The following is a 57,671-nucleotide window of genomic DNA, read 5'->3' on the forward strand; positions in this document are numbered from 1 at the left end:
TTCCACGCCTCCGCGCTGACCCAGCTCGGTGGCGAGCCGCAGGGCATCCACCGCTCGATGATCTGATTCTTCGAAAAGGACTGGTAGAGAACATGACCGACATCCGATCCCTCGGGTATCTCCGGGTCCAGTCGCGGGACCTGCCGCGCTGGCGCGAGCTGGTGGTCGACGGCCTCGGCATGGCCGTCGGATCGGGCCCGGAGGAGGACGGGCTGTACCTGCGGGTCGACGAGCGCACGTCGCGGCTGCAGGTGCTGCCCGGCGACGTGGACAAGGTCCTCGCCGTCGGCTGGGAGGTCCGGGACCAGTTCGCCCTGCAGGCGGTGCGCGAGCAGGTCGAGAAGGCCGGTGTCGAGGTGCGGGAATTGACGCAGGACGAGGCGGATCACCGCCGCGTCGAGCGGGCGATCACGTTCACCGACCCGGCCGGCACCGTGCTCGAGGTGTTCTTCGGGCCGGTTCTCGACCACAGCCCGATCGTCACCCCGCACGGCGGACGGTTCGTGACCGGCCCCCAGGGGCTCGGGCACGTCGTGTTGCCGACACCGTTCTTCGAGAAGACGTTCGACTTCTACACCGAGGTGCTCGGGTTCCTGCCGCGCGGCGCGATCCGTCTCGGCGGCCTCGACGCCCCCGGCCCGGCCCGCCGGGTGCGGTTCCTGGGTGTCAACCAGCGGCACCACAGCCTGGCGATCTGCCCGGCGCCGCCGACCGACGCGCCCGGCCTGGTGCACCTGATGATGGAGGTCGACACCCTCGACGCCGTCGGCCAGGCTCTGGACCGGGTCAACAAGCTCGGCTTCTCGCTCTCCTCGACCCTCGGCCGGCACACGAACGACAAGATGGTCTCGTTCTACGTCCGGGCCCCCGGCGGCTGGGACCTCGAGTTCGGCACCGAGGGCATGCTGGTGGACGAGAGCCACTTCACGGCGGAGGAGATCACCGCGGACAGCTACTGGGGCCACGACTGGTCCGGCTCCGAGCCTCTCGCGGCGTTCACCCCGCAGGTCTGACCGAAGGCCGCACCACCGCCGGATGCGGCGGCCGCTCACGAGGCGGCCGCCGCATTCGACGTTTCCGGCCCACCCGCGCCGGTCGGGACGCCTATCGTGGACTGACGAGTGCCCACCGTCCCACGGAGGTCGTCGATGTCCAGCTTCCCGGCCACGGACCCGCGTCCCGACTTCAGCGGCCTGCTCGCGGTGTACGTCAACTGCACGTTGAAACGCTCACCTGAGCGAAGTCACACCCAGGGACTGATCGACCGCAGCGTCGGGTTGATGCGGGACGCCGGGGTCGCGGTCGACCAGATCCGGGCCGTCGACCACGACATCGCCACCGGGGTGTACCCCGACATGACCGAGCACGGCTGGGAGAGCGACGAGTGGCCCAGGCTGTTCCAACGCATCCTGGCCGCGGACATCCTGGTGCTCGCCGGTCCGATCTGGTTGGGCGACAACAGTTCCGTGATGAAGCGAGTGATCGAACGGTTGTACGGATGCTCGGCGATCCTCAACGACAAGGGACAGTACGCGTACTACGGCCGTGTCGGCGGTGCCCTGTTCACCGGCAACGAGGACGGCATCAAGCACTGCGCGATGAACGTGCTCTACAGCCTGCAGCACCTCGGGTACACGATTCCGCCGCAGGCCGATGCCGGATGGATCGGCGAGGCCGGTCCGGGACCGTCCTACCTCGACGAGGGCTCCGGTGGCCCGGACAACGACTTCACCAACCGCAACACCACCTTCATGACGTACAACCTCATGCACCTGGCCGCAATGCTCAAGGCGGCGGGCGGAATTCCCGCCCACGGCAACCAGCGTTCGCTGTGGGACGCGGGCTGTCATCCGAGCTTCCCGAACCCCGACTACCGCTGATCCGACTTGCGCGGGGAAGACTCGCTCGGCATTCTGGGGGGAGCGTCGCGTGCCGGTGGCGGACTGCGTCAGGCATGGAGGCGTCGTACCTGAGGGGTTCCTTCGTGACCATCTCGTTCAACCACACCATCGTCGCAGCGCGGGACAAGCAGCGCTCGGCCACCTTCCTCACCACGCTGTTCGGACTGCCGGATCCCGTTCCGGCGGGCCACTTCCTGTCCGTGACACTGGCGAACGGCGTCACTCTCGACTACGCGCAGCCACCGGGAGACGCGGACATCGCGCGGCAGCACTATGCGTTCCTCGTGTCGGAGGACGATTTCGACGCCATCTACGGCCGGATTCGTGCGAAGGGCCGCGACCACTGGGCGGATCCGCGGCAGAGCAGGCCGGGCGAGTTCAACACCAACGACGGCGGCCGCGGGGTGTACTTCTTGGATCCGGACGGGCATTACCTGGAGATTCTCACCCGGCCGTACGGGTCCGGGGGATAGGAGACCGCGAATCCGTTGCCGTGCGGTCCCAACTCGCGCGGCAACGGGTTCGCGCTCGTCACGCCGGGCACGCCACCGTTGATCATCACGACATCGACGTCCTTGTCCGCGAAGAACTCCGGGACTTCTCCGATCGTGGACCGGCGGGGGTGTCCTCCCTCGGGTCGACACCCCCCGAGCGCCGAGAGCGCCGGACTGGGATCGTGTTGTCCTTCGGCGGAAGAACTTTGACGCCGACGTCACGTCGCAGGGCGGGAGACGCCACGGTGAGCCGGACGAGGGTCGGTCCTGTGCTCTTCGCCGACGAGGAGGCGCCGATCGGCTGTGGCCGCGACCTGGAGGTCGCGGCCACAGCCGATCGGGTCGAGACGGGGGTCAGGAGCGGTTCAGCAGCTTGCGCATGGTCTCGGCGGCGCCCTTGACGAGCCGGTCGCGCGGGAACCCGGCGCGCTTCCGGGCGCCTTCGTAGTTGCCGCCGGCGACCCAGACCGGGCCGTCGGTGATGTGCTCGAGGCCTTCCCGGGCGGCGTCCTCGGGTTCCTGGACGATCATGCCGGGGACGTCGAAGTTCAGGCCGGCGCGGATCATGGCGGGCGTGCGGGTGACACCGAGAACCAGCTCGACCACGTGCACACCGTACGGCTCGAGTTCGAGCCACAGGCTCTCCGCGAACACCCGGCTGAACGCCTTCGACGCCGCGTAGATGCTCTGGTGCTCGGAGCCCATGTAGCCGGCCAGCGAGCCGAGCAGCACGATGCCACCGCGGCCGCGGTCCTTCATCAGCCCGCCGAAGTGATGCGAGAGCTCCAGCTGCCGGGTGATGTTCAGGTCGATCACGCCACGGAAGCCGTCGAGGTCGCCGGTGACGAACTCGTGGCCGTAGGAGTTGGCGCCGGCGTTGAAGATCAGCAGCCCGACCTCGATGTCGTCGGTCACGGCCCGGATCTGCGCGAGCGCATCCTCGACGAGCAGGTCGAGGGACAGCGTGCGGACCTCGACGCCGTGCGACCGCACCTTCGCGGCGGTCTCCTCGAGTGGGCCGGGCTTGCGGGCGATCAGGACGAGGTTGACGCCCGCGGCGGCGAGCTCGTCCGCGAAGGCGGATCCGACGCCCTCGGAGCCGCCGGCGATGACGGCCCACGGGCCGTACTGGGTGATGTCGATCATCGGTGATCCTCTCCCTCGAGGGGGTCAGTGGGCGACTGTCGGCCCGGGCACGGGTTCTTCGTTGGTGATCGGGAGCCGGCCGTGTCGAGCCGCCCGATCGATGGTGGCGCTCAACGCTTCGCAGCGGGGTACGGGAGCTCCGGGACGGCCCTCCCTGCCGGTCCACTCGTGGATCTCCCGGCATCGCTCCCGCGCCTCGGCGTCCCACTGCACGGCGGTGTGCTCCCAGCTGTGCTTGAGGACCCGCACGCGCGCGCCGCAGGTGTCACACTCCAGCGGTTGCATTCTCCCGCGCCTTCTCTGCGAGGTTCTGGTCGACTTCCTTCTGCCAGGCGGCGACCGCCTTGGTGGTGTCCATCTCGTGCTCGAACCGGTCGACCATGTCCGGCGTGACGTCGGCGACGTCGACGTAGAACTGCTCGTACCAGCGTCGCAGCTGGTAGACCGGGCCGTCCTCCTCGCAGAGCAGCGGGTTCTCGATGCGGGTCTTGTTCTTCCAGATCGCGATGTCCTGCTCGAAGCCCTTCGCGATGAACGTGCCGAAGTTCTTCGCCATCTCGGCGGCGGCGTCGCCGGTGAACTTGTCGGACTTCTTGACGATGATCCCGTACATCAGGACGAACTTGTCCGGCGAGACCGGGTAGTGGCAGTTGATCAGGACGGACTCGACGTCGTACCCCTCGTACCGGTAGGTGAGGTCGTCGATCATGAACGACGGCCCGAAGTACGAGGCGTCGGATCGGCTGCCCAGCATCTTCGGCGTTCCTGCCGCGTGCGGGCGGGCGTCCTCACGCGCCTGACCGCGCATGAACTGGCTGGCGACCTGCCCCTCGAAGACGTTCTTGAAGTACGTCGGGAAGGAGTAGTGCACGTAGAAGAAGTGCGCCATGTCGACGATGTTGTCGACGATCTCGCGGCAGTTGGTGTCGACCTCGGTGGTGTACCAGACCCAGTCGGACCACTCGTCGCTCAGCGCGCCCTCGATGCGCGGGATGTACATGTCCGCGTCGGTCGGCGCGTTGCCCTCGGGGTCGTGCCAGACGTACAGCAGCCCGTCCTGCTCGAGGGTGGTCCAGGCACGGGTACGGGCCAGCGGCGGCACCCGACGCGCATAGGGGATGGAGGTGCACTTGCCCTTGCCGCCCCAGCGCCAGTCGTGGAACGGGCACGCCACCGAATCGCCCTTGACGGTGCCCTGGCTCAGGTCGCCGCCCATGTGCCGGCAGTACGAGTCGAGGATGTTGAGCGCGCCTTCGCTGTCCTGGAACACCACCAGCTTGGTGCCGAACGCCTCGATGCCGTGCGGCGTGCCGTCGGCGAAGTCCTTCGCGAGCCCGAGGCAGTGCCAGCCTCGGGCGAACCTCGTGGGCGCGACGCCGGCGTCGATGACGCGGACTTCGTCGGACTGCGTGCGTGTCACGGGCTCATCCTTCCGTTCGGGCGGTGCCGCCACCGGACGGCACGATCACTTCGGGCGACGCTAACGACGCCGGTCAGAGGGCATCGGCGACGTCTCACTGGCCGGGACCGTGGGATCCGGCGCACGCTGCGGTCCGTGTCCGCGAGCCGATAGCATCGGAACAATGGAGAACGTGGTACTCGGCCGGGTGCGGGAGTTGCTGCCCACCATCGCTGAACGTGCGCGCGAGACGGAACTGGCCCGCCGGGTACCGGACGAGGTGATCCGGTCGCTGATCGAGGCCGGCGTGTTCCGGATGCTCCAGCCGGCCCGGCACGGGGGTCTCGAGTCCGACCCGGTGCACTTCTTCGAGACGGTCCGTGCGATTTCCGCGGAGTGCGGGTCCACCGGATGGGTCACGGCCGTGCTCGGTGTGCATCCGTGGCACCTCGCCCTGTTCGACGACACCGCGCAGGCCGAGGTGTGGGGGGAGGACCCCGACACGCTGATCGCGTCGTCGTACTCCCCGGTCGGGACGATGGTCCGCGTCGACGGCGGCTACGAGCTGATGGGGTGTTGGCGGTTCTCGTCGGGTGTCGACCACTGCGGCTGGGCGCTGCTCGGCGGGCTGCTCGTGGACGAACGCGGCGACGCGGTCGACACGACCACGCTGCTGGTGCCCCGGTCGGACTACCAGATCCGCGACGTCTGGGACAGCGTCGGTCTGCGCGGCACCGGCAGCAACGAAATCGTCGTCGAGCGCGCCTTCGTGCCCGACCACCGGGTGATGCACAACTACGAGTTCTCCCAGTTGCGGGGGCCCGGGCAGAAGGTGAACACCGGTCCGCTGTACCGGATTCCGTTTGCCACCGTGTTCAGCTCCGCGATCGCCGCCCCGGTGCTCGGGGTGGTGGCGGGCTGCTACGAGGAGTTCCTGACGCGGATGCGGTCCCGGGTGCGACTCAGCCTCGGCGGCGGCCGCTTCGTCGAGGACGCGTTCGCGCAGGTCACGGTCGGTCGGGCGTCGTCCGAGATCGACGCCTCGATCCTGCAGATGGATCGCAACGTGCGTGCGCTGATGGAGGCGGCGACGGCCGGCAACGAGATCCCGATGCAGATGCGGCTGCGGGCGCGCCGCGATCAGGTGATGGGCACGGAACGTGCGCTCGATGCGATCGACAAGTTGTTCAAGATCTCCGGCGGCGCCTCCCTCGACACCGGCAACCCGATCGAACGGGGATGGCGGGACGCTCACGCGGGCGGCGCGCACGTGGCCAACGACACCGAACGTGCCCTCGCCCTCTACGGCCGTGGCGCGTTCGGGCTACCGGTCGAGGACAACATGATCTGAGCGCGGTGCGACCAGGAGCGACGTCCGTTGCCCGACAAGAGAATCGATGATCTCGTCACGGTCGGCGTCGGCGGCCGGGGGGTCGACTCGCCGGACACCGCGTCAGCTCTCGGGAACGCTCGTCGGCTCCGCCGTGGTCGCGAACCTGCGGGCCAGGTTCGGTTCGGTCGACGGTCCCGGCGACCAGGACGCGATCCACGGCCCCGTGCCCTCGCTCTGGTCGAGTACCCCGGTTTCGAGCCACGTGTACTCGCCGCCGAGGACGTTCGACGCGAGCCGGTGGTCGATCTCGTCGGTGTTCTCCCACAGTCCGGCGAACAGGCGGTCGATGCGCAGCCGCGACTGCTGGCAGAACACGTCGGCGAGTTCGAGCGCACCCGCGCCCCGGGCCGGGTCGGTGGTGCGTTCGTGTTCCGCGCGCACGCACGCCGCCGACATCGCGAACAGTTCGGCGGCGATGTCGACGATCCGGCCGAGGAACACCTGATGCTTCTCCATGCCGGCCTGCCAGCGGGCCATGCCGTAGAACGTGGACCGCGCGAGTTTGCGGGCGTTGCGTTCGACGAACCGCAGATGTGTTGCCAGGGCGTCGAATTCGCCGTACGAGTTGGGCAGCTGTCCCTTGCCCGAGACCAGGTGCGGCAGCCACTTCGCGTAGAACCCGCTGGCGCCGACCGCCGCCTTCGCCTTGTGCTGCAGGTCCGCGTGGGGGTCCGCAAGGTCTCCCGCGGCGGTCAGGTGTGCGTCGACGGCCTCCCGCGCGATCAGCAGCCGCATGATCTCGCTCGAACCCTCGAAGATCCGATTGATCCGCAGGTCGCGCAGCATCTGTTCGGCCGGTACCGCCCGTTCGCCGCGCGCGGCCAGCGACGCCGCGGTCTCGTAGCCGCGGCCGCCGCGGATCTGGATCAGCTCGTCGGCGATGCGGCACGCCATCTCGCTGGCCCACAGCTTCGCCAGCGCGGCCTCGATGCGGATGTCGTTGCGTCCCTCGTCGGCCATCTGGCTCGACAGCTCCAGTACGGCCTCGAGGGCGAACGTGGTTGCCGCGATGAACGAGACCTTCGCCGCGACCGCACCGTGCTCACCGACCGGCCGCCCCCACTGCACGCGCTCCGCCGACCACTCGCGGGCGATCTTCAGCGCCCACTTGCCTGCCGCGGTGCACATCGCCGGCAACGCGAGGCGGCCCGCGTTCAGCGTGGTCAGGGCGATCTTCAGGCCCTCACCCTCGCGTCCGATCAGATTCTCGGCCGGGACTCGCACCCGGTGCAGTCGCGTGACGCCGTTCTCGATGCCGCGCAGGCCCATGAAGGAGTTGCGGTGTTCGACCGTGATGCCGGGGGAGTCGGCCTCGACGACGAACGCGCTGATGCCGCCGGGGTGCCCATCGCTCTTCGGCACCCGGGCCATCACGACCAGCAGCTCGGCGACCACGCCGTTCGTGGTCCACAGCTTGACGCCGTCGAGCTCGTAGGCGGCACCGTCCTCGACGGGTGTCGCGGTCGACGCCATCCGTGCCGGGTCGGACCCGACGTCGGGTTCGGTGAGCAGGAACGCGGACAGTGCACCTTTCGCGCAGCGGGGCAGGAACTCTCGCTTCTGTTCCGCGGTGCCGGCGAGTTTGAGGGGTTCGGGGACGCCGATCGACTGGTGGGCGGACAGCAGTGCGCCGATGCTCGGGTGGACCGAGCCGACGAGCATCAACACCCGGTTGTACGCGACCTGCGAGAGTCCGAGCCCGCCGTACTCCTCGGGGATCTTCAGTCCGAAGCAGCCGAGCTCGGCGAACCCGCGGACGTACTCGTCGGGGATCCGCGCGTCGCGCTCGATCACCGATCCGTCGAGGTCCGCGCAGTACTCGCGAAGTTTCACGAGAAACCGTTCGGTCCGCTCGGCGTCCTCCGGTGCCGGTCGTGGATACGGGTGGACCAGGTCGAGGCGGAATCGGCCGAGGAAGAGTTCCTTGGCGAACGAGGGCTTCTCCCAGCCGCTCTCGCGGGCCTCCTCGGCGACCTCGCGTGCCTGTTCCTCGCTGACCTGAGCCGGTGACACCATGATCCGCCTCCTCGACGGGCGACACTCATCAAGCTACTCGCGAGTATTCCCCTCGCGGCGCTCGCGCGAAACCCCCTGTCGAGGTCGGTCACCGCGGCGACGTGCCGATCGGGCCGCGCGGACGCGGTGTCACGCGGCGTACTGCAGGCGCAGTTGCTCGAGGGCGGCGACGATCGCCGAGGGCTCCCCGGCGGGCAGGAGCGGCAACCGGACGTCCGGGGTCGGGATGCGTCCCTGGGCGTGGAGGACGGCCTTGACGACGGTCGGGTTCGGTTCGGACATGAGCCTGCAGACGAGGGGGACCAGTCGTTGCCCGAGGGTTCGGGCCTGCGCCGGCGTTCCGTTGCGCCACAACCGAAACAGTTCGGCGAGTTCGGGTGTGCAGACGTTTGCGGTGGCCGCGATCGCGCCCGCGGCGCCCATCGCCAGCAGCGGCGAGACGAGCGCGTCCTCGCCCGCGAGCACCGAGAACGTGTCGGCGGCCTGCGAGAGCAGCAACGCGGTGTCGGTGTCCACGGCGCCGACCGCCTGCTTGACCCCGACGATTCGCGGATGCTCCGACAGGCGCAGGACGGACTCCCAGCCCAGGTGCTGGCCGGTGCGGTACGGAATGTTGTACAGAACCAATGGACGGGGACTGCGGTCCGCGACGTGCTCGAAATGCGCAACGACCCCGGCCTCGGACGGGCGGGTGTAGTACGGGACCACGGCCAGGACGGCTGCGACATCGGCCTGCCGGTCCACCTCGTCGATGGCGCGCACCGTGTCGGCGGTGCTGTTGGAGCCCGCACCGACCAGCAGCGGAACACCGCGTTCGCCGCACACCCTGCTGCAGATCCGCAGCACGTCCCGACGTTCCTGTGGGCTCAACGTGGCCGGCTCCGCGGTGGTCCCGAGCGCGACGATGCCGGCCGCGCCCTCGTCGATCACGGTGTGCGCGAGCCGTTCCAGGTGGGTGGCCGCGAGTTCGCCGCTGTCGGTGAAGGGCGTGACCAGTGGGACGTGAATTCCGGTGAGGTGGAGTGTCATGTGCCCAGTCTCGGCGCCGCCACCATCAAGATCCAGTTACGGTCTCTGGGTTTGCTCGTAAGATGAACTGATGCTCGATGTGCGCAAGCTCCGGCTTCTCCGCGAACTCGCCCGCCGGGGAACCATCGCGGCGGTCGCGGAGGCGCTCGCGTACACGCCGTCGGCGGTGTCACAGCAGCTCGCGGCGCTCGAGCGCGAGGCGGGTCGGCCGCTGTTGACGCGCACCGGGCGCCGGGTGGATCTGACGCCGGCCGGGGTCGTGCTCGTCGAGCACGCCGAGGTGGTTCTCGCGGACCTGGAACGGGCCGCGGCGGCCCTGGCCGCGAGCGAGTCGGGCCTGTCGGGGTCGGTTCGCCTGGGGGCATTTCCCACCGCACTGCCCACCCTCGTCCTGCCCGCGCTGCTGGAACTCGGTCGCGCCGAACCGGACCTGGAGTTGACGGTGACGGAGGTCGACCCCGCCGACGTCCCCGACCTGCTGCGCAGCGGCCGGCTCGACGTCGCGCTCGTGCACGAGTACGACAACGTCCCCTCGACGATGGGCCCGGGCGTCGAACTCGAGCCGCTCCTCGACGAGGTGGTGTTCCTGGCCACCCCGGAGGCGTCGACGACGTCCGGCGCCGCCGTGATCCGCAGTCATGCCGCGAGCCCGTGGATCGTCGGCAATCCCGGCACCCTCTGCCACACGATGACCGTACGCACCTGCCAGTCCCACGGCTTCGAGCCGCGTGTGGCCCATCGCATCGACGACTTCGCGACGGTACTGCGGCTGGTCGCCGCAGGGGCCGGTGTCGCTCTGGTGCCCCAGCTCGGTGCGACCGACGTCCCGGCGGGGGTGGTGCTGACCGCCCTGCCGATCGGGCGACGCACCCGGATCGCCTACCGGCGGGGTAGTCGGTCTCGGCCGGCGTTCGCCGCGGTCGGTTCCGAACTGCATTGCGCGGCAACAAGGATTCGGGACGCCGTGGCGGGTCTGCCGAGCCAGCCGTGAGGCGGCACCCTCGTTCGAGAATCCCGGTTCCCGCAGTCGCCGCGGATCACCCGTGGATCGCGCGGGACCTGGTGTCGGACGGCAGCTCGCCGTACTGCCTGCGGTAGGCCGCCGCGAATCGGGACAGGTGCACGAATCCCCAGCGGTACGCGACCTCGGTCACCGGCACCGACGAGCCGGGATCGGCGTCGAGCAGGTCCCGGCGGACGCGTGCGAGCCGCAGCGACTGCAGGTACCGGCCGGGCGAGGTGCCCAGGCCCTCCTGGAACGCGCGCTGGAGGGAGCGCACGCTGACCCCAACGTGCCGGGCGATCTCGCCGATGGTGAGCGGCTCGGTGAGGTGTGCTTCGCAGAAGTCGATCGCCTCCCGCAATTCGCGTCGGTGGACCTGCGGTCGCCCCGGCTCGGCCAGCGCCGCCGAGTAGCTGTGCGGCTGCGCCAGCAGCAGCCCGGTCAGCACCATGTCCTGCCAGGTCGCGGCGGCGAGCGGGTGCCGGCTGAGGCCGTCGGCCTGGTCCAGGTCCCGCAGCAGCAACCGCAGCGACGACGTCCACGTCGACAGTCGGGGCGAGGTCAGGTCCATCGGCAGGTCGAAGGTCAGCGGGGCGTGCGGTGGACGTCCGAGCAGGGCCTCGAGCCGCCGATCGAGCGCCCGGGGGTCGATCCGCAGGTGTATCTGTCGGTAGTCGGCGTCCATCTGCATTCGTGCTCGCATGCGTGGCGACAGCACCGCGCCCCGCCCGTCGCCCACCCACGCGCGATCGTCGCCGGCGGTGAGCCGGTTCGTTCCCGACACCGCCAGCATCAGGTCGTAGTAGTCGATCCGTTCGAGGATGTCGACGTCCATGCCCACGCCCTGCTCGAGGTAGACGAACCGGAGGTCGCCGAGCCCGGCGACCCGCACGTGTCCGTCGAACGGCGCCGCCCCGGTGTCGCTGCGTCGGATGCTGTGGGTGCTGAGCAACTCCGATGCGCGGCTGCGGAATTCGTCGATGTCCGCGGTGCTGAGGGCGTCGTGGTTCGCCAGCGGGCCCGCCGGCGCCGGTGCGCCGTCCCGCTGTTCCCGGATGTCGGTATATGCACTCTCGCCCACGTCAACCTCGGTCAACCCGTGACCACTGGAGACTCCAGGCTATCCCAGCCCGTCCGGGGTTCCCGGATCCCGTGGCGCGATCCGGCTGATCGCGGCGCGATCCGGATAGCGACGCAGATCACACCCTCCTACCGTCCTTGCGCATCGGGTACCGGAACCACAGGTGGCCCACGGGTAGCAAGGAGTCGTTGTGTCCACGGATTTCGATGTCGCAGTGGTCGGGTACGGGCCGACCGGCCTCGTTCTCGCCTCGCTTCTCGGCCGGTGCGGGCACCGGGTCGCGGTGTTCGAGCGTTGGCCGGATCTGTACGGACTGCCACGACTGACCCACATCGACGGCGAGACCGCGCGCATCATCCAGGCGGCGGGCGACGTCGAGTTCGCACTGCGGGATGCCTCGCCGAAGCAGGTCTACGAGTGGCGTGGCTGCGACGGCGAATTGCTGATCGAGGTCGACTGGTCGGGACGGTCCAGCGGGTTCGCCGCCCACTACTCGATGTACCAGCCCGACATCGAGTCGGCGATCGACCAGCGCGCCCGCACCTACCCGAACGTCGAGATCAACCAGGCTGTCGGCGTGGTGGCGCTGGAGCAGGAGGGTGACCACGTTGCCCTCGTGGTGCGGCCGTGGTCGCGGGACCGGGACGAGCAGTGGTCCAGTGGTGCCGCCGACCGGACGATCACCGCCCGGTACGTCGTCGGTGCCGACGGCGCGAACAGTTTCGTTCGCAACGCGCTCGGCATCGAACGCTCCGACCTCGGCGTCGACGACCGTTGGCTGAACATCGACACCGAGTGTCTGCGCCCACTCGGTCCCGACTTCGAGGTCACCCGGCAGTACTGCGATCCCGGGCATCCGAACATGTTCATGCCGATCGGCGTCAGCCGCCAGCGCTTCGAGCTCGCGGTCCTGCCCGGCGACGACGTCGAGCGGATGGAGACCCCCGAGTTCGCGTGGGAGTGGTTCCGCGGCCGTCACGGACTGGGCCCGGACGACATCCGCATCCTGCGGCAGATCGTCTACACGTTCTCCGCCCGCAGCGCCGAGACCTGGCGCCGCGGCCGGGTACTGCTCGCCGGCGACGCCGCCCACACCATGCCTCCCTACATGGGGCAGGGGGCCTGTTCGGGGATGCGGGACGGCATCACCCTGGCCTGGAAGCTGGATCTCGTGCTGTCGGGGCGGGCCACCGCGGACCTGCTCGACACCTACGAGTCCGAGCGCCGCCCTCACGTCGAGGTGATCCAGCAGTGCGCCGTCGAGTTGGGCCGGGTCGCGAACCTGAAGGACCCGGAGGCGGCCGCCGCCCGGGACGAGGCGTTCCGGCGCGGCGAGGTCCCGCCGCTGCCGCCGTTCCCGACGATCACGACCGGGGTCGTTGCTGCCGGCCCGGACGGATCACCGCGTCCGCCTGCGGGAACCCTGTCACCGCAGGGGGTCGTCTCCGCAGCCGGTCGGCGGGGCCGCTTCGACGACGTGCTCGGCTGGGGATTCGTGGTGGTCGCGACCCGTGACCCCCGATCGGTGCTCGACGCCGACCAGCGGGCGTTCCTCGACGAACTGGGCGCCGTCGTCGTCACCACCGAGCCGGGCGGACCCGCCTCCTTCGACGATGTCGACGGAACCTACGCGGACTACCTGGCGGCCCACGGCATCGAGGCGTACATCGCCCGCCCGGACTTCCATCTCTACGGCGCGGGGACGCTGACCGAACTGCCTGCGCTCGTCGATGCCCTGCGGGCCGACCTTTGCTTCGTGGACGCCCCGGCGCGACGGGCCGAGGTGACCGCATGACCGCCATGGGCGACACGCTGTCGGCGGAGTCCGCCGCGCACTGGCGGGCGATGCCGGCGACCCGGCTGCTCGACGGGGGCATGATCCACGCGGATGTCGTTCTGCTGCAACGCGCGACCGAGGCGGGTGAGCGCTGGGAGGTGGCCGCCGAACGGCTCGGCCGTCATCGGCTCGAGCTCGCCGATGCGGCGGTCACCGCCGGGCACCGGGTGACCGCGCTGCGCTCCTGTCGCGCGGCGGCCGGAGACTTCCTGTTCGCGCAGATGTCGATCAACTTCGACACCGACCGTAAGAAGGCGCTGTACGAGGCGTTCGTCGGCGCCGTCGCGGCCGCGGCGCGGATGACGCCCGCAACGATGCGCCGGGTCGAGCTTCCGTTCGAGGGGGGCGCGCTGGTGGGCTGGCACGTGCGGCCCGACCGCGTTCCCGAGGCCGGGACGGTGATCGTGTTCGGGGGCCAGAGCGGTTGGGGTGCAACTTATCTGCGTTATGCAGACGCACTCGCAGCGCGAGGCCTGGCCACGATCCTGGCCGAGGGTCCTGGGCAGGGGGAGACTCGGCTGCGGTACGGGATCCACCTCGACGTCGACATCGCGGCCGCCTACGGAGTATTCGTGCGGTACGCACGCGAGCAGACCGGCGGCCCGGTCGGTCTGTGGGGCAACAGTGTCGGTGGTCTGTTCGCCGCGCTCACCGCGGCGCGGAATCCGGATGTCGCGGCCTGCTGCGTCAACGGCGCGTTCGCAGCGCCGCGGCTGTTGCCCTTCCGCACCTTCGGCGAGCAGGCCGCGGCGATGCTGGGCACGACCGATGCGGCCGCCGTCACGGCAAACTTCGACCGCCTGCGTTTCGACCCGTCCGTGGACCGGATCCGGTGCCCGCTGCTGGTGCTGCACGGCGGGGCGGACCCGCTCGTCGAGCTCGCCGACCAGCAGCCGTTCCTCGACGGCGCCGACGGCGACGCGAGCCTGCGCGTGTGGGAGGACGGCGAGCACACCCTCTACAACCACGCCGACGAACGCAACGACCTCGTTGCGGACTGGTTCGCCGAGCGGCTCGCGGGGCCCGCGCCCGCAACCGCTGAATCGTGAGAAGGATGCACATGTTCGATTTCGAGCACGAGAGCCTGCCGCAGCGGGTGCGTTTCGGCTCGGGCCGCGCCGCCACGATGCTCACCGACGAGGTCGGGCGGCTGGGCGCCGGCCGAGTGATGGTCGTGGCGTCACCCGCGGAGGCCGCGCGCACGCGGGACGTCACCGCCTCCCTGCCGGTCGTGCACCGGCACGAGGAGGTGGTGATGCACGTGCCTGCGGAGGTGGCCGAGCGAGCCCGCGCCGCCGCGGCCGTGAGCTCGGCCGACGTCGTGGTCAGCATCGGAGGCGGCTCGGCCACCGGTCTGGCCAAGGCGATCGCCCTGACCAGCGGGCTGCCGATCGTGGCGGTGCCGACCACCTACGCGGGCTCCGAGGCCACCACCGTGTGGGGCCTGACCGAGGCCGGCCGCAAGAGCACAGGGGTGGACGCCCGGGTGCTGCCGCGCGCGGTGATCTACGACGCGGAACTGACCCTCTCGCTGCCGGTGCCCCTCAGCGTGTCGTCCGGATTGAATGCGCTGGCGCACTGCATCGATGCGATGTGGGGACCGCGCACGGATCCGATCGACCGGGCCCTGGCACAGGAGGGGATCACCGCCCTTCGGACCGGCCTGCCGCAGGTGGTTTCGGATCCGCGGGGTCTGAGCGGGCGCGAGCACGTGCTGTACGCGGCGTACCTGTCTGCGGTGGCTTTCTCCTCGGCAGGGTCGGGGCTGCACCACAAGATCTGTCACGTCCTCGGTGGCGCGTTCGACCTGCCGCATGCGCAGACGCACGCGATCGTGCTGCCGTACGTGCTCGCGTTCAACGCGCCGGCGGACCCGGAGGCGGAACGTCGGATCGCGGCCGCCCTCGACGCGCCGACCGCGCTCGGGGGGCTGCAGCGTCTGCGACACCGGATCGGTGCACCGCAGGCACTGTGCGACATCGGATTCGACGGATCCGACATCGGTGAGGCGGTCGAGGCCATCACAGCGGTGCTGCCGGCCGGCAACCCACGCCCGGTCACGGCCCACGACCTGACCCGGCTGTTGCACGCGGCGTGGCGCGGTACCGACGCCCGGACGATCACGAGCGAAAGGGAGATCCAGTGATGACCGAACCCGGCACGACGCCGACGACTGCCACGGTCCCGCCGGAGCAGCGGGCGGTCGAAGACGCACTCGTGGCCGAGGTCGTCGCCTCGTTCGACGGAACCCCGGATCCGCGGCTGCGGACGGTGATGCGGTCGCTGACCCGGCACCTGCACGCGTTCATCCGGGACGTACGGCTCACCGAGGAGGAGTGGAACACCGCGATCGAGTTCCTGACCGCAGTCGGTCACATCACCGACGACACACGGCAGGAGTTCATCTTGCTCTCCGATGTTCTCGGTGCATCCATGCAGACGATCGCCGTCAACAACCGGGCGTACCGCAGTGCCACCGAGGCGACGGTGTTCGGCCCGTTCTTCGTCGACGACGCACCGCGGATCCCGCTCGGCGGCGACATCGCCGGCGGCGCGGTCGGCGAGCCCTGCTGGGTCGAGGGCACCGTCACCGACATCGACGGCGAGCCGGTGCCGGGCGCGCGGATCGAGGTGTGGGAGTGCGACGAGGACGGACACTACGACGTCCAGTACGCGGACGGCCGCGTCGGAGGTCGGGCGCACCTGTACACCGACGCCGAGGGGCGCTACCGCTTCTGGGGGCTGACGCCGGTGCCCTACCCGATCCCCCACGACGGGCCGGTCGGCGCCCTGCTCGCGGCGGTGCGCCGATCGCCCATGCGCGCGTCCCATCTGCACTTCATGGTCGCTGCCGAGAACCTGCGGACCCTCGTCACCCACATCTTCGTCGCGGGGGACGATCTGCTCGCCCGCGACAGCGTGTTCGGGGTGAAGGACTCGCTGGTCAAGGACTTCGTGCGGCAGCCTGCGGACAGTCCCACCCCGGGCGGGCGCGACCTCGGCGGGATCGCCTGGTCCCGAGTGCGTTTCGACATCGTTCTCGCACCGGCCGGCATCTGAACGAGCCGCCGGCCCCACCGATCGGCACACCCGTACGGGCATGCCGGGACAAGGAATTGCCCATGAGCGACCCAGTCCGTGACCCGGCCGGGATCACCCTGACGAGCGCCGAGATCTTCGCTGCGCACCGAGGGGGGAAGCTGGCGATCGCGCCGACGGCACCCCTCGAGGACCGGCGCGATCTGTCGATCGCGTACACCCCGGGCGTGGCGGAGGTCAGCCGCGCCATCCACGCCGACCCGCGAGCGGCGGGCGCCTACACCTGGGCCGGTCGTCTCGTCGCGGTCGTCAGCGACGGCACCGCGGTCCTGGGTCTCGGTGACATCGGCGCGGCCGCATCCCTGCCGGTGATGGAGGGCAAGGCCGCGCTGTTCAAGAGGTTCGCCGACCTCGACGCCATCCCGCTCGTCGTCGACACCACGGATGTCGACGAGATCGTCGAAACCCTTGTGCGCCTGCGTCCCAGCTTCGGTGCCGTCAATCTCGAGGATGTCTCGGCCCCGCGGTGTTTCGAGCTCGAGGCCCGCCTCGTCGAGGCGCTGGACGTGCCGGTCATGCACGACGACCAGCACGGAACGGCGGTGGTCGTGCTCGCCGCCCTCACCAACGCCGCCGCCGTGGTAGGCCGTGAGCTCGCCGGGCTCACCGTGGTGGTGTCGGGGGCCGGGGCGGCCGGTATCGCCGTGGCCGAGATCCTGCTCGCGGCGGGCATCGTCGACGTCACGGTGCTGGATTCGCGGGGCATCCTGCACACCGGCCGCGACGACCTGACCGAGGCCAAGGCCGCCTGCGCGGCCCGCACCAATCCCCGCGGGCGCACCGGCACCCTCGCCCACGCGCTCGACGGCGCCGACGTGTTCGTCGGCGTGTCCTCGGGTACCGTGCCCGCGGAGCACCTGGCCCTGATGTCCGAGGACGCGATCGTCTTCGCGTTGTCGAACCCCGATCCCGAGATCCACCCCGACGTCGCCCGCGCGCACGCCCGGGTGGTCGCGACCGGCCGCAGCGACTTCCCGAATCAGATCAACAACGTGCTGGCTTTCCCCGGGATCTTCCGCGGCGCCCTCGACGCCGGGGCCACCCGGATCACGCCGGCGATGAAGCTGGCCGCGTCCCGGGCGATCGCCGAGCTCGCGTCGGAACGGCTGGCGCCGAACCACATCGTCCCGAGCCCGCTCGACGAGCGGGTCGCGCCCGCGGTCGCCGCAGCGGTGGCGACCGCCGCGGTCCAGGGCCCCGTCACGGGGTCGTGACGACACCGCCGCGCTGCCGGCGCCGGTCCGCGCGCTGCCGCCCGGCGGGCGATCACCTGTTCTTCGCCCCGGAGTCGGAGTCCGGTTGGACGCCGACCGAGGTGCTCGAGGAGGCCGAGACTGTCCCGGCCGACTTCTGGAACCGCGACGACGCGCTGAGCCCCAAACAGCTCGTCCGACCGGAACCACAGCCGACGATGATCAGCCCAGGCCGGCCACTCGAATGAGTCCAGGCGCCCACCCCGAACCGTGGATCAGAGGAACTTCGGTCGAGCTTCGGGACGGAATGGGTGCCCGGGACCAGCGGTCGGTCCTGCTCTGGTCCGGTGCGTCGAGTGTCGGAAATTGCGAGTACGGCGGTGGAGAGCAGACGCGACCGATGGTTCCGCGCAGGCCCGTGGATTGGTCACTGCGGTGACACACCTCAGGAGGTGGTGAGACGGCCGGGGGCGCACGCAGTCCCTCGGAACGTCGACAAAGCAGACCGTGACCCATCAGAGTGGAAGCCGGGAGTTCTCGAACCAAGGAGGCCGGTCATGGCGTTCTATCGACAGCTCGGCAGTGTCCCGCCGAAGCGTCACACCCAGCACCGCGACGAGAACGGCCGGCTCTATTTCGAGGAGCTGATGGGTGAGGAGGGCTTCACCTCCGATTCGTCGTTGCTCTACCACCGCCGCATCCCGTCGGCGATCGTCGACTCGACCGTGTGGGAACTGCCCGATCAGAGCACCACCCCCAACCACCCGCTCAAGCCGCGGCATCTCCGGCTGCACGACCTGTTCCCCGAACGGATCTGGCCCGACACCGACATCGTCACCGGCCGAAGGCTGATCCTGGGCAACGCCGACGTTCGTATCTCCTACGTGGTCGCGTCGAAGGAATCGCCGTTGTGCCGCAACGCGATCGGCGATGAGATCGTGTACCTCGAGTCCGGTGAGGCGATCGTCGAGACCGTCTTCGGCACACTGCGCGCGCGACAGGGCGACTACGTCCTGCTTCCGATGTCGACCACGCACCGTTGGCTTCCCCAGGGTTCGGAACCGGTGCGCGCATACGCAATCGAGGCCAACAGTCACATCACCCCGCCGAAGAGGTACCTCTCCCGGTTCGGTCAGCTGCTCGAGCACGCGCCCTACTGCGAGCGTGACCTGCACGGGCCCACCGAGCCGTTCGTCGTGGAGGGCTCCGACGTCGAGGTGCTGGTCAAGCACCGCACCTCCCACGGCATCGTCGGCACCCGCATGGTGTACCCGACCCATCCGTTCGACGTCGTCGGCTGGGACGGCTGCCTGTACCCGTACACCTTCAACATCTCCGACCACGAGCCGATCACCGGACGCGTGCACCAGCCGCCGCCGGCGCACCAGGCGTTCGAGGGCGCGGGCTTCGTGATCTGCAACTTCGTGCCCCGCAAGGTCGACTACCACCCGCTGTCGATTCCGGTGCCGTACTACCACTCGAACGTGGACTCCGACGAAATCCTGTTCTACTGCGGCGGCGACTACGAGGCGCGCAGGGGCTCCGGGATCGGCCAGGGCTCGGTCTCGATCCATCCCGGCGGCCACGCGCACGGCCCGCAGCCGGGCGCCTACGAGCGCAGCATCGGTGTCGAGTTCTTCGACGAGCTGGCTGTCATGGTCGACACCTTCCGGCCGCTCGAACTCGGCGAGGGTGCCCTCGCCTGCGAGGATCACGCCTACGCGTGGACCTGGGCGGGACGCGGACCGGGGGAGGGGTCGGCGCAGTGAGTGCGATCTCGCCGCTGTTCGTCGGGCTCTGCGACGACGCCGCGCTGTTCCCGCCCGGCAACGCCCCGCTCGAGGACGCGGTACCTGCGCACTTCGCACACGAGGACGGTGGGCACGCCGATCTGGTCGGGCCGTTCGTCCTTCCCGCGGACAGAGTGGCCGAGCTGCCCGCCGTGCTCGCCGACGGCGACCGTCGCACGCTCCGGCTGAGCCTGACCGTGCCGGGCGGCACCGACGCGGTGCCGGCGGCACTCGGCCGGCTGGGCGCGATCGACGGCGTGTGCCTGGTGTCCCTGGAGATCGCCGTGCCGATCGACCAGTCCGTCCCGGACCTCGTCGCCGCGTTGCGCGAGATCGACTCGGCCGCACCGGGAGTGGATATCTATATCGAGGTCCCGAGGGGCGGTCGCCGGGCCGAGATTCTCGCCGGCCTGTCCGGCACCGACCACCGGGCGAAGTTCCGCACCGGTGGAGTCGTCGCGGACGCGTACCCGGACGAAGCGGAACTGGCCGCGGCGATCGAGACGGTCGTGTCGCTGGGTGTCCCGTTCAAGGCGACGGCGGGGCTGCACCATGCGGTACGGAACACCGATCCCGACACGGGATTCGAGCAGCACGGCTTCCTCAACCTGATGGTGGCCACCCACCAGGCCGGTGCGGGGGCGGGCGTCGAGGACCTCGCCGCTGTGCTCGCGGACCGTGACGGCAGGCGGCTGGCCGCCGCCCTCCGCGCGCTGCCCGCCGACGCGGTGGCCGCGCTGCGTGCCCGCTTCCGGTCGTACGGAACGTGCAGCATCGCGGACCCGCTCGCGGACCTGACCGCACTCGGCCTGGTGTCCGCCACCGATTCGGCCGCCGCACGTGAAGGAACCCGCGCATGACCGCCCTTTCGATCCCCGGCGATTCGCTGTTCGGCATCGACAACCTGCCCTACGGTGTGTTCTCCACCGCCGGAACGGATCCGCGAGTCGGTGTCCGTGTCGGTGACCACGTCGTCGATCTCGCGAAGCTGCTCGGCGAGGACGTCTTCGCGCAGCCGACGCTGAACTCCTTCATGGCGCAGGGGCGCCGGCGGTGGGCCGCGGTGCGCGCACGGATCACCGAACTCGTCGGGGGCGAGATCGCCGCCGAGGCGGTGGTCGCGGTCGACGACGTGACGATGCACCTGCCGATCGCGGTCGCCGACTACGTCGACTTCTACGCCTCGGAGAACCACGCCACCAACCTCGGCCGCCTGTTCCGCCCCGATTCGGAGCCGCTGATGCCGAACTGGAAGTACCTGCCGGTCGGGTACCACGGCCGGTCCAGCACGGTCGTGGTCTCGGGCACCGACATCGTGCGCCCGCGCGGCCAGCGGAAGGCCCCCGCCGACGCGGCCCCGACGTTCGGTCCGTCCGTTCGTCTCGACATCGAGGCCGAGCTGGGCTTCGTCGTCGGTGTCGGGTCGCCGATGGGGTCCTCGATCACCCCGGACGAGTTCGCGGAACACTGCTTCGGCGTGGTGATCCTCAACGACTGGTCCGCGCGTGACATCCAGGCGTGGGAGTACGTGCCGCTGGGCCCGAACCTCGGCAAGAGCTTCGCCACCTCGATCTCGCCGTGGGTGGTTCCGCTCGCGGCGCTCGAGGCGGCCCGTATCGACACGCCGGTGCAGGACCCGACCCCGCTGGCGTACCTGCGGGGCGAGGAGAAGTGGGGCCTGGACGTCGAGCTCGAGGTCGAGTGGAACGGGCAGGTCGTCACTCGGCCGCCGTACGGCCGGATGTACTGGTCACCGGCGCAGATGCTCGCGCACACCACGGCCAACGGAGCCGCTGCCAGCACCGGCGACCTGTTCGGGTCCGGCACCGTCTCCGGTCCGGAGCAGAACCAGCGCGGGGCGTTCATCGAATTGACATGGGGCGGAGCCGAACCCGTCACCGTGGCAGGCGAGCGACGCACGTTCCTCGAGGACGGCGACGAGGTCGCGATCTCCGCGACGGCGCCGGGACCGAACGGTACCCGCATCGGCTTCGGCGAGGTACGCGGCCGCATCCTGCCGGCCGTGATGCCGGGCTGATCGTGGAATCGGCTGCGGGACAACGGAGAACGGCCCCGCTCGATGGCATGGTCGGGCGGGGCCGTTCGGCGTCCGTCAGCCGGCCATGTGCTGGGCGGCCCGGAAGGCGAACACCATCGCGGTGCCCAGCGGAACACCCGGGCCCGGGTACACCTGCCGGCTCAGCGATGCGGAGGTGTTGCCCGCCGCGTACAGGCCGTCGATCGCGGTGCCGTCCGCGCGCAGGACGCGGCCGTCGACGTCGGTGACCAGACCGCCCTTGCCGCCGAGGTCTGCGAGCACGATCCGGGCCGCGAAGAACGGGCCGGTCTCGATCGCGGTGAGCGCCTTGTTCGGGTTGCCGTTCGGCGGGCAGAAGAAGTCGTCGTACGGGTCCTCGCCGCGGTGGAACGACTCGTCCACCCCGCGCTTCGCGTAGTCGTTGAACCGCTCGACGGTCGCGCGCAGCGTGTCGGCGGGCAGGCCGGCCTGCGCGGCCAGCTCCTCGAGCGTGCCGGCCCGCACCCAGGTGCCGGCCTCCAGGTGCGTCTCCGGCGGGGTGTTCGGGATGCTGATGCCGGGCAGGCCGCCGCCCTCGCGGGAGTCGAAGATCATCCACGACGGGACCGCCGCGCCACTTCCGTTGTGTGCGTGCATCGCCCGTCCGAATCGGTCGTACGGCAGCGATTCGTTCAGGTAGCGTTCGCCGTTCGCGTCGACGACGATGCCGCCGCGGATCCCGACCAGGAACGCCGCCGTGCCGTCCGGCTGCTCGACACCGGGGCAGAACCACGCCTCGTCCAGCAGCGCGGTGGCGCCGCCGGCCGCCACACCGGCCGCGATCGCGTCACCGGTGTTGGCACCGATCGGGCCCATCGACCACTCCGCCCGGCCGGGGGTGCCGCTGTCGGCGCGCGCGTCCGCGTTGCCCTCGATGCCGCCGGCGGCCATCAGCACGCCGCGGGTTGCCCTGATCCGCTGGGCCCGCCCGTCGTGTTCGGCGGTCACCCCGACGACGCGGCCGTCCTCGACGACCAGCCCGGTGAACCGGATGCCGGTGCGCAGGTCGGCGTTGCCGGTACCGGCGACCGCGGCGAGCAGGCGCCCGATCAGCGCGCGACCACCGATCAGCGCGCCCGGCACGTGGCCCTGGCCGGTGCGGTCCCGGTCCAGTTCGGGCCGCACCCGATCGGCCAGATCGCCGATGTCGGCGGGGTCGAGGTCGAGCGGGTTGATCGAGCGACCGGTGTCGAGACGCCCCTCGGCCTTGAAGTAGTCGGGGAACGCGCGGAACTCGAAGTCGATGTTCGGGTCCTGCTCGAGGAACTCGACGACCGTCGGCGCGGTCTCGACGTACGCGTCCTGGCGGTCGGCCTCGGCCTCGCCGAGCAGGCTGCGCAGGTAGGTGCGGGCGTTCTCGGTGGAGTCGGCGAGCCCGGCCCGCTCCTGGACCCGGGTGCCGGGCAGCCAGATCGAGGCACCGGAGTACGAGGAGGTGCCCCCGAACAGGTCGGTCTTCTCCAGCACCACGGTGCGCAGGCCCTGCGCGGCCGCGGTGTAGGCGCCGGTCAGCGCCCCGCCGCCGGACCCGACCACCACCACGTCGTATTCGTCCGTCCAGTCCTGCATGTGTCCCCAAACCTCCATCGCGTCGAATGTGCAGACAGGCAATCGCAGCCGGGTCCGGGAGGTGGCCGGGCTCCCACTGAGCGGAACCCTCCTCCGGGGGCCGTCGGTGGATGCCAGGATCTAGGCTCAGTTCGACAGAAGTGGACGAAGTGGGGGAACCGACATGCCGAGACTTGCCGAGGCACGCGACGCGGCCGAGCCGAGTTCGGCGGAACAGCGGGCCCGCCACGGACGCATCCTGAAGGTCGCCGCTCAGCTGGGCGCCGAGAAGGAGCTCGAGCGGGTCCAGATGCAGGAAGTCGCGAAACTCGCGGGTGTCGCGATCGGCACCCTGTATCGCTACTTCCCGTCGAAGACGCACCTGTTCGTCGCGGTCATGGTCGATCAGATCCGGCGGATGGGTGACCAGCTGGCGCGCCGGTCCCGCGGGTTGAGGTCGCCGGCGGACGCCGTGTACGAGGCGCTGCTGCAGGCCACCCGGGCGTTGCTGCGGACCCCGCTGCTGGCCACCGCGATGATCCAGTCCGCCGCGACGTCCAACGCGGCGACGATCCCCGATGTCGCAAAGATCGACCAGCAGTTCGACCGGCTGCTCCTCGATGCGGCGGGCATCGACGAGCCGACGATCCGGGACGTGACGGTGCTGCGGCTGGCCGTCGCACTGTGGTTCGGACTGATCCAGTCGGGGCTCAACAGTCGCACCTCGATCCCCGAGATCGAGTCCGATCTGCGCATCGCATGTGACCTGTTGCTCGGCGACCTGTCGGGTCCGCCCGCCTGACTGGACCGCCGGTCGCGGCGTTCACGCGGTCGGTCTCGCTCGGTGGGACGACACGGCCACGGCACCGCCCTGCTAAATAGAATACGTTTCAGAAATCGTATTCGTCAGGGGAGCAAACATGAGCAACGTCGTCATCGTCGAGGCCGCACGGACGCCGATCGGCCGCCGCCGCGGCCAGCTGGCCGGGGTGCACCCGGCGGTCCTGCTCGGTGCCGCCCAGAAGGCCGTTCTCGACCGCACCGGGCTGCCCGCCGACCGGATCGGCCAGATCGTCGGCGGTGCCGTCACCCAGGCCGGCGAGCAGTCGAACAACGTCACCCGGCAGGCGTGGCTGCACGCCGGGCTGCCCTACGCGACCGCCGCGACCACGATCGACTGCGCCTGCAGTTCCTCCCAGCAGGCCGTGCACGTCGTCGCCGGCCTGATCGCGTCCGGGCAGATCGACGCAGGCATCGGCTGCGGCGTCGAGGTGATGAGCCGGGTCTTCCTCGGTCAGGCCAACGCACCCGGCACCGGCAACCCCTACCCCGACGACTGGACCATCGACATGGGCGACCAGTTCACCTCCGCGGAGCGGATCGCCACCCGTCGCGGCATCAAGCGCGGCGACGTCGACGCCCTCGGTCTCGAGTCGCAGCGCCGCGCGGCGGTTGCCTGGGCCGAGGGGCGATTCGATCGCGAGATCGTCCCGGTCCAGGCCCCCGTCGTCACCAAGGAGGGCGAGCCCACCGGCGAGATCGCGACCGTGACCCGCGACGGCGGCCTGCGGGAGACCACCGCCGAGGGGCTCGCCGGTCTGAAGCCGGTCGTCGAGGGCGGCATCCACACGGCGGGCAACTCCTCCCAGGTCAGTGACGGTGCGGCCGCCGTGCTGCTGATGAGCGAGGAGAAGGCTCACGAGGCCGGGCTGCGTCCGCGTGCCCGGATCGTCGCGTCGACGATGGTCGGCTCGGACCCCTACTACCACCTCGACGGTCCGATCGAGTCCACCCGGGCGGTGCTCGACCGCACCGGAATGTCGCTGTCGGACATCGACATCGTCGAGATCAACGAGGCGTTCGCGTCCGTCGTGCTGTCGTGGGCGCAGGTGCACGAGGCCGACATGAGCAAGGTCAACGTCAACGGCGGTGCGATCGCGCTCGGGCACCCGGTCGGTTCGACCGGCTCGCGGCTGATCACCAGCGCCCTGCACGAGCTCGAGCGCTCGGACCGGTCCACCGCGCTGATCACGATGTGCGCGGGCGGCGCCCTGTCCACCGCCACGATCATCGAGCGCATCTGACCGCCCTCCCCCCGAGTGACCGGGAGCGATCACTCGGACGAGTCCGGGCTCGGCACGAGAATTTCTTCTACTTAAGGACCCTGTGATGACCATTGGACTGAGTGACGAGGACCGCGAGCTCCGCGACTCGGTGCGCGGGTGGGCCGCACGGCACGCCACCCCGGCCGTTATCCGTGAGGCCGTCGAGGCCAAGATCGAGACCCGGCCGCAGTACTGGGGCACGCTCGCCGAGCTCGGCATGCTCGGCCTGCACCTGCCCGAAGAGGCCGGCGGCGCCGGCTTCACCCTGCTCGAGACCGCGATCGTCGCCGAGGAACTGGGCCGGGCGATGGTGCCCGGACCGTTCCTGCCGACCGTGATCGTCTCCGCGGTTCTGCACGAGGCCGGCCGCACGGCCGAGCTGGCGGCCCTGGCCGACGGCACCACGTTCGGCGCGGTCGCGCTGCTGCCGGGTGGGCTTCGCCTCACCCGCGACGGCGGCACGGTCACGCTGTCCGGCACGTCCGGCCCCGTCCTCGGCGGCCAGGTCGGTGACCTCTTCCTGCTCGCCGCCACCGACGACGCCGGTGGACTCGTGTTCGTCGTCGTCGACCGTGAGCGACTCCAGGTCACCGAGCTGCCGAGCCACGACGTGGTCCGCCGCAACGCGGAGGTGGCCGCCGACCGTCTGACCCTCGCCGACGGCGACGTGGTGTCCCTGGATGCGGAGCGGGTCATCGACGTTGCGGCAACGCTTTTCGCGGCCGAGTCCTCCGGCCTCGCGGACTGGGCCACCACCACCGCGGCGGATTACGCGCGTGTCCGTCAGCAGTTCGGTCGGGTGATCGGCCAGTTCCAGGGCGTCAAGCACAAGGCCGCCCGGATGCTGAGCCTGGCCGAGCAGGCCCGTGTCACCGCCTGGGACGCCGCCCGGGCGCTGGGCGAGGGCGCCTCGGCGGGCGAGTCGTCGCTGGCGGCGGCGGTCGCCGCGGCCGTCGCGCCCGAGGCCGCGTTCCAGGTGGCCAAGGACTGCATCCAGATTCTCGGCGGCATCGGCTACACCTGGGAGCACGACGCCCACCTGTATCTGCGGCGGGCGCAGTCCCTGCGAATCCTCCTGGGCTCCACCGCGTCCTGGAAGCGTCGGGTCGCGAAGCTGACCCTCGGGGGTACCCGCCGCGTTCTCGGCATCGATCTGCCTGCGGAGGCGGACTGGATCCGGGCCGACGTCCGGGCCGAGCTCGCGCCCGCCATGGCGCTCGAGGGGGCGGCCCGCACCAAATACCTCGCCGAGAAGGGCTACACGTCACCGCACCTGCCCACGCCGTGGGGCAAGAGCGCCGACGCCGTCACCCAGCTGGTGATCGCCGAGGAGCTGCGCGCGGCGGCGCTCGAGCCGCACGACATGATCATCGGAAACTGGGTCGTGCCGACCCTGATCGCGCACGGCAGCGAGGAGCAGTTGCAGCGTTTCCTGCCGGGGTCGTTGCGCGGCGACATCACCTGGTGCCAGCTGTTCTCCGAGCCCGGCGCGGGTTCCGACCTCGCCGGACTGTCCACCAGGGCGACCAAGGTCGACGGCGGCTGGAGGCTGCAGGGCCAGAAGGTGTGGACGTCGATGGCACGCACCGCCGACTGGGGCATCTGCCTGGCGCGGACCGACGGCGACGTGGCCAAGCACAAGGGCCTGTCGTACTTCCTGATCGACATCAGGAACTCCGAGGGCCTCGACATCCGCCCGCTGCGCGAGATCACCGGCGAGGCCCTGTTCAACGAGGTGTTCTTCGACGACGTGTTCGTTCCGGACGAGTGCCTGGTCGCCGAACCCGGTGACGGCTGGAAGCTGGCCCGCACCACCCTCGCGAACGAGCGGGTGTCGCTCTCGCACGACTCCTCGCTGGGCTCCGGCGGCGAGGCGTTGCTGGACCTGGCGGCCGAGATCCCGGGCGGGCTCGACGACGAGCAGCTGACCGTCCTCGGCAAGGTGCTGTGCGACGCGCAGTCCGGCGGACTGATGGGCCTGCGCACCACCCTGCGCTCGCTGACCGGTGCCCAGCCGGGTGCCGAGTCGTCGATCGCCAAGCTGCTCGGTGTCGAACACATCCAGCAGGTGTGGGAGGTCGCGATGGACTGGGCGGGCCCGACGTCGCTGCTCGGCGAGCAGGATCGCCGGTCCGCGACGCAGATGTTCCTGAATTCGCAGTGCATGTCGATCGCCGGTGGTACGACGAATGTTCAGTTGAACATCATCGGCGAGCGGATCCTCGGTCTGCCGCGCGATCCTGAACCCGGAAAGTGAGCACGTATCCCATGAACCGTACCTTCGTGGTCGGCGTCGGCATGACCAAGTTCGAGAAGATCGAGTCCCGGGACTGGGAGTACCCGGACATGGTCACCGAGGCCGTGGGCAAGGCGCTCGCGGACGCCGGACTCGACTACTCGCAGGTTCAGCGGGCCGCCGCGGGGTACGTGTTCGGGGCGTCCACCGCCGGGCAGCGGGCGTTGTACGAGACGGGGCTGACCGGCATCCCGATCGTCAACGTCAACAACAACTGCGCGACCGGTTCCACCGCCCTGCTGACGGCCCGTGAATGGGTGCAGGCGGGATTCGTCGACTGCGCGCTGGCCGTCGGCTTCGAGAAGATGACGAAGACGTCGATGACCGGGACCGGCGAGATGCCGAAGGTCACCACCCTCGACGACCAGCTGAAGGTGATGATCGAGAAGTTCGGCTGGGGCCGGGGCCCGATGACCGCGCAGCTGTTCGGCAATGCCGCAGTCGAGCACATGGAGCGCTACGGCACCACCGCCGAGCAGATCGCCGCCGTCGCGGTCAAGAACCACAAGCACTCGGTGAACAACCCGTACGCGCAGTTCCAGGACGAGTACACCCTGGACCAGGTGCTGGCCGACAAGATGATTCACGCACCGTTGACGCGGTCGCAGTGCTCGCCGACCTCGGACGGCGCCGGCGCCGCGATCGTCGTCAGCGAGAAGTTCGTCCGCGAGCACGGGCTCGAGGACCAGGCGGTCGAGATCGTCGCGCAGGCGATCACCACCGACACCGCGGAGGCCTTCGCCGACAAGTCGATGATCGACGTCGTCGGCGCACCGATGACCCGCGCGGCCGCGGAGCAGGTGTTCGCCGAGTCCGGACTGACGATCGACGACGTCGACGTCATCGAGCTGCACGACTGCTTCGCGATCAACGAGATCATCACCTACGAGGGCCTCGGCCTCTGCGCGGCGGGCGAGGGCGGCAAGCTCGTCGAGTCCGGTGCCACCACCTACGGCGGGCGGTGGGTCGTCAACCCGTCCGGCGGCCTGATCTCGAAGGGCCACCCGCTCGGGGCCACCGGCCTCGCACAGTGCGCGGAGCTCAACTGGCAGCTGCGCGGGCAGGCGGACGCCCGTCAGGTCGAGGGTGCCTCCGTTGCCCTGCAACACAACCTGGGACTCGGTGGGGCGTGTGTCGTCACCCTGTACCGGTCCGGAACCATCTCCAAGGAGTCGTAACCGACATGTCGATCGACGTGAGCGCCGCGCTGGCGGCCGCCCCCACCGTCCGCGAAGCCAGGTGGACCGAGCGTGACGTGATCCTGTACCACCTGGGTCTGGGAGCGGGTGTCAAGTCCCTCGACCCGGCCGAACTCGGCTGGGTGTACGAGCAGGACATGAGGGTGCTGCCGACGTTCGCGATGGTCGCCGGGCAGGGCATCTCGGCCGGTGACCTGGCGCCGGCCGGGATGAACCTGCCCGGCATCGACATCGACCTGCGCAAGATCCTGCACGGGGGGCAGTCGCTGACGGTGCACGCCCCGATCCCGGCGTCGGGCACCGCGACGATCTCGTCGCGGGTCGCCGACGTCTGGGACAAGGGCAAGGCCGCGGTGATCGTGCTCGAGCAGTCCGCGGTCGACACCGACGGAAATCCGTTGTGGACCACCGGAATGCAGATCTGGGCGCGCGGCGAGGGTGGCTTCGGCGGAGATGCCGGGCCTGAGGTGTCGAACGCCGCGCCGGAGCGAGACGCCGACCGGGTCCTGGTCTCGCCGACCGGGACGCAGCAGGCGCTCGTGTACCGGCTCAGCGGCGACCTGAACCCTCTGCACGCCGATCCGGGGTTCGCGAAGATGGCCGGCTTCGACCGGCCGATCCTGCACGGGCTCGCGTCGTACGGCGTCGTGTGCAAGGCCGTCGTCGACGGTCTGTTGGACGGGGATCCGACTCGGGTGCAGTCGTTCTCGGTGCGGTTCGCCGGATCGCTGTACCCGGGTGAGACGATCGAGACCTCGGTCTGGCGGGACGCGGACACGCTCACGCTGCTCGCGACGTGTCCCGAGCGGGACGGCCAACCGGTTCTGACCCACGCGACGATGGAGGTTCGCTCGTGAACGTCGGTGACCATCCGACCGCCCAGACCCACCCGCACCGCACGGTGCTGACCTCGGCTCCGCAGGACGCGCCGGTGGACCGTGCCACCGCCGCGGCCCGCCGCGTGATCGACGCGATGCTGCGCACCGATCGCGGCAACGCCAACCTCGACCGGGTCGCCGAGGAACTCAACAGCATCGCCGACCACCTCGAGGAGCACGCTCCGGAGGTCGCCGAGCGGATGATCGACATGTGGAGCGGTGAGGGGGTCACCCGGCACGACCCGATCACCGGGCCCGAGAACGCGATCGCGCCGCCACTCGTCCTCGAAGGGCTCGACGACGGTTCGGTCCAGGGGGTGGTGACGTTGACGCTGCCGTACCAGGGCCCACCCGGCTGCGTCCACGGCGGTGTCTCGGCGCTGCTCCTCGACCACGTCCTCGGGGTGGCGAACGCATGGGGCGGCAAGGCCGGCATGACCGCGCAGCTGAACACGCGCTACCACAAGCCGACGCCGCTGTTCGAGCCGTTGACCATCACCGGCAAGCAGATCGCGGTGGACGGCCGGAAGATCCGCACCGTCGGCGACATCAGGAACGCGGCCGGCGAGGTGTGCGTCTCGGTGGAAGGACTGTTCATCGAAGCGGGCGTGCCGCGTCCCCGCTAGCAGGGACGACAACCACGGAGAGAAGGGCGCCGTCGTTCGGGTGGACCGTGCGACGGTGCCCTTCGTCCGTCTCGGGAAAGGGAAGTGGACATGGGCAAGCTGGACGGACGGGTTGCAGTCATCACCGGAGCGGGCATGGGCATCGGCCGCGGCGTGGCCGGCGCGATGGCACGTGAGGGTGCGAACATCGTCGTCTCGGACATCGACGAGCAGGCGGGTGCCGACACCGTTCGGTGGCTCACGGAGGAGTGGGGCGTGGGTGCGAAGTTCATCCGCGCCGACGTCACCGATCGTGAGCAGGTGCACGCGATGGTCGACGCGGGCACCGAGGAGTTCGGACGGCTCGACATCCTGGTCAACAACGCCTGGCGTCCCCTGGGTTACGCGCGGTTCGAGAAGACCGCCGAGGAGAACATGCGGATCGGCTTCGACATGGGCGTCATGTCGGCGTTCTGGGCCATGCAGCGCGCCTTCCCGGCGCTCGCCGAGCACGGCACCGGACGTGTGATCAACATGTGCAGTCTCAACGGCGTCAACGCCCACATGTACTCGGTGTACTACAACGCCGCGAAGGAGGCGCTGCGCAGCATGACCCGCACCGTCGCCCGCGAGTGGGCGCCGAAGCAGGTGTGCTGCAACGTCATCTGCCCGGGTGCGAAGAGCGCCGCCTACCAGCGTGTCGCCGACGCGAACCCGCAGATGGCGGCCGGCCAGGAGGCGGCCAACCCGATGGGACGCATCGGTGATCCCCTCGACGACATCGGGACCGTCGCCGCGTTTCTCGCGTCCGACGATTCCCGTTACCTGACCGGCAACACGCTGTTCGTCGACGGCGGCAGCCACATCAACGGCGTGCAGTGGGCGCCTCGGGTGGACTGACGTCGGGGAGGGTGGTGCGTCCCGGACGGTGCCGGGACGCACCACTGTCTCAGCTGCCCGAGGAGCCCTCACTGGAACCGCCAAGGCTCCCGGAGTCGACCCCGAGCAGGGTCAGCACCGCGTCGAGGGCGCCGGGGGTGCCGAGGACCGTGCTGCCCAACCCGAGTGCGGACGAGCCGAGCGCGATCGGCGATCCGACCAGGACCGGCTCGTAGTCGAACGCCGGGTGGGTGACGTCGGTGCCCTTGGCGCACACGCCGAGTGCGACGTACACGCCGGCCGGGATGTCGCGGACCTGGTAGGTCTTCGACCGGTCCAGCGCATTGGTCACGTCGAGCGACGGCCCCCACTGGAACAGCGCCGGGTCGATCTGGTTCAGCGGCGGCAGCTGCCCGTTCACGACACCCGGCAGCAGCGGAATCGCCTTCTCCGCGTTCAACAGTGCTGCCGTGCACACCGTGAGCAGATTGTCGAGGCCGGTGTTGGGGTCCTGCATGTCGATGGTCAGGTTGTTGCCGTCGAGGGCGGTGGTCATCGTCGGGGGTTGCACGGCCGGTGCGGCGGACGCGGTGGCGGGTGCACCCACCGCGGTCGCCACGGCAACGGCGGTGGCGACGGCTCCCCCCGCGACGGTCCGTGTCAGCCGGGCCCGTGTCCCGCTCGAGTTGGTGCTGCCCATCGTCATCCTCTGTTCCCGGGTCTCCCCGAACGCCGATACCGCTCAGTCGGGCACGGAGTCTAGGGTTTCGGCGGCGAATCCACGTGTCGTTTGCCGGAATTCGCCGCCGAGCCCGCGGGTCAGCCGACGGTGATCGATCGCCTGGCGAGCAGCCAACGTCCGTCGACCCGACGGAACACGTCGTGGTACCGACCCATGCCCGACAGGCTCGGCGCCGTGGTGGTGTCGACGAAGAACTGCCACACGGACTCGGCCCGCGCGGAGTCCGCCGTGTCGACGGTGACCGCGACGCACGTGGTCACATGCCGGGTCGCCGTGCCGGGACCGGCGATTCCCGCGTCCCGGCGTTCCCGGGCGGCGGCCACGATTTCCGTTCTGCCCGTGCAGACCTGAGGTCGTGCGCCTGCCCGGGTCGCGCCCGTCATCTCCCACACGGCGTCCTCGGTGTACAGCTGCGTGTAGGCCTCGAGCGCGGCTTCGTCGGCCGCATGCGCGACTCGGGCGATCAGGGACCGAATCGCCTCCGCCGAGGTCTCGGCGATCGCCGGTTCGCCGGTCATACCCCGAAACCCCCGTCGACGTCGAGCTTCTGACCGCTGATGAAGTCGGCGCGATCGGAGGCGAGGAAACACACGGCCTCGGCGATGTCGTCGGCATCCCCGAACGCGCGGAGCGGGATGTTCCCCCGGGCGACGTCGAGCGCGGTGTCGTCGAGGTCTCCGGACGCGATGAGCCGCTCGGCCATGCCGTCGGTGGTCATCCCCGGGCCGACACAGTTGGCCCGGACCCCGAACCTGCCCTCCTCGGCCGCGATGCCGCGGACCAGTGCCTCGACCGCACCCTTCGGGCCGATCGACAGCCCGTCCCGGACCGGGAAGCGCGAGGTCCCCGCGCTGGTCACCGCGACGATGTTGCCGCGGCTCTCGCGCAGGTGCGGCAGGGTCGCATGGGCCGCGTTGAAGAAGCCCGCCACGTCGGTGACCACCTGGCGTTCGAAGTCGGCCGGCGGAACCTTGCTCAGATGCACCATCGGCACGTGGGGCCCGGCGGCGTACACGAGCGTGTGGATTCCACCGAATTTCTCCGCGACCTGGTTCACGATGTCGGCGGTCCGCGCCGCGTCGGACAGGTCGAGCTGCCAGGTGCTCGCCGTGCGCCCATGGGTCCGGGCGGTGTCGAGCAACGGATCGAGCGCGCGTTCGGACCGGAAGTACGTCAGCGCGACATCGGACCCGCGCTCGACGAGCATCCGGGCCGTCGCCCGCCCCAATCCTCCGCTGGCGCCCAGTACCAGGGCTGCCCCGGATCGATGACTGAAATCTCCCACAGTTCCTCCAGCGGTGGATGTCGGTCCGTGGCCGAGGGTTCCACCGCGAGTGCGGGGGCCCGGCAACGCCGTGAGTTCATTGATAGCCCAATCACCCGTGCCAAGCAAGCGCTTGGTTGCGAATGGGATGCGGGTGAGCTGCTCGTCGGTCGTGGCGTGCCGGTTTGCCCGCCGGGGCCCCCTCGGCGGATTCCCGCGCCGTGGGAACGCGGGCGGGACAAGGCCCGGTGGGGGCCGGGACCTCGTCGCGGGCGCCGGTTACTCGGGCGCCGGGACGGGCGGGTGCGCGAGCAGCTCGGCCAGGTGTCGGCCCTCGACCCCGGCAAGCTGCGCTGCCTGGGTGCGGCAGGAGAACCCGTCCGCGAGCAGGAGCGCACCCGGCCCGGCGGCGCGCAACGCCGGGAGCAGGCCGTTCTCCGCGACCGCGACGGACACCTCGTAGTGCCCCCGCTCCATCCCGAAATTGCCGGCCAGCCCACAACATCCCGCGACCTCGCGGAACTCGGCACCGGCCGACGCGAGCAGTCGGCGGTCCGCCTCGGAGCCCAGCACAGCGTGCTGGTGGCAGTGCGGCTGGACGACGATCTCGACGCCGTCCAGGCGTGGAGGCTGCCATGGCGCCCCGTCGGAAGCGCTTGCTTCGGCGAGGAACTCGGCGAGCGTGCGGGTCGCGTCCGAGACGCGCCGCGAGCGCGGGTCGTCCGGCAGCAGTTCGGGCAGGTCCGCGCGCAGCGCGGCAATGCACGACGGCTCGAGCCCGACGATCGGACGCCCGGCGTCGAGGTGCGGCTGGAGTTGGTTCAGCGTTGCGGCGAGCCGACGGCGGGCGCCGTCGAGTTGGCCGGTCGTGATCCAGGTCAGCCCGCAGCAGGCGCGCCGCTCGGTGACCGCGACCCCGTAGCCCGCGGCTTCGAGGACGGTGACCGCGGCACGGGCGATCTCGGGCGAGAACGCATCGGTGAAGGTGTCCACCCACAGCAGCACCTCACGGTCGGCGGGCGTGGACGGGGGCCGGCGCCGCCACCAGCGCCGGAAACTCTGGGCGGCCAGCGCGGGGACCGCTCGTCGCGGATCGAGTCCGGCCAGCCGCAGGCCGGTGCGGCGCAACGCAGGACGTCCGGACAGGAAGTTGACGAGATCCGGTACGGCCGACGCGGGCGCGGTCCACCGGGACAGCTGCCCCAGCGTGTAATGGCTCGGCGGTCGCAGGCGACGGCGGTAGCGGCGGTACAGCACCTCCGACTTGTAGGTCGCCATGTCGACGCCGGCCGGGCAGTCCGAGGAGCAGGCCTTGCAGGACAGGCACAGGTCGAGGGATTCCGCGAGTTCGGGCGCGCGGTACCCGCGGGTGACGAGGGTGCCGTTGATCGCCTCCTGCAGCACTCGGGCGCGGCCACGGGTGCTGTCCTTCTCGTCCCGTGTCGCCAGATACGACGGACACATGACGCCGCCGGAGTCCGCGCGGCACTTGCCGATTCCGACACAGCGATGCGCGGCCACCGACAGGTCACCGGCGTCGTCGTGCAACGCGAACCCGCCGACACCCGCCACCGGGCCCGCGGCGGGCACCCGCAGATCCGCATCGACCGCGGCGGGCGCCACCACCACACCCGGGTTGAGGACGGCGTCCGGATCGAAGAGCGCCTTGAACCCGGCGAAGGCGGACAGCGCTGCGGGCGAGTACATCAGCGGCAGCAACTCCGACCGGGCCCGGCCGTCGCCATGCTCGCCGGACATCGAGCCACCGTGTCCGGCAACGAGTTCCGCTGCATCGACCAGGAACGACCGGAACCGGGTGGGGGCACTGTCGAGCGGGAAGTCGAGTCGGACGTGCACGCAGCCGTCCCCGAAGTGGCCGTACAGCAGACCGTCCACGTCGTGCTCGCCCATCAGGTTCTCGAAGTCGCGCAGGTACGCCCCGAGGCGATGCTGGGGCACGGCCGCGTCCTCCCAGCCGGGCCACGCCGGGCGTCCGCGCCGGGTGCGTCCCGACAGCCCGACGCCGTCCGCCCGGATCCGCCACAGGGCCGTGGATTCGGGCCCGGTCGGGACCACCCTGGTGTCCATCGCGTTCGCGGCCGTGCACAGCGCGGTGGCGGCCGCGAGTGCCTGTTCGGCGGTGTCCCCGGCCATCTCGACGAAGAGCCAGCCGTCGCCGCGGGGCAGTTCGGGTACCGCGGCGGCGCCCTTGTGGCGCCGGACCACGTCGACGAGCCGGGCGTCGATTCCCTCGACGGCCAGGGGGCGTGCGGCCATCAGCGCCGGGACGTCGTCGGCGGCGGCGGGCATGTCGGGGTAGCCGAGGACCGCGAGCGCCGTCGCGGCGGGGATCGGAACCAGGTCGACGGTGGCGTCGAGGATCAGGCCGCAGCTGCCCTCGGTGCCGACGAACGCCTTCGCGAGCGCGTGCCCCCGTTCGGGCAGGAGGTGCTCGAGCGAGAAACCCGACGCCTGCCGGTCGAAGCGGCCGAGCTCGGTGCGTAGGGTCGCGAGGTTCGCGGTCACGAAGGCGTCCAGCCCGGGCACCGCGGACAGGCCGTCGGCGAGGACGCGCTGCGTACCCGTGCCGTCCAGGACGCTCAGCCGGCGGGCGTTCTCGGCGGTCCGACCCCAGGCGACGGCGCGTGGGCCGCAGGCGTTGTTGCCGAGCATGCCCCCGAGAGTGCACCGGTCCTGTGTCGACGGATCCGGGCCGAACCGCAGACCGTGCGGCGCGGCGGCCCGCTGCAGCGAGGAGAGCACGACGCCCGGCTGGACGACCGCGGTCCGGGCGTCGGGGTCGAGGTCGAGGATCCGGTTCATGTGGCGGCTGAAGTCGAGGACGAGTCCGGGCCCGATGGCGTTGCCCGCCACCGAGGTTCCGGCCCCTCGTGCGGTGACCGGAAGGCCGTGGCCGCGGCCGACCTCGAGGACTGCCGCGACGTCTTCGTCGGAGCGGGGAAACACCACTGCATCGGGCACGACACGGTAGTTGGAGGCATCGGTGCTGTATTCGGCCCGGCGCCGGGTGCTGTCGTCCACGTCGCCCGCGATCCGCGCGCGGAGCGCGGAGATCGCCGAGGTCAGGTCGTCGGTACCCCTGATCTGCGACACCCTGCCGATACTACGGCCCTCGCACGACGTCGTGCCAGCGCCGCGCTCCGCTGTCGACACTGCGCTTGCCGACTCGAGAATGCAGAAGTCCTGTTCGGGCGCAGGGGGCGTCCAACGCTGCTCGTGTGCCTGGGTCGAGTGAATGGCTCCGGGGTCGCACAGGCGAATGATGTGCACTGATTTGTCTTGTTAGACAGTACAATTCGTAAATCGGTCAATTCTTCCGATCGGGGGTCTCCGGTCCCGTCCGGTGTGCATGATGTCAGCTGTCGCGCCTGTCGTGTTCGGTCGGAGCAGGCCGCTTGGGAAGAAATGGAGACATTGTGGAGATTTCCCGTAAGAGCTGTGCCCGTGGGGGTGTCGTGGCCGGAGTCGCAGCTCTGGCCCTGCTCGCCAATCCCGCGCTCAGTTCCGCAACGGTCGACGGTTACATGCAGGCGTTCAAGATGCCGGGCGGCACCATCAAGGTGGAGCTCACCGGAATCAGTTCTCCGACGCTGGTCGGATGCCAGGTCGTCGTGGCCGAGACCTTCGGAAGGGACGTGCACCGTGGCGAGGTGGTGCTGACCGGAAGTCCCGGCGCCGGCACGTACACCACGCCGCCGCTCAACACGGACTGGGGGTATCGGGTCAGCGCGACCTGCATCGACGCGGACGGTGAGACGGTCCTCCCTCCCAGCCCGGACACCCCACAGTTGGGTTCTGCCGGTTCGGCCGACATTGGTTTGCAGACCTTGGGATTCCTGCTCGGCAGCTGATCGATTCGGCGGGCGCCGCGGTCGCGCGGTGAGTCGCGACGGCGACTCGGTCGGGGCGGGGTGCCGGTGGCTCTCGGAGCCGGTTTCGGAAGCCGCACTCCGGACACGTGCAGCCCCGGGCGCCGTCGTCGGCAGCTGACGGGTCGGGGCCGTCGTCGAGTGAACGACGGCGGCCCCGTACCGGCGAGGTGCCCGGACTCAGGGCCGCGTGCCCACCCTGGTGCGCAGCGCGTCGAGCACGTCGCCCCCGGCTCGGGTGCCCCGAGGTCCGGCCGCTTCCGGAGCGATCATCCGGCCCTCGTCCGAACGGGTCCACTCCCGCACCGCCCAGCGTTCGGCGATCGCCCACCGGCCGTCGCGCTTTTCCATCAGGTCGACGAAGCGGGCCCCGCTGGTGAAGTCGCCCCGGTCGGGGTGCCCCCAGTGCACGTTGGTGCTGTAGGTCTCGCTGATCGCGACGTCGCCGTACAGTTCGACGAGGTGATTGCCGAGGTGATGCATCGTGCCGGCCAGCGATTCGAGCTTCGGCTGCACCCAGGCGAGGTACTCGTCGACCGTACCGTCGAAGCCGGTGTGGTGGTCGATCCCGTCCGGGTGGTAGCAGCCGCGCACCAGGTCGAAGTCGAGTCGGTCGATGCCGCGGCAGTACCGCAGGACCACCTCGTAGATCGCCTGCTTGTCGAGCAGTTCCGCCAGTTCCCGTGACTCGACGGTCATCGTGTCTCCTCCTTCAGCCCGGCCATCCAGTCGAGCAGTGTCTCGACATCCTCGGCCCGGCAGTCGAACGCTGCCGGTCGGAACACCACGACGGTAGCGCCGGCCCGGTGCCAGTGCCGGACCCGATCCGCGGTGGCGTCCAGGTCCACCGCACCGGACGTGTCCCGCGTCGGTGTGATCGACACCTGGATGCGCGCAGAGTCGGGGTCGCGGCCCCGGTCGGTGAAGCACCGCCGCAGCAACGCGACCGATTCGACGAACGAGTCCATGTCGGCCGGGTTGACGGTCCAGCCGTCCGCGACCCGGGCGATCCGGTCGAAGTTCCGCCGGCTGGGACCGAACCCGAAGAGCACCGGGACCCGGGCCTGCACCGGCTGCGGGTACGAGTGGAAGTCCTCGAACGCATACCCCCGGCCTGCGAACGTCGCCGGAGCCGCCTCCCACAGCTCCCGGCACGCGGTGACCGTCTCCTCCAGCCGGCGGAACCGGGCGTCGAACGGCATCCCGGTGGCGGTGTACTCGGCCTCCTGCCAGCCGACACCCAGCCCGATCGCGACCCGCCCGCCGGAGAGCGCGTCGAGGGTGGCGATCTGCTTGGCCAACAGCAGGGGCGGGCGGACCGTCGCGATCAGCACCGACACCCCGAGCCGGGCCCGGCGGGTCACCGCCGCGACCGCGGAGAGCAACGAGATCGGTTCGTACCAGGGATGATCCAGCGTGAAAGCGAACCCGTGTCGCTCGACCCGCTCGGCGTGCGCGGTGGCGTTGAAGCCGAGGTGGTCACCGGTGGAGATCAGGTCGACGCCCGCCCGGTCTGCCCGTGCGGCCAGGTCCAGCACCGGCTGGATCCGGCCGCCGTACATCGCCTCGGCGCCGAGGAGGTTCAGGCCTACCTGCAGGGGATGCATGGAGCTCCTGTCTCGCGACTACGGCAGCGCACGCTCGTCGACAACGAACTGGATGGTCTTCGTGCGATCGAGGAAGTTCAGCTCGTCCCGACGTACGGCCTCCCCGACCTCGGGGCGGGCATGCGTGGCGAGCATCTCTTCGTAGCCGGCGCGATCGCGGAACCACATCTCGGTCACCACGTCGAAGTCCGGGTCCGGCACACCCGGTGCCCGAAGGCTGTCCGTGAGGTCGACGAAATTGCGGCGGTATTCGACGATCTGGGGAAACAGGCTCGTGATCAGCGGCGCGTGGTTGCGCTCGTAGTAGTCGATGAACTCGGCCCGCGACAGTCCGGGCTTGCGTGTCAACAGGGCGATGGCCTTGAACACCACGGTGTCCTCTCTTCAGGCAAAGGCGATTCCGGGCGGGCTCGATCGAGTCGGCCCGATCACCGCTGCAGCACCCGCAGTGCGTGTTCGGAGAGGTCACCGGTGTGGTCGATGCAGCACAGTCGCTGGGTGAACCGCCACCGGCCGTCGACAGCCTCGAACCGGTCGAAGTAGCGGCCCACCAGGATCGGCTGCAACGCCAGGTCCGCGGTGCCCTGCAGCACGGTCACGTACGACACCGCGCTCGCGGCGGCGTTGTCGTCCGCGACGGTGACCCGGACGTTGGTGGTGACGTGCTTCGTACGCGGCGACGGTGGGTCGCCGTGCATCTTGACGAACGTCTCGTTCGCGAGCAGGACGGCCGCCTGGTCCCGCTCGATGAGCCCACCGAGCGGGTTGCCGTCGCCGTCGCACCGGCCGTACGTGGCGTGCGCGAACAACGCGGCCACCGCGGCCAGCTCGCCGCGGTCGATCAGGTGTGAGTACGAGAAGATCAGGTCCCGGACCGCCTCCGTTGCCGCGAGCCGGTCGATCGTGTGCCGGATGTCCACCACAACCGCCCCCTACAGCGCGATCTGCCCGCGTGAGACCTTGCCGGTCGCGTTGCGCGGCAACGGTTCGGTGGTCAGACGCCACCGGGTCGGCACCTTGAAGTAGGACAGCCGCTCGGCCGCGAACGCGCGCAGCTCCTCCTCGGCGACAGTGGCGCCGGCGCGGACGACGACGATCGCCGCGACCTCCTGGCCGAGATCCTCGTGCGCTTCGCCGACCACCGCGCACTCGACCACGTCCGGGTGTTCGTCGAGGCACTGCTCGATCTCGGTCGGGTAGATGTTCTCGCCGCCGCGCAGGATCAGGTCCGATCGGCGTCCGGTCAGCCGCAGTCGGCCGTCCTCGACCCGCCCGAAGTCGCCGGTGTGCAGCCAGCCGCCGGGCCGGATCGCGGCGGCGGTGGCCTCCGGGTTGTCCCAGTAGCCGAGCATGACGTACGGGCTGCGCACGCAGACCTCGCCCTCCTCGCCGTCCGGCACCTGCTCGCCGAGCGGGTCGCGGATCTCGAGCGCGACACCGAAGATGGGCCGGCCCAGGGTGCCCGGGAACTGCTGGACGTCGATCGGGGTGGCGACCGCGATGCCGGTGCTGCACTCGGTGAGGCCGTAGCTGTCGACGAGGGAGTCCTTCGCGAACGGCACCTCCTCCTGGAGGCGCTGCTTGAACGCGATCGAGGACGGCGCGGACGCCAGCGAGAACGCGGTCAGCGAGGCGGTGTCGTACTTGCGGACGTTGCCGTGCTCGATCAGTCGCGCGGCCATCGTCGGCACCGCACCCCAGTTGGTGACCTTCTCCCGCTCGATCAGCGACAGCACCCGGTCCACGTCGAACTTGTCCTGGTACAGGATCACGGCGCTGCCGGTGGCCAGGCGGGGCACGACGAGGTTGTGCAGGCTCGCGATGTGGAACAGCGGCGAGGTGAGCAGGTAGCGCAGGTCGCTGGGCCGGTTCGGATCGTACTCGCGACCGGCGAACGCGTCGAGCAGGGCGTCGCTGTACCGGTGGTAGTCCACGACGGCCAGCAGGTTGCGCTGGGAGTGCAGGGCGCCCTTCGGCTTTCCGCTGGTGCCGCTGGTGAAGAGGATGACCGAAGGGTCGTCCTCGGCGACGTCCGCGGTGTGCACGGTCGCGCCGGCGTGCTCCGTGATCAGGCGGGGAACATCGGTTTCCATCGAGAGGGCCGGGACGTCGATGTCGGCGTCGGCCAGCAGTGCGGCCCGCTTCGCATCGGTGATCAGCACCTTCGGTGTGGTCAGGGCGATCCCGTACTCGACCTCGCGGGGCACCCACCAGGCGTTCAGCCCGACCGCGATCGCGCCGAGCGACTGCGTCGCCCAGAACGCGATCACCCACTCGATCGTGTTCGCGGCCACGATCCCGACCCGGTCGCCGACACCGACGCCGTACTCGTCGGCGAGCGCCTCGGCCAGGGAGGCGACGGCCTCGGCGTGTTCCCGGAACGACATCCGACGGTCCTCGGTGACCAGGTAGTCGCGGTCCCCGTACGCCAGCGACGCCGTCAGGAGCTCGTGCACGGCGTGCTTCCGGTCGCGCATCACCGGCATCCGCGCGCCGCGCACGTCCTCCTCGACCAGTTCGAACGGGGCGTCCGGTCCCGTCAACCGGGACACGACGGCGGCCAGGTACGCCTGCGGATCGGTGGAAGTGGTCATGCGATCGGGACCTCCCTGTACTCGAATTGCACGGAAGGATCACACGCCCGATGGGGGGCGTGGGTCCCATTTCCACTGAACGGGACTGGTCCGCTTCGGGGTCCGCGGGCCTGGTTAGCGTCGGCCGTACACGCGCTGTCCGAGGAGCTGACATGACCGAACTCGACCCACAGGCGGCGGCCGTCGCGGCGGCCGCCGCGGGCGGCCCGCGCCGCACCGCGGAGTGGCCGTGCGCCGGTCGCGGCGTCGAGGTCCGTCCCGGTCACCGCGATCCCGTCGGCTCGTTCCTGATCCCGCACGTGAACCAGGGTAGGGACGGGTGCGATCGACCGTCGAGGAACCGGGCCGGCTCCGCCCCCGGGACCGCCCTCGCCGTCTACGGTGGCACCCACCGCGTGCCGAAGCAGAACCCCGCGACCCCGCCGGTGCGTGCGTCGTGACCCCCACAATGCAGAACACGAACACAGGAGTGGAGTTGGAACGCGCAACGATTGCCGAGATGCTGCTCGATCGTCTCGGGGACGAGCACCTGGGCACCCGGACCCGGGACCGGGACTGGACCTGGGACGAGACGGTCCGTGAGAGCGCGGCCCGCGGCGAGTACGCGAAGAGCCTGCGCCGGGAGGGTCCCTTCCACATCGGCGTGCTCCTCGAGAACGTCCCCGAGTTCCTGTTCTGGCTCGGTGGCGCCGCGCTGACCGGAGCGACGATCGTCGGCATCAACCCGACCCGCCGCGGCGCCGAGCTCGAGGCGGAGATCCGGTACGTCGACTGCCAGCTGATCGTCACCGACGCGGACGGCATGGCGAAGCTGAAGGGCCTCGACCTCGGTCTCGCCGACGATCGCTTCGTCCTCGTCGACGACCCGTCGTACGCGGACACGATCGCCGCGTACCGGGTCGAGCGGCCCGTCCTCGACCCGTCGATCGACGAGTCGACGCTGTTCCTGCTGCTGTTCACGTCGGGCACCACCGGTATGTCGAAGGCCGTGCGATGCAGCCAGGGCCGGCTCGCTCGGCTGGCCTACGCGAACAGCGTGAAGTACGGGCACGTGCGTGAGGACGTCGACTACTGCTGCATGCCGCTGTTCCACGGCAACGCGCTGATGGCGCTGTGGGCGCCTGCGTTGGCCAACGGTGCGACGGTGTGCCTGCCTGCCGGCCGCAAGTTCTCCGCGTCCGGGTTCCTGGCCGACGTGCGGTTCTTCGATGCGACGTTCTTCACCTACGTCGGCAAGGCGCTGTCGTACCTGATGGCAACGCCCGAGCAGGCCGACGACATCGACAACACCCTCGTCCGCGGGTTCGGCACCGAGGCCTCCCCGGAGGACAAGGTCGAGTTCGTGCGTCGCTTCGGTGCCGAGCTGTTCGAGGGGTACGGCTCCTCCGAGGGCGCCGGTTCGGTGAAGCTGGACCCGGCGGCCCCCGAGGGGGCGCTCGGTCGGCCCGCGCACGACGAGATCGCCGTCGTCAACCCCGACACCCTCGTCGAGTGCGACCGCGCGAAGCTCGACGAGCACGGCCGGGTCCTCAACCCGGACGAGGCGATCGGCGAGATGATCGACCGGGGCGGTGCCAAGCGGTTCGAGGGCTACTACAAGAACGAGCAGGCGATCGCCGACCGGATCAAGCACGGCTGGTACTGGACCGGCGACCTCGGCTACGTCGACGAGGACGGTTTCATCTACTTCGCCGGTCGCAAGGGCGACTGGATCCGCGTCGACGGCGAGAACACTTCCGCGCTGATGATCGAGCGGATCCTGCGGCGGCACCCGAAGGTCATCGCGACCGGTGTCTACGCGGTCCCGGACCCGCGTTCGGGCGACCAGGTGATGGCGGCGATCGAGGTCGCCGACCTCACCGACTTCGACCCAGACGAGTTCGCCGCGTTCCTCGGCGCACAGGACGACCTGGGCACCAAGTCGGCACCCCGATTCGTGCGGGTGTCAACAGACCTCCCGGTGACCGGGTCGAACAAGGTGCTCAAGCGGGAGTTGCAGGCTCAGCTGTGGCGCTGCGACGAACCGGTGTACCGCTGGGAGGGACGAGGCGAGCCCGTCTACGCTCCGATGAGCGACGATGAGAAGCGTGATCTGGAAGCGCAATTCGCAGCGTCCGGGCGACAGCGGTTCCTCGGTGCCTGACGTCGTCGCGCCGAGTGGGCGCCCCGTCGCACTGGTGACCGGAGCGAGTCGCGGGATCGGACGTGAGGTTGCACTCGCGTTCGCTCGCAACGGTTTCGACGTCGCCCTCACCGCACGCACCGTGCGCGAGGGTGACGGCCGGGTGCCGCCGCGGACCCGCGGAGCGGACATCGCGGTCCCGGGCAGCCTGGAGACCACCGCCGCGGAGGTGCGCGCGCTCGGCGTCGACGCGCTCGGCGTCCCGATGGACCTCCTCGACGGTGCCTCGGTGCTCGCCGCGGCCGACCGGGTGCTCGAAACCTGGGGCCGTGTCGACGTTCTCGTCAACAACGCCTACGCCCAGACCGCCGGCAACATGGACCGGATCCTCGACGTCGAACTCGACGATGCCACGCTGATGATGCGCGGCAACTACCTGCACCAGCTCGCGCTGATCCAGCGGGTGCTGCCGGCCATGGTCGAACGGGGCTCCGGGGTGCTCGTCAACCTGGTGTCGGGCTCGGCGACGATGGATCCGCCGGCGGCGCCCGGCGAGGGCGGCTGGGGGCTGTCGTACGCCGCGTCCAAGGCGGCGTTCAGTCGACTCGCCGGCGCCGTCAACGCCGAATACCGGCACCGCGGCGTGCGGGCGTTCAACCTCAGCCCCGGCTTCGTGGTCACCGAGTCGGGCCTGGCCCGCGGCGGCACCGACACGATCGAGGACCAGGGGTTCGACTCGGTGCCTGCGACCGTGCCTGCCGCGGCCGCGGTGTGGCTGGCGACCGACCCGGACGCCGACCGGTTCCTCGGTAAGGTGGTCTGGGCTCCGAAGCTGGTGGATTCGCTCACGGCCTGAGTCGCGGTGTCGGACAACGAGAAGGGATGGACGCTCGAGTGAAGTATGGCGTGGTGATGCCGGTCGAACTGGGCATCGCGGGGGACCCGGAGCAGGTCCTCGAGTTCGCCCGGGCCGCCGAGTCGCTCGGGTTCGACGAGATCTCCGCGGTCGAGCACGCGGTGGTGATCGCGGACACCGCGAGCGAGTACCCCTACTCGCCGACCGGCAAGTCCCACCTCCCGGACGACTGCCCGCTGCCCGACCCGCTCGAACTGCTCTCTTTCGTGGCCGGCGCCACCACCCGACTGGGACTGGCGACCGGGGTTCTGGTGGCGCCCAACCACAATCCGGTGGTTCTGGCGAAGCGGCTCGCGACCCTGGACCGACTGTCCGGCGGGCGGACCCGGATCTGCCTCGGAGTCGGGTGGATGCGCGAGGAGATCGAGGCGTGCGGTGGCGACTTCACCCGCCGGGGCAAGGCCACCGACGAGGCGATCGCCGTCATGCGCGCCCTGTGGGCCGGGGGGCCGGAGGGCGTCGACTTCACCGGCGAGTTCCACACCTTCACGGGCGCCTACTCCTTCCCGAAGCCGGTGCGCGACAACCGTGTTCCGCTGTACATCGGCGGACACAGCAAGGCCGCCGCACGGCGGGCCGGGCGACTCGGTGACGGTTTCCAGCCGCTCGGGCTCGGCGGCGACGACCTCGCCGGCGCGGTCGCGACCATGCGCACCGCGGCGACGGACGCCGGTCGCGACCCGTCCGACGTGGCCCTCGTCCTCGGTGCGACGCTGCCGCGAATGGACGAGTCGAAGGTCGAGTGGGCGCAGTCCCTCGGCTCCGACCGGATCCTGCTGTCCGCGTCCCGGCACGCCACCACCCTCCCGGCCGCCCTCGACGAGATGGCCGCCTGCGCCGAGCGCATGCAGTTGGCCTGATCCGCCCCGCGCGCCCGGGTCCTCCCGTCGGTGCGCTCCCGAACACCTTCCTGAATGGCGCATTCATTCGGTCCAGGCTGAATGAATGCGCCATTCAGGAACCTGGGGGGAGGGGTCGGCGGGGCGCGCGGCGACGGTGGTCTCCACGTCCACCTTGTCTACCGGGACGCGCGGGGCGCCGAGGTGGTCGGCGACGCGTCGGTTCAGGTCGGTGACGAGGTCGCGCACGGCCTGCTCGGTCGGCAGGTCGGTGGCGGCGTCGGCCAGCCGTTCGATCGCACGCCGCAGCTGCAGCGAGGGGGCAGCAGCGCTTCGGTGGACAGCCCCTCGGCGGCGAGCGCGCTTGACCCACCACAGTTCGTCGGAATCGGCGATGTGCGGCAGCGGCTTGGCGGCGCCCTCGAGGTTGCCGCGACGTGGTCAGGGCACGGCGGTGGTGGGTGTGCGGAACAGCAGCCCGACGCTTCCACCCGCCGGCGCGAGCATTGACGGTTCCCCACGCGCCTCATACGCTGGTTAAGACACTTCGTCTTATCGGGGAGATCGCAATGACACAAACGGTTTTGACGGTGACAAGGCTGACCCGCGCGCTCGGGGCCGAGGTGAGCGGCATCGACCTGTCCCGCCCGCTGGCGCCGGGGCTGGTGAAGGAGGTGCAGGACCTGTTCCACGAGCACCAGGTGCTCTTCTTCCGTGACCAGCACATCGACGACGTGGCCCAGCGAGACTTCGCCGCGCACTTCGGACCGCTGCAGCACTTCGCCTTCCTGCCTCCGGTGTCGGACGATCTGCCCGAGTTGCACGCGATCGACATCGATCCGTCCAAGCCCAAGACCGCGAACTCCGACATCTGGCACTCCGACGCCACCTTTCTCGCGCGTCCGCCCCTCGGCTCCCTGCTGAGGGCCGTCCAACTCCCCGAAGTCGGCGGGGACACACTGTGGGCGTCGATGTACGCCGCATACGAGGCGCTCTCGTCACGGGTCCAGCGACTGATCGACGGGATGACGGCGGTCCACGACTCGTCGAACTCGGTCTCGCATGCGAGCAAGGCGGTCAATGCCGACTTCGAACCCGTCACCCACCCGGTGGTCCGGACGCATCCGGTGACCGGCCGCAAGGCGATCTTCGTCAACAAGACCTTCACCACGCGACTCGAAGGCCTCACCGAGCGCGAGAACGACGCACTGCTGCCGATGCTGACCGATCACGTCCGTTCCCCGGACTTCCAGGTGCGCTTCCGCTGGCAGCCTGGCTCGATCGCGTTGTGGGACAACCGATGCACGCAGCACTACGCGGTGGCCGACTACGCCGGGCGGCGCCGGATGCATCGCGTGGTCATCGACGGTGATGCGCCGGAGTGACCGGGGCGGCAACGCCTGCGGGTCGCCAGTTCGAGCACCGCGGGAGGCCAGGCAGCCGTGCGGCCCGGCCTCCCGCCGCGAGTTCACGAGGAGATCTCGAACCCCGCGTAGTCGTTCTCGGCAACCCGGGTGCAGATGTCGGCGTACGTGCCGAGACCGCGCACGTAGAGCATGAACCTGCGGGGCTTGCCTTCGATGTTTGCTCCGAGATACCACGAGTTCGCACGCAGGAAGAGCGTCTCCTCCGCCGCCTCCTGCACGTGTGCAGTCCACTTCTCCGTTGCGTCCGCGCGTGCCTCGATCTGGTTGGCGCCCTGCGCATCCGCATGACGAATCAGTTCCAGGAGCCAGTCGACCTGCATCTCGGACGCGAGCACCATGTTCGCGAGGACAGCGGGCGACCCCGGACCGCTCACGATGAACAGGTTGGGGAAGCTTGGAACCTGGTAGCCCAGGTAGCTCACGGGTCCTTCGCGCCAGGCCTCACGGAGCGACGCCCCGCCGGTCCCGCGAATGTCGATGCGGTTCAACGCCCCCGTCATCGCGTCGAAGCCCGTGGCGAAGACGAGGACGTCCAGTTCGTAGGCGGAGCCCTCGGTCTTGATTCCCCACTCCGTGATCCGGACGATCGGGTCCTTGCGCAGGTTCACGAGCGCGACATTGTCGCGGTTGAAGGTCTCGTAGTAGCCGGTGTCGGTGCAGATCCGCTTCGTGCCGATCGGGTGGTCGTTCGGGATCAGGTCCGCGGCGGTCTCCGGGTCGTGCACGATCTCCCTGATCTTGGCTTCGGCGAATTCCTGTGCACAGCGGTTTGTTTCCTCGCTGACGTACTGATCCGGGAAGGTCTTGCCGAACAGCACGCCGCCCGTCGCCCACCCCTTCTCGAATGCCGCGAGCCGTTCCTCGGGAGTGCACTCGGTGCCGTTCTTCGGGTAGGCGAGGTGGGGTGAGCCGCCGCCGCTGAGCCTCGACTTGCGGCGCCGCTCCGAATACTCCTCGCGAACCCGAATCTGGTCCTCGTGCGTCAACGCCCGGTTCAGGGCGGGCACGCTGAAGTTCGCGGTCCGCTGGAACACCGTGAGCTGATCGGCCTGCCGCGCGAGGAGGGGAACCGACTGGATTCCGGACGATCCGGTGCCGATCACCCCGACCCGCCTGCCCGCCAGGTCCGGCTCCGTTCGTGGCCACTGGGCGGTGAAGTAGACCTCGCCGGCGAAGTCGTCGATGCCCGGAATCGCGGGCCTGTTGGGAGCCGAGAGAGATCCGGTGGCACACAGCAGATACCGTGCCTCGAACTCCTCACCTCGTTCGGACGTCACTCGCCAGGTCGAGGTCTGCTCGTCGAAACATGCGCTCACGATGCGGGTGTCGAGCCGGATGCTTCGAAGCAGGTCGAAGCGCTCGGCGACGTGGTTGATGTAGCGCAGGATCTCGGGTTGGGTGGCGTAGCGCTCGCTCCACACCCACTCGTTCTGGAGGTCGTCGTCGAAGGAGTAGGAGTAGTCGATGCTCTCGACGTCACAGCGCGCGCCCGGGTAGCGATTGAAATACCAGGTGCCGCCGACTCCCGCACCGGCCTCCAGGCAGAGCACATCCAAGCCAGCCTGGCGAGCCGCGTGAACTGCGTACAGCCCTCCGAATCCCGCTCCGACAACCAGAACGTCCTTGTAAGGACGTGTCTCTGCGCTCATGTCTTCAGCCTCCAAGTGATCGTGGTGTCGCCCGCCTCACCGCGTGCCGCGGTGGGTCGGCGCGTGGGTCGATGATCTGCGCACTCGACATCGGCATTCCAGGGATCTTCCCGGTCAGTGCGACTGCATTGGTCGCTCGAAAGCGCTGCGCGGCTCGGCCATTGGGACTCATGGCGACGCCGCGGGCGTTCGTTCGTTCGATCAGGCACCGAGGTTGCGTCGCAGCGGTGCCAGTGACGCCATGTCGACGTGGATCAGTGTCGGACCATCGTGCGTCAGTGCCGCCCGGAACGCGGTGTCGAAGGCGGCTGCGCTGCCGACCCGGTGTGCCTCGGCCCCGAAAGACGAGGCGAGCGTGGTGAAGTCGGGTGTGGCGAGGTCCACGTGGAGGGGTGATCCGTCGCCGATGTTGCTCTGGATCGTGCGCAGCATTCCGTAGCCGCTGTCGTCGAACAGGCACACGATCACCTTCGCTCGGCACTGCACCGCGGTCGCGAGCTCGCCGACCCCGAGCATGAAACCGCCATCGCCCTGCAGCAGGACCGAGTGGGTGTCGGCGGCCAGCGCGGCGCCGACCGCCATCGCCATGCCCGGTCCGATTCCCGCTGCGGTCGATCGGACCGAAGTGCCGATCTCGGTGATGGGCACGAGTCGATCCCCCCACACGTAGGCGGGGACGGTCGCGTCGCAGACGAGCGCACCGGCACCCGGCCTGGTCTCGGCGATGACTCGGCTGATCTCGAGGTGATCGGTGCCGGCCTGCAGCGCGACCAGGTCGCGGGCCGCGGCGGCGGCCCGACGGCCCGCGTCGAGGTGCGCGGCCCGCCCGGCCGTGTCCTGGACCTCGGGCAGTGCCTTGGTCAGCGCCGTCAGACCGAGTTGCGCGTCGGCGACGACGGAGGCGGTGGCCGGGTAACTCAGGCCGATCATCGTCGGATCGACGTCGAGATGCACCATGGTGGCGGGCAGTTCCAGCCGCCACTCGGCCGTCGGATACATCTGGAAGCGGGTCCCCACCGCGAGCATCACGTCACACCCGGCCAGGAACTCACGCATCGGCGGAAGCGTGGCGTATCCGCCGAGACTCCGGGGATCCGACTCGGGTATCGCGCCGCGACCCTCGCGGCTGGTCAGGACGGGCGCGTCCCACCGTTCGGCGAGCAGTTGCAGGTCGGCGCCCGCCCGGGATCGGACGACACCGCCCCCGGCCCAGATCACGGGTGCCTTCGCGGTGGCCAGTACCGCGGCGGCCCGGTCGATCGACAGCGGATCCGGTGCCTTCCGGACGATGTCCCACGCCGGCGCCGCGACGGCGTCGAGCGCGTGGAGGTCTCGGACGGTCTCGTCCTGCAGGTCGAGCGGAATCTCCACCGCCACCGGTCGCGGGCGTCCGGTGAGCGCCGAGCGTCCCAATCGAACCACGGTGGCGGCGATCTCGTCGACCGACGTGATCGAGACCGTCTCCTTCGAGGCGGTCCGCAGCATCTCCGCCTGGTGCTCCGCCTCGTGGACGTACCCGCGCCCGCGGCCGAGGTGGGAGGTCTCGACCTGGCTCGTGATCAGCAGGACCGGCGACGACGCGTGATGGGCTTCGTACAGTCCGCCCATGGCGTTGGCCGTGCCCGGTCCACCGCTGACGACGGCGACGCCGATCCGGCCGCTCACCCGTGCGTACGCGTCGGCGGCGTGTACGACTCCCTGCTCGTGACGACCGCCGACCACCCTGATCGCGCCCCGCTGGTCGATGGCACGCAGGATCGTCAGGTTGTGTGCACTGGGGATCGTGAACACGGTGTCCACGCCGAGTGCTTCCAGCGCGAGCGCAACGGCGTCGCCGCCGGTGACAGGTTGCGGGTGTTCTCCGGAGTTCATGACGGCACGCCTTTCTCGGGGGTTCGGCATCATCGTGGGGTCGGCCCCGGACTGTCGGAAGCTGGTTGCCCACTGGCCGAGATCGTTTCGGTTCGCGCGTGACGCCGCCCGCGCATTGGAACTGCGTCTCGGCACGCGGGAAAGTCCGTGATGTAGCGGCCCGCCGGCTCGTTAGCCTCGCCGCACCCTGGAGAGAGGAATCTTCATGTCTCGGATGATCGGCAAGGTGGTGCTCGTGACGGGCGCCGGGCGGGGGATGGGCCGCAGTCATGCGGTCCGCCTCGCCGAGGAAGGGGCGGACATCGTGGCGTTGGATGCGCCCGGCGCGGAATCGGAGGCGCACCTGGCCGAGACGCGACAGTTGGTCGAGAACCTCGGTCGGCGGGCGGTCACGGGGTGCGCGGACGTCCGCGACCTCGACGCCGTCCGGGCCGTCGTGGACGCCGGGGCCCGTGGTCTCGGCGCCCTCGACGTGATCGTGGCGAACGCCGGCGTCTGCGACAATCCCGGCCCGTCGTGGACCATCGACGACGATGTCTGGAACCGGTCCATCGACGTCAACCTGACCGGTACGTGGCACACGGTCAAGGCCGGCGTGGCGGCGTTGAACCCGGCCGGGGGGTCGATCATCCTGGTCAGCTCGACGGCCGGGATCAAGGCCGTGCCGGGGGCCTCGCACTACTCTGCGGCCAAGCACGCCGTCGTCGGGCTCGCGCGGACCCTCGCGAACGAACTCGGCGAGCGATCGATCCGCGTCAACACCGTCCACCCGGGCGCGGTGGCGACGGCGATGACGCTGAATCCCACGACGTTCGCCCGGCTTCGGCCCGATCTCGACGATCCCTCCGCCGAGGATGCCGCCGAGGTTCTGGCCGCCACGACGCTGCTGCCGGTGCCGTGGGTCGAATCGATCGACGTCAGCAACGCCGTGCTGTTCCTCGCCTCGGACGAGTCGCGTTACGTGACCGGCCTGCAGATGGTGATCGACGCCGGCCAGACCCAGAAGGTGGCCTGATGAGCGGGCGGCTGGCGGGCAAGGTGGCCCTGATCACCGGCGCGGCCCGCGGAATGGGACGCGCGCAGGCGGTACGGTTCGCCGAGGAGGGCGCGGACATCGTCGCCGTGGACGTGTGCGGACCGGTGACACATTCGACGACGCCCGGCGCGAGCAGCGCCGACCTCGCCGAGACCGTCGCGGCGGTCGAGGGGCTCGGCCGCAAGATCGTGGCGTTCGAGGCCGACGTTCGGGACCAGCAGGCGTTGAGTTCGGCCGTCGACCGTGGCGTGACCGCGCTCGGACGACTCGACATTATCTGTGCCACAGCGGGTGTCAGCTCGTCGGGCAGATCGGTGGAGATGCCGGAGGAGCGCTGGCAGACCATGCTCGACGTCAATCTCACCGGCGTGTGGCGCACCTGCAAGGCCGGCATTCCCCATGTCGTCGCCGGCGGTGCGGGCGGGTCGATAGTGTTGATCAGTTCCATCGCGGGGCTGCGCGGGCTCGTGAGCGTCGGGCACTACACGGCTGCCAAGCACGGGGTGGTCGGTCTGATGAAGGCCCTCGCCGGCGAGCTTGCGCCGCACAGCATCAGGGTCAACACGATTCACCCCGCGAACACCCGGACCACGATGATCCAGAACCCGGCGGCGATGAAGACCGTGCGTCCGGATCGGGAGAACCCCACGCAGGAGGAGTTCGAGGAGGCGCTCGCGTCGATGCACCTGCTGCCGGTGGCAATGCTCGAGCCGCGCGACATCGCCAACGCCAGCCTGTTCCTCGCCTCGGACGAGGCTCGCTTCATCACGGGCGTGACCTTGCCCGTCGACGCCGGTCACTGCGTGAAGTAGCGGCCGGTTCAGCGAAACGATCCAGTATGGAGGTGCACCAATGAATCTCGAGGACCTTACTGGTCGGACGGCCGTGATCACCGGCGCAGGAAGCGGCATCGGCGAGAGCGTGGCCCGCCAGGCCGCAGCACTCGGCATGAACGTGGCTCTGGCCGACGTGTCGCCCGCGAGGCTCGACACCGTGGCGGCGGGACTGCGCGCGGACGGTCACACGGTGCTGGCGGTGCCCACCGACGTCACCGACGCCGCTCAGGTCGACGCCCTCGCGGACGCGGTGTACGCCGCATTCGGCTCGGTCACCCTGCTGCACAACAACGCCGGGCTGGAGTCGCTCGGCAACACCTGGGAGGTCCCGGCGGACGAGTGGCGCCGCGTCATCGACGTCAACCTGAACGGCGTTTTTCACGGTGTCAGGTCGTTCCTTCCCCGCATGGGTGCCGACCCGCAACCCTCTCACGTGGTGAACACCTGCTCGGTCGGCGGCATCGCCATCACCCCCCGCATGACCGCCTACGCGGCGTCCAAGCACGGCGTCCAGGCGCTGACCGAGTGCCTCTACCTCGAGTGCGCCGCCACTTTCCCACAGATCCGGGTGTCGGTGTTCAACCCCGCCCGTGTCGCGACACGCATCTTCGAGGACATCGACGTGCACGACGAGACCGCGGCCGATGCCGGGTACTGGCGTGAGGAGATCCGTGGCGGCATGTCTCCCGGGTCGGCGGCGAAAGCGTTGTTCGACGGACTGTCCCGTGGCGAGTTCTGGATTCTCAGCCACCCCGAGGATTTCGAACGACTGGCTGCCAAACGCGCGAGGGTCCTCAGCGAACGGCTCACCCCCGATGCGGTGTTCGACGGAAGGAACTGAACGCGGCGATGACCGTCCTCGGCGACGGCAGCGACCGGCGCGCCGAACGTGTTGGCCGTGTTCGGGGACGCATGGGTTTCGGCGCGTCGTCGGCGTTCCCGCGGACCTGCCGGCCCCCTACGGCGTCACCGCCGAGGGCGTCACCCTGACGGCAGTGGCGCTGCCGGCGAGCTGACGGGTGTACCGAGAAGCGGCGGGGAAGCGAATGTGCTTCCCCGCCGCTTCTCGTTGCCGACCGTGCACCGGAACGGTGTCGTCAGATCACCTTGTCATCGCGACGTGACGGAGATCGAAGATCCCGGTGTTGACCCACGGGATGCTGGTCGCATTCACGATCCTGTTGCTGTACAACGTGGCATTGGTCTGGTGGCAGATCGGAATCCAGGTGGCTTCACTCAGGGTCCTCGCGGAGATCTCCTTGTACAGAGCGGCCCGCGCATCGTCCGACAGGGTCGGATCGGCTGCCTTGGCGGCGAGGCCCGCGACCTCGGGATCGCCCTTGGCGATGGCGTAGTTCCGGAGCAGGTAGTTGTTCACGGTTTCCGCAGGATCCATCTTCGGTGTGAAGGCGTTGGACACCATCTGGCCGAAATCGCCCGCGATGTACCGTGGTTCGAGCTGGCTCAGTGGAACGGGGTTCAGGTCGGCGTCGAAGCCGGCCGCGGTCAGGGCCGCCTGAATGACGTTGGACGGCTTTTCGGTGTTGCTGCCGGCCCCGAATGTCAGCGAGACCCTGGCACCGCCGTTCTTCTGGACCAGTTCCTTGGCCTTCTCCGGGTCGAAGGAGTACGGATACTGGTAGCCCGGATCCGATGCCCAGCTCGATTCCGGGAAGATCTGGCGGTACGGCGTGCAGTTGCCCGAGTACAGCGCTCGGATCGACTCGGGGTCGACGGCGTGCGCAACTGCCTGGCGCAACTCGGGATTGGCGAGGGCGCCCTGGGGCTGCAGGTACACGCCGAGGGTGCTGCGGAACGGGACCTTGTCGATGTTGAACGAACCCTGCTGGGCCAGGGTCTGCGCCTGCACCACCTCGCTGGCGGAACTCACCCACGTGACGTCCAGCGCGCCGGTCTGCATACCGTTCAGCCGGGTGGAGGCATCCGGGATCGTGCGGATCTCGATTCCTCCCACGCGGCCGACCTCCGGATCCCAGTAGGTCCGGTCGCCGCGTTTCATGGTCAGGGACTCGGAGGGGACGAACTTCGTAACGACGTACGGCCCGGATCCGGCCAGTCCAGGGTCGTTCCGGATGTCGGCGCCGGCGGCGATGGCCTTCGGGCTGATCATCATGCCGACATTGGTGCTGAACAAACCGGGCAGTTCGACACCGGAACCCGGTGCCAGTGCGATCCTGGCGGTGTGCTCGTCCACCGACGTGACATCGACGATGCTCTTGAACGGCGCCGCCGCGACACTTCCCTCGAGGGTCTTCCCGCGGTGGATGTTCGCTGCCACCGCCTCGGCGGTGAACGGAGTGCCGTCGTTGAACGTGACGTCGTCACGCAGCGTCAGGTCGAGGTGGGAGCCGTCCGGGGCAAAGTTCCAGGAGGTGGCCAATCCGGGAATCAGCTTGTCGTGCTCGTCGACCATGACCAGCCGATCGAACAACGGGGTCAGGTAGCTCCAGCCCCCGATGGTGTCTTGCAGATACGGGTCGAGGTTCTTCGCCGTTCCCGCCGACGCGACCCGCAGCACCGCGGCGGGGTCGATCTCGCCTCGGCCCGCCACGGTGGGACCGTTGCCGGCCCCACCGCCACAGGCAGCGACCGTCAGCGCGGCGACCGCGACCACGGCGGAGAGCCTCCCCCTTGATGTCCATCTGTTCGACATTCGCCAGCCTCTCTCGTCGATCACGCCCGAAATGGCGTGCTTTCCTGGTGATTCGAAGGAGCTCAATGGAATGTGAGAGTCACGTCGTGCAACGTCTCGTCGAAGGCGAACGGGACTCGGTAGTCCTCGGAGACCGGTGAGCCGGTGTCCTGCCCGACGTTCAGGCCCTCGATGTAGTTGACGCGCCACGGAGCCGTGCGGTCGACACTCCCGTGGCCCACCGGTGTTCCGTCACACAGCAGGGTGACGTCGGCGGCGCCACCGCGATCGGAGCTCCGTCGTTGCAGCCGGGCCGAGACGATGTGCTTGCCCGGATCGATCGGGGCATCCGAGGTGACCCAGTAGCGTTCCCGCGCCAACAGGTTGTAGTGATAGATCAGCCGGCCGCCCAGGAAGTACAGGGCGTGCCCGCCGAATCGCCCGCCCTGCGACAGCAGCATTCCCGTCGCACGGTCGGTGTCGAGTACGACATCCGCGGTGATCGTGAACGACCTGTTGACGATGTCGGGCGCGGCGCCGGGCGGCACCCTGGTGGTGCCCGCGTAGTAGGTGAACGTCGACTTTCCGTCCGTGGGATTGGGCTTGGGCGGCCCCGGGCGATACGCCTTGCCTGCGATGATCGGGAGTACCTGGTTGTCTGTGGCCTCGGTCCAGAACAGGTCGACGAGCGAACGCAGCCTGTCCGGATGCGCGGCCGCCAGGTTGTGGGCCTGACTGTAGTCCTCGGCGACGTGATACAGCTCCCACTGCCGACCGGCGACCGGAGGAATGTCGGCCGAGTACTCCCACGGCATCTCGACCGGTGTGGTGGCCGCAACCCAACCCTCGTGGTAGATCGCGAGATTGCCCATGAGTTCGAAGTACTGGGTGGTCCGGGTCGAGGGACGGTCGGGATCGTCGAACGTGTACGTCATCGGCACACCGCACATCGGTAGCTGCGGCACGCCGCGGACGACGGCGGGTGCCTCGATGCCGACGACGTCGAGAATGGTCGGGACGATGTCGATCACGTGGTGGAACTGGGTCCGGATCCCGCCGGTGTCGGCGATCCGGGCGGGCAGGGAGAGCACCAAGCCGTTGCGCGTGCCGCCGAAGTGGGACGCCACCATCTTGAACCACTGGAACGGCGAGTCGGTGGCGTGCGCCCATCCTGCAGGAAAGTGGTTGTAGTGCAACGGGCCACCGAGCTCATCGAGGTGCTCGAGCAGACTGTCGATGCTGTCTTCCATCCGGTTGACGTAGGTCATCTCGTTGAGCAGGCCGTTGGCGCCGCCCTCGGGACTCGCCCCGTTGTCGCCCTGGATGTAGATCACGAGTGTGTTGTCGAGTTCGCCGATCCGTTCCAGTTCGTCCAGGACCCGGCCGATCTGGGCGTCGGCGTGGGCGAGCGAGGCCGCGTACACCTCCATCATGCGCGCCGCCACGGTCCTGTGGTCGGCGGACAGCGACTCCCAGGCCGTGATCTGGTCGGGACGCTCGGTCAGTTCCGTGCCGGCGGGCACCACGCCGAGATCCTTCTGGCGTGCGAGGGTTTCCTCCCGTAGGACGTCCCACCCGCGGTCGAATCGACCGGAGAACCGGGCGATCCATTCGGCCGGTGCGTGATGTGGTGCGTGGCAGGCAGCGGCGGCGTACTGGACGAACAGCGGCTTGTCGGGGGACACCGATTTCTGCTGACGGATCCAGGCGATCGCCTTGTCCGCGAGGTCCTGTTCGAGGTGGTAGGACGGATCGTCCGTCGGCGGTTCCACCGCCGTCGTGCCCAGGTGGAGGGCAGGCGCCCAATTGTTGGTGCTGCCCCCGAGAAACCCGTAGAAGTGCTCGAAGCCCATGTTCGTGGGCCAGTGGTCGAACGGCCCCGACGGGCCGGTCTCGAACACGGGGACATTGTGGTACTTGCCGAAGTGAGCGGTGCCGTAGCCGTTCGAGCGGAGGATCTCGGCAATCGTGGCGGCTCTGTCGGGTATCACGCTGGTGTACCCGTCGTACGCGAGCGCCATCTCGGTCACCCGCCCGGCACCGACGCGGTGGTGGTTGCGACCGGTCATCAGTGCGGCGCGAGTGGGCGAGCACATGGCCGTGGTGTGGAACCGCGTGTAGCGCAGCCCACGGTCGGCGAGTGCATCGAGGGTGGGGGTGGGTATCGGGCCACCGAAGGTGCTGCTCGCTCCGTAGCCCACGTCGTCGGTCATGATGACCACGATGTTCGGCGCGTCCGCGGGCGGCGTCGGCGCCGTCGGCCACGCGGGTGCGTCGGCGTCGGCGGGCTCGCGGGTGTAGGCCCTCGTGCAGTCCGACGATGATGCATTCATGATGCGCCCTCCCAGGGTCGAGGCAGGCTTGCACCGTCGGTCGTTCGCCAGACCTGCCGGATCTTTTTCGGCCCCAAGGCAATCGACACCTTCAGGGATTGTCCGGACAATCAATCATTTCGCCGGGCGAGCGCGCGCCGTCGCGGCTCACTCAATGAGATCAGGCCTTCGAGCTCGGTTCTCCGCGGATGTACCTTGCCGAAACATCGGACCGGCACGTGCTGTCCGCCATCTTCCAGAATCGAGGGCGTCATGACTGACACGCTGTCGCGAGTGTTTGCACCGGGCAGGATCGGACCGCTCGAGTTGCGCAATCGGGTGATCAAGGCCGCCACGTTCGAAGGTCGTACACCCGACGCGCTGGTGACCGACGAGTTGATCGCGTTCCACGCGGAGGTCGCGGCGGGCGGAGTCGGCATGACGACCGTCGCCTACTGTGCGGTACAACCGGAGGGCCGCACGCAGGCCGGACAGATCTGGATGCGTCCCGAGGCGGTCCCGGGCTTGCGGCGGCTGACCGACACGGTGCACGCCCACGGCGCGGCCGCCCAGGCACAGATCGGCCATGCCGGCATCGTCGCGAACTCGCGTTCCACGGGGCTGCCGGCTCTGGGCCCGTCGAGGCGGTGGGACCCGGCGAAGATGAAGTTCGCGCACGCCGCGACGACGGACGACATCGTCCGGATCGCACGCGCACACGGCACCGCGGCGGGTCTCGCCGTCGAATCCGGGTTCGACTCCGTAGAGGTTCACCTCGGCCACAACTACTTCGCGAGTTCGTTCCTGAGCCCGAAGCTGAACCGGCGCAAGGACTCCTACGGGGGCAGCCTGGAGAACCGCGCCCGGGTTGCGCTCGAGTCCCTGCGCGCGGTTCGTGACACCGTCGGTGACCGCATCGCGGTCACCGCGAAGATGAACATGGA

The 57,671-nt window shown here is 69.7% G+C and carries 50 protein-coding genes (1 of these 50 running past the window's edge); 31 read left to right on the forward strand and 19 right to left on the reverse strand.

Features of this window, described 5'->3' with window-relative positions; genetic code table 11:
• The first annotated feature begins 92 nt into the window (after positions 1-92).
• The 3 genes from ABD951_RS15550 (at position 93) to ABD951_RS15560 (ending at position 2,374) form a co-directional block, all read left to right on the forward strand.
• Positions 93-1,013, forward strand: coding sequence for a VOC family protein (locus ABD951_RS15550; protein ID WP_345346503.1), 921 nt, complete (start codon positions 93-95; stop codon positions 1,011-1,013).
• 135 nt (positions 1,014-1,148) lie between these two features.
• Positions 1,149-1,880, forward strand: coding sequence for a flavodoxin family protein (locus ABD951_RS15555; RefSeq protein ID WP_345346506.1), 732 nt, complete (start codon positions 1,149-1,151; stop codon positions 1,878-1,880).
• A 104-nt stretch (positions 1,881-1,984) separates the two neighbouring features.
• Positions 1,985-2,374 (forward strand): VOC family protein, encoded by a 390-nt coding sequence (locus ABD951_RS15560; RefSeq protein WP_345346509.1) that lies wholly within the window; start codon positions 1,985-1,987, stop codon positions 2,372-2,374.
• 375 nt (positions 2,375-2,749) lie between these two features.
• On the opposite strand, the gene ABD951_RS15565 is transcribed toward ABD951_RS15560, so the two are convergent.
• Both ABD951_RS15565 and ABD951_RS15575 read right to left on the reverse strand, forming a co-directional pair.
• A complete protein-coding gene (locus ABD951_RS15565) occupies positions 2,750-3,541 on the reverse strand; it encodes an SDR family NAD(P)-dependent oxidoreductase (protein WP_345346511.1) in 792 nt (263 codons plus the stop codon).
• A gap of 265 nt (positions 3,542-3,806) precedes the next feature.
• Positions 3,807-4,961, reverse strand: coding sequence for a 3-ketosteroid-9-alpha-monooxygenase, oxygenase component (locus ABD951_RS15575; RefSeq protein ID WP_345346517.1), 1,155 nt, complete (start codon positions 4,959-4,961; stop codon positions 3,807-3,809).
• A gap of 163 nt (positions 4,962-5,124) precedes the next feature.
• Here ABD951_RS15575 and hsaA point away from each other — a divergent pair, with 163 nt between their 5' ends.
• Positions 5,125-6,291 (forward strand): 3-hydroxy-9,10-secoandrosta-1,3,5(10)-triene-9,17-dione monooxygenase oxygenase subunit, encoded by a 1,167-nt coding sequence (gene hsaA / locus ABD951_RS15580; RefSeq protein WP_345346520.1) that lies wholly within the window; start codon positions 5,125-5,127, stop codon positions 6,289-6,291.
• Positions 6,292-6,393: 102 nt separating this feature from the next.
• Here hsaA and ABD951_RS15585 read toward each other — a convergent pair whose 3' ends face one another.
• Complete coding sequence (locus ABD951_RS15585; protein WP_345346523.1) at positions 6,394-8,349, reverse strand: acyl-CoA dehydrogenase family protein; 1,956 nt, start codon at positions 8,347-8,349, stop codon at positions 6,394-6,396.
• A 129-nt stretch (positions 8,350-8,478) separates the two neighbouring features.
• Positions 8,479-9,378 carry a 4-hydroxy-tetrahydrodipicolinate synthase gene (gene dapA / locus ABD951_RS15590; protein WP_345346526.1) on the reverse strand — a complete coding sequence of 300 codons (900 nt, stop codon included), beginning with the start codon at positions 9,376-9,378 and terminating at the stop codon, positions 8,479-8,481.
• Positions 9,379-9,448: 70 nt separating this feature from the next.
• Between dapA and ABD951_RS15595 the strand changes: the two genes are divergently transcribed.
• On the forward strand, positions 9,449-10,369 hold the full coding sequence (locus tag ABD951_RS15595) for a LysR family transcriptional regulator (protein ID WP_345346529.1): 921 nt from the start codon (positions 9,449-9,451) through the stop codon (positions 10,367-10,369).
• A gap of 46 nt (positions 10,370-10,415) precedes the next feature.
• Here the strand turns inward: ABD951_RS15595 and ABD951_RS15600 are convergent, their stop codons facing one another.
• Positions 10,416-11,462, reverse strand: a complete 1,047-nt coding sequence (locus tag ABD951_RS15600) for a helix-turn-helix transcriptional regulator (RefSeq protein ID WP_345346532.1) — start codon at positions 11,460-11,462, stop codon at positions 10,416-10,418.
• Positions 11,463-11,652: 190 nt separating this feature from the next.
• On the opposite strand from ABD951_RS15600, the gene mhpA reads away from it, so the two are divergent.
• The 8 genes from mhpA (at position 11,653) to fahA (ending at position 21,419) form a co-directional block, all read left to right on the forward strand.
• Positions 11,653-13,257, forward strand: coding sequence for a bifunctional 3-(3-hydroxy-phenyl)propionate/3-hydroxycinnamic acid hydroxylase MhpA (gene mhpA / locus ABD951_RS15605; protein ID WP_345346535.1), 1,605 nt, complete (start codon positions 11,653-11,655; stop codon positions 13,255-13,257).
• On the forward strand, positions 13,254-14,348 hold the full coding sequence (locus ABD951_RS15610; RefSeq protein WP_345346538.1) for an alpha/beta hydrolase: 1,095 nt from the start codon (positions 13,254-13,256) through the stop codon (positions 14,346-14,348). The genes mhpA and ABD951_RS15610 overlap by 4 nt, the downstream gene beginning before the upstream one ends.
• A gap of 11 nt (positions 14,349-14,359) precedes the next feature.
• Entirely contained in the window at positions 14,360-15,445 is a 1,086-nt protein-coding gene (locus ABD951_RS15615) for a maleylacetate reductase (protein WP_345346541.1), read from the forward strand.
• Positions 15,445-16,359: a dioxygenase family protein gene (locus tag ABD951_RS15620; protein WP_345346544.1), complete on the forward strand. Its 915-nt coding sequence runs from the start codon at positions 15,445-15,447 to the stop codon at positions 16,357-16,359. The genes ABD951_RS15615 and ABD951_RS15620 overlap by 1 nt, the downstream gene beginning before the upstream one ends.
• Positions 16,360-16,421: 62 nt before the next feature.
• Entirely contained in the window at positions 16,422-17,612 is a 1,191-nt protein-coding gene (locus ABD951_RS15625) for an NAD(P)-dependent malic enzyme (RefSeq protein WP_345346547.1), read from the forward strand.
• 536 nt (positions 17,613-18,148) lie between these two features.
• A complete protein-coding gene (locus ABD951_RS15630; RefSeq protein WP_345346549.1) occupies positions 18,149-19,360 on the forward strand; it encodes a homogentisate 1,2-dioxygenase in 1,212 nt (403 codons plus the stop codon).
• On the forward strand, positions 19,357-20,241 hold the full coding sequence (locus ABD951_RS15635) for a hypothetical protein (protein WP_345346552.1): 885 nt from the start codon (positions 19,357-19,359) through the stop codon (positions 20,239-20,241). Before ABD951_RS15630 ends, ABD951_RS15635 begins: the two co-directional genes overlap by 4 nt.
• A complete protein-coding gene (fahA, locus tag ABD951_RS15640; protein WP_345346555.1) occupies positions 20,238-21,419 on the forward strand; it encodes a fumarylacetoacetase in 1,182 nt (393 codons plus the stop codon). The genes ABD951_RS15635 and fahA overlap by 4 nt, the downstream gene beginning before the upstream one ends.
• A 75-nt stretch (positions 21,420-21,494) precedes the next feature.
• Here the strand turns inward: fahA and ABD951_RS15645 are convergent, their stop codons facing one another.
• The gene (locus ABD951_RS15645; protein WP_345347364.1) at positions 21,495-23,027 is read right to left on the reverse strand and encodes an FAD-dependent oxidoreductase; all 1,533 of its coding nucleotides are present in this window, start codon (positions 23,025-23,027) and stop codon (positions 21,495-21,497) included.
• Positions 23,028-23,190: 163 nt separating this feature from the next.
• Here ABD951_RS15645 and ABD951_RS15650 point away from each other — a divergent pair, with 163 nt between their 5' ends.
• The 7 genes from ABD951_RS15650 to ABD951_RS15680 all read left to right on the forward strand — a co-directional run bounded on the left by ABD951_RS15650 (position 23,191) and on the right by ABD951_RS15680 (position 30,989).
• The gene (locus tag ABD951_RS15650) at positions 23,191-23,808 is read left to right on the forward strand and encodes a TetR/AcrR family transcriptional regulator (protein ID WP_345346558.1); all 618 of its coding nucleotides are present in this window, start codon (positions 23,191-23,193) and stop codon (positions 23,806-23,808) included.
• Between the two features lie 118 nt (positions 23,809-23,926).
• Positions 23,927-25,090 (forward strand): steroid 3-ketoacyl-CoA thiolase, encoded by a 1,164-nt coding sequence (locus tag ABD951_RS15655; RefSeq protein ID WP_345346561.1) that lies wholly within the window; start codon positions 23,927-23,929, stop codon positions 25,088-25,090.
• 85 nt (positions 25,091-25,175) lie between these two features.
• A complete protein-coding gene (locus tag ABD951_RS15660; RefSeq protein WP_345346564.1) occupies positions 25,176-27,368 on the forward strand; it encodes an acyl-CoA dehydrogenase family protein in 2,193 nt (730 codons plus the stop codon).
• Between the two features lie 11 nt (positions 27,369-27,379).
• Positions 27,380-28,585 carry a lipid-transfer protein gene (locus tag ABD951_RS15665; protein ID WP_345346567.1) on the forward strand — a complete coding sequence of 402 codons (1,206 nt, stop codon included), beginning with the start codon at positions 27,380-27,382 and terminating at the stop codon, positions 28,583-28,585.
• 5 nt (positions 28,586-28,590) lie between these two features.
• Positions 28,591-29,463, forward strand: a complete 873-nt coding sequence (locus ABD951_RS15670) for a MaoC/PaaZ C-terminal domain-containing protein (protein ID WP_345346570.1) — start codon at positions 28,591-28,593, stop codon at positions 29,461-29,463.
• Complete coding sequence (locus tag ABD951_RS15675) at positions 29,460-30,110, forward strand: PaaI family thioesterase (RefSeq protein ID WP_345346573.1); 651 nt, start codon at positions 29,460-29,462, stop codon at positions 30,108-30,110. Before ABD951_RS15670 ends, ABD951_RS15675 begins: the two co-directional genes overlap by 4 nt.
• 90 nt (positions 30,111-30,200) lie before the next feature.
• Entirely contained in the window at positions 30,201-30,989 is a 789-nt protein-coding gene (locus ABD951_RS15680; RefSeq protein WP_345346576.1) for an SDR family NAD(P)-dependent oxidoreductase, read from the forward strand.
• Positions 30,990-31,038: 49 nt separating this feature from the next.
• Here ABD951_RS15680 and ABD951_RS15685 read toward each other — a convergent pair whose 3' ends face one another.
• The 4 genes from ABD951_RS15685 to ABD951_RS15700 form a co-directional block, all read right to left on the reverse strand.
• Entirely contained in the window at positions 31,039-31,668 is a 630-nt protein-coding gene (locus ABD951_RS15685; RefSeq protein WP_345346579.1) for a hypothetical protein, read from the reverse strand.
• A 119-nt stretch (positions 31,669-31,787) separates the two neighbouring features.
• Positions 31,788-32,228 (reverse strand): nuclear transport factor 2 family protein, encoded by a 441-nt coding sequence (locus ABD951_RS15690; RefSeq protein WP_345346582.1) that lies wholly within the window; start codon positions 32,226-32,228, stop codon positions 31,788-31,790.
• On the reverse strand, positions 32,225-32,995 hold the full coding sequence (locus ABD951_RS15695; RefSeq protein ID WP_345346585.1) for an SDR family NAD(P)-dependent oxidoreductase: 771 nt from the start codon (positions 32,993-32,995) through the stop codon (positions 32,225-32,227). Before ABD951_RS15695 ends, ABD951_RS15690 begins: the two co-directional genes overlap by 4 nt.
• Positions 32,996-33,253: 258 nt before the next feature.
• Entirely contained in the window at positions 33,254-36,088 is a 2,835-nt protein-coding gene (locus ABD951_RS15700) for an FAD-binding and (Fe-S)-binding domain-containing protein (RefSeq protein WP_345346588.1), read from the reverse strand.
• Between the two features lie 362 nt (positions 36,089-36,450).
• On the opposite strand from ABD951_RS15700, the gene ABD951_RS15705 reads away from it, so the two are divergent.
• On the forward strand, positions 36,451-36,846 hold the full coding sequence (locus ABD951_RS15705) for a hypothetical protein (RefSeq protein WP_345346591.1): 396 nt from the start codon (positions 36,451-36,453) through the stop codon (positions 36,844-36,846).
• A gap of 198 nt (positions 36,847-37,044) precedes the next feature.
• On the opposite strand, the gene ABD951_RS15710 is transcribed toward ABD951_RS15705, so the two are convergent.
• Genes ABD951_RS15710 through casG form a run of 5 tightly spaced genes read right to left on the reverse strand, consistent with a single transcriptional unit; the run spans position 37,045 to position 41,065 of the window.
• Positions 37,045-37,563: a nuclear transport factor 2 family protein gene (locus tag ABD951_RS15710; RefSeq protein ID WP_345346594.1), complete on the reverse strand. Its 519-nt coding sequence runs from the start codon at positions 37,561-37,563 to the stop codon at positions 37,045-37,047.
• Positions 37,560-38,462 (reverse strand): TIGR03619 family F420-dependent LLM class oxidoreductase, encoded by a 903-nt coding sequence (locus ABD951_RS15715; protein WP_425569867.1) that lies wholly within the window; start codon positions 38,460-38,462, stop codon positions 37,560-37,562. Before ABD951_RS15715 ends, ABD951_RS15710 begins: the two co-directional genes overlap by 4 nt.
• Positions 38,463-38,489: 27 nt before the next feature.
• Positions 38,490-38,840, reverse strand: a complete 351-nt coding sequence (locus ABD951_RS15720) for an EthD domain-containing protein (RefSeq protein ID WP_345346600.1) — start codon at positions 38,838-38,840, stop codon at positions 38,490-38,492.
• A gap of 59 nt (positions 38,841-38,899) precedes the next feature.
• A complete protein-coding gene (locus ABD951_RS15725) occupies positions 38,900-39,391 on the reverse strand; it encodes a nuclear transport factor 2 family protein (protein ID WP_345346603.1) in 492 nt (163 codons plus the stop codon).
• 12 nt (positions 39,392-39,403) lie between these two features.
• A complete protein-coding gene (casG, locus tag ABD951_RS15730) occupies positions 39,404-41,065 on the reverse strand; it encodes a steroid-24-oyl-CoA synthetase (RefSeq protein WP_345346606.1) in 1,662 nt (553 codons plus the stop codon).
• A gap of 152 nt (positions 41,066-41,217) precedes the next feature.
• Here casG and ABD951_RS15735 point away from each other — a divergent pair, with 152 nt between their 5' ends.
• The 6 genes from ABD951_RS15735 to ABD951_RS15760 all read left to right on the forward strand — a co-directional run bounded on the left by ABD951_RS15735 (position 41,218) and on the right by ABD951_RS15760 (position 46,327).
• A complete protein-coding gene (locus ABD951_RS15735; RefSeq protein WP_345346609.1) occupies positions 41,218-41,505 on the forward strand; it encodes a hypothetical protein in 288 nt (95 codons plus the stop codon).
• Between the two features lie 29 nt (positions 41,506-41,534).
• Complete coding sequence (gene casI / locus ABD951_RS15740) at positions 41,535-43,208, forward strand: steroid-22-oyl-CoA synthetase (RefSeq protein ID WP_345346612.1); 1,674 nt, start codon at positions 41,535-41,537, stop codon at positions 43,206-43,208.
• A 34-nt stretch (positions 43,209-43,242) separates the two neighbouring features.
• Positions 43,243-44,043 (forward strand): SDR family NAD(P)-dependent oxidoreductase, encoded by an 801-nt coding sequence (locus ABD951_RS15745; protein WP_345346615.1) that lies wholly within the window; start codon positions 43,243-43,245, stop codon positions 44,041-44,043.
• Positions 44,044-44,081: 38 nt separating this feature from the next.
• Positions 44,082-44,963 carry an LLM class F420-dependent oxidoreductase gene (locus tag ABD951_RS15750; protein ID WP_345346618.1) on the forward strand — a complete coding sequence of 294 codons (882 nt, stop codon included), beginning with the start codon at positions 44,082-44,084 and terminating at the stop codon, positions 44,961-44,963.
• 81 nt (positions 44,964-45,044) lie between these two features.
• Positions 45,045-45,452, forward strand: coding sequence for a hypothetical protein (locus ABD951_RS15755; protein ID WP_345346621.1), 408 nt, complete (start codon positions 45,045-45,047; stop codon positions 45,450-45,452).
• Between the two features lie 80 nt (positions 45,453-45,532).
• Positions 45,533-46,327 carry a TauD/TfdA dioxygenase family protein gene (locus ABD951_RS15760; protein WP_345346624.1) on the forward strand — a complete coding sequence of 265 codons (795 nt, stop codon included), beginning with the start codon at positions 45,533-45,535 and terminating at the stop codon, positions 46,325-46,327.
• Between the two features lie 83 nt (positions 46,328-46,410).
• Here the strand turns inward: ABD951_RS15760 and ABD951_RS15765 are convergent, their stop codons facing one another.
• Together ABD951_RS15765 and ABD951_RS15770 are read right to left on the reverse strand one after the other, a co-directional pair.
• Complete coding sequence (locus tag ABD951_RS15765; protein WP_345346627.1) at positions 46,411-48,018, reverse strand: flavin-containing monooxygenase; 1,608 nt, start codon at positions 48,016-48,018, stop codon at positions 46,411-46,413.
• Positions 48,019-48,219: 201 nt separating this feature from the next.
• Positions 48,220-49,890, reverse strand: coding sequence for a thiamine pyrophosphate-binding protein (locus ABD951_RS15770; protein ID WP_345346630.1), 1,671 nt, complete (start codon positions 49,888-49,890; stop codon positions 48,220-48,222).
• Between the two features lie 205 nt (positions 49,891-50,095).
• Here ABD951_RS15770 and ABD951_RS15775 point away from each other — a divergent pair, with 205 nt between their 5' ends.
• The 3 genes from ABD951_RS15775 to ABD951_RS15785 are packed head-to-tail and all read left to right on the forward strand — an operon-like array spanning position 50,096 to position 52,603.
• On the forward strand, positions 50,096-50,905 hold the full coding sequence (locus ABD951_RS15775; protein ID WP_345346633.1) for a mycofactocin-coupled SDR family oxidoreductase: 810 nt from the start codon (positions 50,096-50,098) through the stop codon (positions 50,903-50,905).
• Positions 50,905-51,738 carry a mycofactocin-coupled SDR family oxidoreductase gene (locus tag ABD951_RS15780; RefSeq protein ID WP_345346636.1) on the forward strand — a complete coding sequence of 278 codons (834 nt, stop codon included), beginning with the start codon at positions 50,905-50,907 and terminating at the stop codon, positions 51,736-51,738. Before ABD951_RS15775 ends, ABD951_RS15780 begins: the two co-directional genes overlap by 1 nt.
• Positions 51,739-51,778: 40 nt before the next feature.
• Entirely contained in the window at positions 51,779-52,603 is an 825-nt protein-coding gene (locus tag ABD951_RS15785) for an SDR family NAD(P)-dependent oxidoreductase (RefSeq protein ID WP_345346639.1), read from the forward strand.
• Between the two features lie 261 nt (positions 52,604-52,864).
• Here ABD951_RS15785 and ABD951_RS15790 read toward each other — a convergent pair whose 3' ends face one another.
• A complete protein-coding gene (locus ABD951_RS15790; protein WP_345346642.1) occupies positions 52,865-54,397 on the reverse strand; it encodes an ABC transporter substrate-binding protein in 1,533 nt (510 codons plus the stop codon).
• 101 nt (positions 54,398-54,498) lie between these two features.
• Entirely contained in the window at positions 54,499-56,748 is a 2,250-nt protein-coding gene (locus ABD951_RS15795; RefSeq protein WP_345346645.1) for a sulfatase-like hydrolase/transferase, read from the reverse strand.
• A 252-nt stretch (positions 56,749-57,000) separates the two neighbouring features.
• On the opposite strand from ABD951_RS15795, the gene ABD951_RS15800 reads away from it, so the two are divergent.
• On the forward strand, positions 57,001-57,671 hold the 5' portion of the coding sequence (locus ABD951_RS15800) for an NADH:flavin oxidoreductase (RefSeq protein ID WP_345346648.1). It continues 550 nt past the right edge of the window; the window shows 671 of its 1,221 coding nt (coding positions 1-671); its start codon is at positions 57,001-57,003; its stop codon lies beyond the right edge, outside the window.

The sequence above is a fragment of the Rhodococcus olei genome (genome assembly GCF_039540555.1).
In the GTDB taxonomy this organism is placed as follows: Bacteria; Actinomycetota; Actinomycetes; order Mycobacteriales; family Mycobacteriaceae; genus Rhodococcus_G; species Rhodococcus_G olei.

Coding starts and splice junctions, on each gene's coding strand:
- ABD951_RS15710 (WP_345346594.1), bottom strand. CDS start 37,563: ATGACCGTCGAGTCACGGGAACTGGCGGAACTGCTCGACAAGCAGGCG.
- ABD951_RS15655 (WP_345346561.1), top strand. CDS start 23,927: ATGAGCAACGTCGTCATCGTCGAGGCCGCACGGACGCCGATCGGCCGC.
- ABD951_RS15775 (WP_345346633.1), top strand. CDS start 50,096: ATGTCTCGGATGATCGGCAAGGTGGTGCTCGTGACGGGCGCCGGGCGG.
- ABD951_RS15685 (WP_345346579.1), bottom strand. CDS start 31,668: ATGGGCAGCACCAACTCGAGCGGGACACGGGCCCGGCTGACACGGACC.
- ABD951_RS15735 (WP_345346609.1), top strand. CDS start 41,218: ATGACCGAACTCGACCCACAGGCGGCGGCCGTCGCGGCGGCCGCCGCG.
- ABD951_RS15550 (WP_345346503.1), top strand. CDS start 93: ATGACCGACATCCGATCCCTCGGGTATCTCCGGGTCCAGTCGCGGGAC.
- ABD951_RS15680 (WP_345346576.1), top strand. CDS start 30,201: ATGGGCAAGCTGGACGGACGGGTTGCAGTCATCACCGGAGCGGGCATG.
- ABD951_RS15585 (WP_345346523.1), bottom strand. CDS start 8,349: ATGGTGTCACCGGCTCAGGTCAGCGAGGAACAGGCACGCGAGGTCGCC.
- ABD951_RS15770 (WP_345346630.1), bottom strand. CDS start 49,890: ATGAACTCCGGAGAACACCCGCAACCTGTCACCGGCGGCGACGCCGTT.
- fahA (WP_345346555.1), top strand. CDS start 20,238: ATGACCGCCCTTTCGATCCCCGGCGATTCGCTGTTCGGCATCGACAAC.
- ABD951_RS15670 (WP_345346570.1), top strand. CDS start 28,591: ATGTCGATCGACGTGAGCGCCGCGCTGGCGGCCGCCCCCACCGTCCGC.
- ABD951_RS15620 (WP_345346544.1), top strand. CDS start 15,445: ATGACCGAACCCGGCACGACGCCGACGACTGCCACGGTCCCGCCGGAG.
- ABD951_RS15595 (WP_345346529.1), top strand. CDS start 9,449: ATGCTCGATGTGCGCAAGCTCCGGCTTCTCCGCGAACTCGCCCGCCGG.
- ABD951_RS15765 (WP_345346627.1), bottom strand. CDS start 48,018: ATGAGCGCAGAGACACGTCCTTACAAGGACGTTCTGGTTGTCGGAGCG.
- ABD951_RS15555 (WP_345346506.1), top strand. CDS start 1,149: ATGTCCAGCTTCCCGGCCACGGACCCGCGTCCCGACTTCAGCGGCCTG.
- ABD951_RS15615 (WP_345346541.1), top strand. CDS start 14,360: ATGTTCGATTTCGAGCACGAGAGCCTGCCGCAGCGGGTGCGTTTCGGC.
- ABD951_RS15780 (WP_345346636.1), top strand. CDS start 50,905: ATGAGCGGGCGGCTGGCGGGCAAGGTGGCCCTGATCACCGGCGCGGCC.
- hsaA (WP_345346520.1), top strand. CDS start 5,125: ATGGAGAACGTGGTACTCGGCCGGGTGCGGGAGTTGCTGCCCACCATC.
- ABD951_RS15645 (WP_345347364.1), bottom strand. CDS start 23,027: ATGCAGGACTGGACGGACGAATACGACGTGGTGGTGGTCGGGTCCGGC.
- ABD951_RS15795 (WP_345346645.1), bottom strand. CDS start 56,748: ATGAATGCATCATCGTCGGACTGCACGAGGGCCTACACCCGCGAGCCC.
- ABD951_RS15650 (WP_345346558.1), top strand. CDS start 23,191: ATGCCGAGACTTGCCGAGGCACGCGACGCGGCCGAGCCGAGTTCGGCG.
- dapA (WP_345346526.1), bottom strand. CDS start 9,378: ATGACACTCCACCTCACCGGAATTCACGTCCCACTGGTCACGCCCTTC.
- ABD951_RS15630 (WP_345346549.1), top strand. CDS start 18,149: ATGGCGTTCTATCGACAGCTCGGCAGTGTCCCGCCGAAGCGTCACACC.
- ABD951_RS15665 (WP_345346567.1), top strand. CDS start 27,380: ATGAACCGTACCTTCGTGGTCGGCGTCGGCATGACCAAGTTCGAGAAG.
- ABD951_RS15565 (WP_345346511.1), bottom strand. CDS start 3,541: ATGATCGACATCACCCAGTACGGCCCGTGGGCCGTCATCGCCGGCGGC.
- ABD951_RS15785 (WP_345346639.1), top strand. CDS start 51,779: ATGAATCTCGAGGACCTTACTGGTCGGACGGCCGTGATCACCGGCGCA.
- ABD951_RS15690 (WP_345346582.1), bottom strand. CDS start 32,228: ATGACCGGCGAACCGGCGATCGCCGAGACCTCGGCGGAGGCGATTCGG.
- casG (WP_345346606.1), bottom strand. CDS start 41,065: ATGACCACTTCCACCGATCCGCAGGCGTACCTGGCCGCCGTCGTGTCC.
- ABD951_RS15610 (WP_345346538.1), top strand. CDS start 13,254: ATGACCGCCATGGGCGACACGCTGTCGGCGGAGTCCGCCGCGCACTGG.
- ABD951_RS15755 (WP_345346621.1), top strand. CDS start 45,045: ATGAATGCGCCATTCAGGAACCTGGGGGGAGGGGTCGGCGGGGCGCGC.
- ABD951_RS15625 (WP_345346547.1), top strand. CDS start 16,422: ATGAGCGACCCAGTCCGTGACCCGGCCGGGATCACCCTGACGAGCGCC.
- ABD951_RS15660 (WP_345346564.1), top strand. CDS start 25,176: ATGACCATTGGACTGAGTGACGAGGACCGCGAGCTCCGCGACTCGGTG.